Consider the following 56,152-nt stretch of genomic DNA (forward strand, 5'->3'; position numbering starts at 1 on the left):
GTGCGCTTTACACGTGCGCGGCCTTTGAGGGTTTCCAGGGCCTTCTTGACCAGCGCCGGCTCCGACAATTTGCGCATGCCGACATTGGCGACCTTGGCGGTCGGCACCCGCAGCGTCATCTTGTCCTTCATGAAATTGATCACGAACAGCTCAAGCTTGGCGCCGGCGATCTCCTGCTCTTCGATGGCCAGGATCTGGCCAACGCCGTGGGCGGGATAGACTACGAACTCGTTGGTCTTGAAGCCCTGACGCTGGGTCAAAACCTTCTTCGGCTCTTCGATACGCGGGGCGGCGGCGACCGGCTTCGCGGCGGGCTTGTTGGCGACAACCGGGGCCTTGGCGACGGGTTTTGGAGCAATCTTGTTGATTGGCGGCTTGGGAGCGACCTTCGAAGCAGTGGCCTTCGAAACGGTCGCTTTCGCGGCAGTTTTTGCAGTCTTGTTTGGCATTGCGCTTCTTTTGTTTTTGGAGGACTTGGCAGCCGGGGCCTTGGTTGTTTTCCCGGCAAGAGAAGCCCGGGCACGGCTTTTGCTCACGCTGCGGCTGGCCGCGGCGGTTTTTCTGGAACTCTTGGAAGCACTCAATTTACGCGTTTTCTGTGACACAGCCTGCGCGCGGAACTGCCACGCCCCTGTTCGATGTTTTTCACGGGAACCCGAAGGGGCCTTAAGCGGGGGCTGACCGGGTTCGGCTTGTAATGTGCCCAATATAGCACATTTTCCGCAAAAATCAATGGTTTACGCCCGATCCGGGCGCTTTGGGGCGCGCTTTTGACAATTTCGCGACGATTAGGGTTAAGTGGAAGCGAGTATTTCCTTAGTCGCCGGTGCCGGGATTGGGAGAAAAATATTTCTCAAACTTGCCTTCCATGCCCTCGAATTCCTTGGCGTCGGGCGGCGATTCCTTTTTCTGGGTGATGTTCGGCCAGGCCTTGGCGTATTCGGTATTCACTTCCAGCCATTTCTCCAGGCCGGGCTCGGTGTCCGGCTTGATGGCGTCGGCGGGGCATTCCGGCTCGCACACGCCGCAATCGATACATTCGTCCGGATGGATGACCAGCATGTTCTCGCCCTCGTAGAAGCAGTCTACCGGGCAGACTTCAACGCAATCGGTATATTTGCATTTGATGCAGGCTTCAGTGACGACGTAAGTCATCCAAAACTCCGGAACGGGTCAATTTTGAGTGGGTTGCGTAGCGCAGGAACTCCGCAGCCGCAAGTGACGGTGAGCGCCCGGGAAAGGCCTATTTCAACATTCGATTTCAGTATTCCTGCGCCAGCCCGGATGCGCTTGAAAGCAAATAGTTACTCTGGCCGATCTTGCAAATCGTCATAGAGCACGCGCGCCGCGGATGCGTCACCTCGCCGCTCCGCAAATCCGATCACTTTGAGCACACGCACCGTGCGATCGAGCCCGATCGTGAGCACGTCGCCGGCCTTGACGCTGTGCCCCGGCGCGGTTTCCCGCACGCCATTGATGCGGACATGACCGGCTTCGACCAGCGCGGCGGCGCTGGTGCGGGCCTTTACCACCCGCGCATGCCACAGCCATTTATCGAGACGCTGGCGCTCCAAATAACACCCAAAGCGTTTTCAAGCGAAGTGGGCACCGGTTCGCGTGACGAAAACGCGTCAAAACAGAAAATTAGCGATCCTTGCGGTTGGCGGCGAGCTGCTCTTTCAGCGCCGCCAGTTTTGCAAACGGCGAATTGGGGTCGATCGGGCGGTCGCGCTCGCGCGGGGAAGCGCTGGTCGCGTATTGCCGGTGCGAGGGACCGCTCTCCCGGCCGCCTTTGTCGCGGCCACCCTTGTCACGGCCGCCATTGTCGCGACCACCGTGCTCGCGCCCTTTGTCGCGGCCACCGCCGAATTTGCCCTTGTCCCGATCGCGGCCCTGGTCTCGGTCCCTGTCGCGGTCCCTGCCCTTGCCTTCAAAACGCTCGCGCGGCGGACGGCCCTTGTCCTCGCGCGGCTCGCTGGCCGGTGCGCCCTCGGCGGCTACCGCTACTGGCGCGCCTTCGACCGGCGCATCGGGACGGGGTTTTCGAAACTCATGATTGCGATCGCGGCGGCCGCGGCGGTGCCGCTCGCCTTTTGGCGCCTCGCCGGGTTCGCCGGCGGCAGCGACAGCGGCAGGCGCCGCACCTTGCTGCGGGCGGTCGTGATGGCGATGACGGGCGCGATCGTGACGCGGCCGGCGTTCTTCCGAACGGCCGCCGGGCCGCCAGACCTCTATCAGTTCCGGGACCGCGGCTACCTCAGCTGCGGCTGCTTCGGGCGCAACAACGGCGGCGGCAATGTCCGCGACGGAAGCGTCCGCGGCGGAAGCCTCCACGGCAGCAGCGTCCGCCGGCGCGGCATCGCTGACTGCGGGGATCTCCGGCGTTGTCTCCGACGTAGCTTCCACGGCAGCCGGCTCCTGCGGCGCTTCGGCGACCGGGGCGGGCTGCTCCGGCGGGGCTTCGACCGCGACCGGCTCTTCGGCGGCAACGGTTGGTGCGACCGCGACGTCCGCCGTCTCCGCGGAAGCCGCTTCCACCGCAACCACGATCGCGGCCTCGGAAGCTGCGTCCGGCGCAGCCTCCGAAGGTGCGGCCTCCGCCGCAGGCGCTTCGACCACCACCGGTTTCGGCGGCAGCGGCGGACGGCGTTCCATCCGGTAGCCGAGCGCGCGCAAAATCGAGGCAAAATCTTCGCCGGCAGACCCGGTCAGCGACGTCATCGCCTGGGTGACGACAAATCCGCGGCCATCAAAGGCGCCAGCGGGCTTTTCGCCCGGCGAGGTTTCGCGCCAGGCCAAAGCGGGGCGAATCAGATCGGCAAGCCGCTCCAGAATATCGACCCGCACCGCGCGTTCGCCGCATTGCCGATAGCCGAGCACGCGATAGGCATCGCGCGGCAGCGCCTTGTCGATCGGAAACGACGTGCGGCCACTTCCTGCGAGATGCTGCGCGCCCGACAGCGCCGACATATCGACATTGCTTTGCTTTTCGGCCCACAGCAGCGACGCCAGCGCGCGCGCCGCAGGCTTTAACAGCGCCGGCAGATAGATGTGATAGGCCCCGAAGCGGACGCCGTATTTGCGTAACGAAGCCCGCGACGGCTGGTCCAGATCCTTCATCTCGGCCGAAATTTTTGAGCGCTCGAGCACGCCGAGCGCCTCGATCAACTGAAACGCGATGCCGCGCGCGATGCCCGTGATGTCCTCGGCTTTTGTCAGATCGAACAATGGTCCCAAGAGCTTTTCGATATGCGTCTTGAGCCACAGATCGAGCCGGGTCTGTACGGCCTCGCGCGGCGCGCCGGTCAAACGGTCATCGGAAATGATACGCAGCCGCGGATGCAGCGCGTCGTCGGCCGCCACCAGTTTTGCTACGGCATCGCCGGTCCAGCGGATGGTGGCGTCGGATGTCAGCACGAACTGATCGTCGGGCGCGGCCGATAGTTTCTCCGCGCGCGCGTCGATCTCGCCGGCCAGCGCCTTTTGCGCGGTCGCCTGCAACGCCTTCGTATCGGAGCCCGCTTCCGCCGCGTCGGGCGCGAACGTAAATCCATCGAGCCGGCCGATCACATGGCCTTCTACGATCACTTCGCCGGTCTTGCCGATTTCCGTATTCAACATCGTGTTTTCCCGCAGGCGGCGCATCAATACACTGGTACGGCGATCAACGAAACGCTCCGTGAGCCGAAGATGCAGCGCATCGGACAATTTATTTTCAACTTCACGGGTGATTGACTGCCAATGCTCGGGATCGGCCAGCCAATCCGGGCGGTTGGCGACAAAAGTCCAGGTCCGGATCTGCGCGATCCGGCCCGACAGCGTGTCGATATCGCCGTCGGCGCGGTCGGCCAGCTCGACCTGGGCTGAGAACCAGGCGTCCGGTACCCGACCTTTCTTCATCAAAAATTCAAACAGGCTCGTGACCAGCTCGGCATGCGCGGCCGGTGCGATCTTGCGATAGTCCGGAATTTGGCAGGCGTCCCACAGCCGTTCCACGGCGGCGGCGCCATGCGCCATCTCGCGGACATCAGCATCGCGCGCGGCGTGGTCGAGCACGCGCAGATCTTCCGCGATCGGCGCGCGCGTCAGCGCGTCATGCGAGGGCGACAGCGCCAGTGACACCTGCAGCGCGCCGAGCGAGGAAAAATCCAGCTTTGAGTTGCGCCATTGCAAAACTTTCACACTGTCGAACGTGTGGTTCTGCAGCGCGTTGACCAGTTCAGGCTCGAACGGCGCGCAGCGGCCGGTGGTGCCGAACGTCCCGTCGCGCGTGGCGCGCCCGGCGCGGCCTGCGATCTGGGCGAATTCCGCCGGATTGAGCCGCCGGAACTGGTAGCCGTCATATTTGCGGTCGGACGCGAACGCGACGTGATCGACGTCGAGGTTCAGCCCCATGCCGACGGCATCGGTCGCAACGAGATAATCGACGTCGCCATTCTGGAACATCGCGACTTGCGCGTTTCGCGTGCGCGGCGACAGCGAGCCCAGCACGACGGCGGCGCCGCCGTGTTGCCTGCGGATCAACTCCGCGATCGCGTAGACTTCGTCGGCCGAAAACGCCACGATCGCGGTGCGCCGCGGCTGCCGCGTGATCTTGCGGTCGCCGGCGAATTCGAGCTGCGACAGCCGCGGCCTCGTGACGATATTGGCGCCCGGCAACAGGCGCTCGATGATCGGGCGCATGGTGGCGGCGCCGAGCAACAGCGTCTCGTCGCGGCCGCGGCGGTTGAGGATACGGTCGGTGAAGACGTGGCCGCGCTCGAGATCGGCCGCGATCTGGATTTCGTCGACCGCGAGAAACGACACGTCGAGATCCCTGGGCATCGCTTCGACAGTCGAAACCCAGAACCGCGGCCTCGGCGGTTTTATCTTCTCTTCGCCGGTGATCAGCGCGACGGAATCTGGGCCGGCGCGATCGGCGATCTTGTTGTAGACCTCGCGCGCCAGAAGCCGCAGCGGCAGCCCGATCAGCCCCGAGGAATGCGCCAGCATCCGCTCGATCGCGAGATGGGTCTTGCCGGTATTGGTCGGGCCGAGCACCGCGGTGACGCCTGAGCCGGGAGCGCGGTCATTCGCGGACGTGAAGGGATGAGACGAAAAGGCCATGTTTTCTGCTGGTTTCTGCGTCGCTGGGATCGTCGCTGGAATGGAGGGAAGTGTGTCACAATGCGACGCCTTCGAGGTCGCGGCTTAAGCTCTGGAACGGTTGCGGAACGAATCGCGCCCGAATCGCTGACTCCAACCAACTCCGGTTTCGTTCACCGCAACATCTCGCGTTGACGCTTTCGTGACGGCACTAGATCAAGCTTTGAGCGGGTCCACAAGGAGCGGTTTGGCGGCGAATTCCTTAAAGTTTTGGGCGGGCCGGAGTCGAATCAGAAGCGGGGAAGAGTCAAGCGGCGAGTCGCGCTCTATCGCTCCCCTCCCCCTTGCGGGGAGGGGTCGGGGAAGGGGGGCCACACGGGCAGTCCCGATGCGGCCACCCCTCTCCCCAACCCTCCCCCGCAAGGGGGGAGGGAGCGATAGAGTTGTCGCCAGGCTCTTACGCAAAACGTCAATTCGTCTTCGCCACCCGCGGCGGCGTCGCCTGCGTGACGAACTGGGTCGCCTCCAGCATGGCGGTGCCGAGCGGGGTCGGGATGATCATCCGGAACGGCACCAGAAGGCGGGTTCCGGCGACGGGTGCGAAGGCGATCTCGATGTTGCGCTGGGCGGTGAGATATTTGATCACCGCGCGGTCGGGGATGTATCCCGAGACCGGCGAGAAATACACCGCGCAAACCACGACCGGGCCGCGATAGCCCTTCTCGGCCTTCACGGTTTCCATCCGCTTGAAGTCGAGCTTTAAATCATACCGCATGCGGCCGTCGAAGATCGCAGCTCCCGTGCGGCAGGCTTCGGGCGAGAGCGGATCTGACGTGCCGGGCACCCGCAGCATCGATCCCGTCATCGGATCGAAGACGCCGCGGCGATGCGCCTCGGTTACGGGAATCCTATCCGGATCGACCGGCGGATCCGGCTCGATACCGTATTCCTTCACCGTGCCGTTGGCCAAAACCATGTGAATGGCTTCGGTTTTCTTCGAGGTCGTGGTGGACGCTGAATAATTGGTCGCTACCGGAAACCCGTTGACGACGCGGCCTTGCGCGGCGCCCGTGCCGGAGCCGGAGGCAAACGTCTTCAGAAGTCCCGAGGTGCCGCCGAAGGCGGACGCCGAAAACTGATCGTCCGAGATGTCGATGGTCCAGGCGCCCTTGCCGACGGGAATGCCGGCCAATGTCGCCTCATATTGCGCCTCCAGCCTACCTTGCGCGAACGCCGCGGGCGAGGCCAAGAGCGAGGCCAAGAGCACCCAAGTGCCGGCGCAAAGGGCGGCGAACACCCGCAGCACCGACAGCGCGGTCCGGGGCGAAATCGTCTTGTCGGTAATCACCAGGGGTAGTCCTGCTTCACGCGCGATCGATATGTTATTTAAGCAAAAAGGGCCGGCAAACAACGGACCGGCGCGCTTTTTGGGAAAATCCACTAATGGCCCGCGCCGGAACTTATAATTCGGCGGCGAATGCGCCGTTTATATGATGGCCAAATCACAGGGAACGCTCGCAAAATCAGCTTTTTGCGAGGTCTTGGCGCGCGTATTCCGCAAAACTGGGAACCGGTTTTGCGATCAGAATACGCGCAAAACAAAGAATTGAGAGCCTTTTTCGGCAAAGCCGGAAAGGGCTCTCATCCCAAAACCTTGACGCCCCGGCGCTCAGCCCCTATACGTCCCCGGTTCCTGAAAATGGACGAGATTTTTCAACCCCCGAGGGACCGAACAGGCCGGGGATGGCAGAGGATTTATTGCGATGTCGCGGCGCTGCGAACTGACGGCCAAGGGCCCGCAAGTGGGCCACAAGGTCAGCCACTCCAATATCAAGACCAAGCGGCGCTTCCTGCCGAACCTGTGCAACGTCACCTTCATCTCGGACGCGCTCGGCCGCAACGTCCGCCTGCGCGTCTCGACCAACGCCATCAAGAGCGTCGACCACCGCGGCGGCCTCGATGCGTTTTTGATCAAGGCGAAGGCGGACGTCTTGTCGCCGCGCGCGCTGGATTTGAAGCGGGCGATCGAGAAGAAGGTGGCTGCGGCGGCGCCGGAGAAGAAGGCGGGCTGAGGGCGTCGAATAGCGTCAGCACTTTTCGGAATTGATTGGCCGGGTCGAAAGACCCGGCTGTTTTTTGGAAAGTACGGGATAATCAACAAAAGACTTCTGCAGGTCCGTGTCTGCCTTTGATCAAAGCGGACCTTCGTTTCGTACCCTAAATCTTTAGCGTCGACGCATCTGTACCTCGACGGCGGTAAGCAGCGCCTCTTCGTAGGCGCGTTGAAAGCGATTGAAATAGGAGCGCTGGTTGATGAATCTTGCGATGGCCTCACTCTCTCTCGTCTTGGGACTTGGAACGGTGAATTCGAGTCCTAGGAAACCCGTCAGCACGAGGCGGAACAAACACGCCGCATAATCGATGATCGGATTCTGATTTAGCATGAGGGCGTTGCCCTCCACGTCGTTGCCATGCAGGAAATCATTACGGAGATCGTAAACCTTTCGGCAGATCCAGGTAGCGAGTTGCTTTTGTTGGGGCGCCTTGCCAAGGATCGTGTGAGCCGGCTCCGCAAGCTTCTGATTGAGCCATTTGACGGACTCGAGTAACGCGGAGACCGTACCGAAGTCCGATTGGCCTGTGCTGCCCGGATGCGCGACGATTTCGAAAGCACTCACCCAAAGGGCCAGCGAGCGGCCGGTGTCGTAGAAAACAGCGGCGGTCATTGCAGGGATACGTCCGGCCTCATTCGCCATATTCAGCGCCCGGAACAGCGCCTTATCCTTCCATTTCGGTTGATCGTCGGAGAAGCGAATCACCCAACGATTCAGAAGCTCACGCGCCAAAGGCTCGTCAATGTCAGGCTCATTGATCGTGGCCTGCGGTTGTTCCGGGAAGCACTGCCCCTTGAATTCTTCCAACACATGGCCGTGTGACACTGCGGGATTGACCATGTGGATGCCTTCATAGCTCCTGTCGATCATCCAAGGGTAGAACTGGAAAGCGTTAGAAAACGCCAACCCATTGGCGCGCTGGTAGCGTAATCGCGACGATCGTGCATAAGGGACAATCGAAACGGAAACGATATCGCGGAAAGCGGTGACAGCTTCGGCGGTGCGATATGACGGGGGTGCGTCATCCTTGATCAACAGGAGGGATGGCCATACCCGTTCTTTGAACTGGCCGGAAAACTTCGAAAGGAAGGTCATTAGTTCAGGATGATCGGCCCGAAGTGTCTGAACCCGGGCGTCGGTCGGCGATACGATAGCAGCAAAGTCGCATTCGACAGCGCCCCTCATATCAAGGTTAGGTAGAATAAGTATAGGACTCCACACATCCATTTTAAGTCACTCGGGAAGGCACCGACGCTGCGCCATCGTCCTAGGTTGCATTCTGCCTTAATGCGCGATTCGGCGGGCTAGAATTCCAAATCCGCCATTATACTCGTGAGATTATTATGGCCCTTGCCGTTGATCCCGTGCCAAGAGACTACCGCCAGCGCAAAAAGCTGTGGGTCAACAGCAGCCTATGGCTCGGAATCAATGAACGCCCCTATGTCCCGTTGGCCGTGCAAGGGCTGGGCTATGCCGAACGAATGCTCCTGGAAATGGAGGAACGGCTTGCCGAGATGACCGCCAGCCCGGGACCTCGCAACGCGCGTGATCGTTTGCTCTCGGAATGCTCTTCCCATTCGGTACTCTGGGTATTCGGCCTCTATGAGGTCGTGCGCGTCATCAAGGACGCGAGGACGCATCACTTCGAAGCGATGCGTAATTTGTTCTGGCAGTTGGAAGTTCTACGAATGCCGCTCGCTAAGCACGAAGTGAAGCGAACCGATCGTAAGGAAGCTCCTCCCGTTCACTATCCGACAAACTCTTGGGAGCCAGAGACGGGGCGAGTAGGATGGATCAGTATTGATCCTCTGAGCCATGCTTCCCGCGTCGTGACGCGCCACGAATTCGCCGATGAATTCTTGTCCGTCACAGCGTTCGAGCCAGCGTCGCAACCCCCATTCCCCATCGGCGGGCAGCTCGGCCTAGATGATTGATATCGACGGGGAGCATTGCATGGATCCTAAATTCGCTAGGTTTGTTGAATCGCTCGCACCCAAGCTTGCGGATTTGCTTGTACGGCCTCCCGTAAAGGCAGGCGCACTTCCAAGGGATATGCCGATGTCGGGCGTGTACCTTTTTAGCGAAGGAACGAAGCATCTCTGTGTCGGCCGATCCAATACACTTCGCAAGCGTCATGGCCGCCATTGCCTGCCCGGCGCAACCTACAAGCAGGCCGCATTTGCATTCCAGCTTGCGCGGGAAGCGACCGGGTCAATCACCGCGTCCTATCGCCCGGGTGCGGCAAGCCGTGCGGGGTTAATGGAAGTGCCCGCTTTCCGTGACGCCTTTCACGCAGCCAAGGCACGTATCCGAGCGATGGACTATCGGTTTGTCGAAGAGACCGACCAGACATGCCAGGCACTGCTCGGAATTTACTGCTCCGTCGCGTTGGCGACGCCCTACAAGACTTCGGTACCCTCTAACCTCGCCACGACCCCAGCCGCGCAATTGCCCGACGGGCAAATCACCAATTTCCTGTCCAGCCCCCTACGCAAAAATATTTCTGTTTTTCCGAAATACAAATCAAGCTATATGATTCACCGTCCCGCCTCACTGGAGGGGCGGTTCGCGATCGTCACGGACGCGAGGCGGGATGCGGTGGACGCGGATGCGCCGATAACGAACGGCGCTGAGGCGGACGGCGAAGTCGTGTGGTCCTGACACCCCGACGCTGGTGTCAAGTTGGCGGAGGTAACTCTGCTGGCGACGGTGGCAAGAAAGCCCGGTCACCGGGGAGAGCACGAAATAAGCCGTAAACCATTGCGTGGGGAATGCTGGGTGATTCCGGTGTGACCTGACTAACGCGTGTGCGTTCTACCACTATCATTGCACACGCGGCTATCGGGCGCATCGGGCGCCCGGCATTCCCTGCGCCCTCTGTTAGCGGAGGGCGGGAAATAACAGCAAAACTCGGGCGCAACGCGCGGCGAGATTGCGAAATTTTGTCTGTCTAATGACGGGTTGTTTTCCTGAAAAGAGATTACGCATCGGCCCCTCCACGTCATTGCGAGGAGCGACGCGACGAAGCAATCCAGCTTTCTCACCGCGGATGCAAAGCTGGATTGCTTCGCTTCGCTCGCAATGACGTGGAGGGGCCGCAGCCCGGCGCAATGCGAAATCCGGGCCCGGCGGACCTGCAATCCCGGATTGCGCTTCGCACCATCCGGGATACGCTGCCTCACCGGCCCCGATTAAAAAAGAGGAAACACCATGAAACGAGTGATGATCCTGAACGGTCCGAACCTCAATCTGCTCGGCGTGCGGGAGCCGCATATTTACGGCAACACGACCTTGGCGCAGATCAAGGAGAACTGCGAGAAGGTGGCGGGGCAGCTCGGGCTTACGCTCGCCTTTCACCAGTCGAACCACGAGGGGGAGCTGGTCGACCTGATCCAGGAGGCGCGCAAGAGCGCGGATGCCATCATCATCAATCCGGCCGGCTATTCCTTTACCTCGATCGCGATCGTCGATGCGATCAAGGCGTTCGAGGGGCCGGTGATCGAGGTGCACATCTCCAACATCCACGCCCGCGACGAATATCACCGGCATTCGAAGATATCGCACGCCGCGACCGCCGTGATCTGCGGCCTGGGCCCGCAAGGCTATATCGCCGCGATCCACGCGCTGCCGCAGATGGGGAAGAAGTAGCCCTCGTCATTGCGAGCGCAGCGAAGCAATCCACAGCGCCGCATCGGGATAGATGGATTGCTTCGTCCGCTGCGCTCCTCGCAATGACGGTCTTTGTTGTATTTCGAATTGCGTAACCCAATCCCCCGGAGACCCCACCCGTGAAAATCGTCGATCTCAGCCGCGAGCTTTATCACAAGACCCCGACCTATCCGGGCCATCCGCCCATCATCCACGGCGTCTGGACCACGCACGAAGAGTCCTTTGTCGCGTCCGGCAATGTGCATGGGCTGTCCTCGATGTACATCTCGATGCCCGACCATGCCGGCACCCATATCGATGCGTTCAGGCATTTCAACAAGGGTGGCCAGCCGATCAACGAATATCCGCTGGAAAACTGCATCGTGCCGGGCATCTGCCTTGATCTCCGCCACATCGCGCCGCGAGCCGAGATCACGCCTTCCGATCTCGAGGCGGCGGTGAAGCAAGCCGGCGTCACCGTGCCGAAGCGCGGCACAGTGTTGTTGTGCACCGGCCATCACGCGCGCACCTTTCCGCGGAAAGAATATGCCAGCGAAAATTCCGGCGTGAATGTCGCGGCCACCGAGTGGCTGGCCGCCCAGGGCGTCGTGCATTTCGGCATCGATTCGATGCGGCTGGGGCCCGAGGGCAAAGTGAATTCGCTGGTCCACAAGGCCTGCGGCGAGCTCGACATCACCCACATCGAAAGCCTGTGCAATCTGGAAGCGCTGTTAGGCCAGGGCCCCTTCACCTTCATCGGCCTGCCGCTGAAAATGCGCGAGGGCACGGGCTCCCCGATCCGCGCGGTCGCGGTGTTCGGGATGTGAGGGGTGGATCTTTGGAATGTGAGGCGGCTTCCCGGGCTTCAACACCCTCGGTGTCATACCCAGCAAAGCGGGGTATCCAGTACGCCGCGGCTTCTCGATCAATCATTGCCGTCTCCGGAATACTGGATCGCCCGGTCAAGCCGGGCGATGACAGCGGTATGGGGACTGAGCGAGCCGATCAAAAGCGCGTTGATGACGCCTTATTGGCATGTTTGTTGCATTTTTCGCGGCAACCAAGGGAGCCGCGTCCATGACTGCTAAAATACGCCGCCGTGAATTCATCGCCGGACTTGGCGCTAGCCTTGGCGCCGGCCTCATCGCCGCGCCTTCGATCGTGCGCGCGGAGGGCGAGCCGATCCTGATCCGCGCCGGCGCGCTCAAACTGATCCATTCGATCGCGCCCTATTTCTACGATCAGTTCGTGCCCGCAGGCTATAATATCGAAGTGCTGCCGTTCGAGACGCCGACCGAATGCAAGAATGCGGTGGTGACAAAATCCGTCGATTTCGGCGCGTTCGGCATTGCCGCCGCCGTGCTGGGCGCCGCCGCCGGCGAGCCGGTCGTGGTGATCGCCTCGACCTGCAATCGCGGCATGGCGATCATCGCCAAAAAGGGCGAAGGCATCGCCACGATCAAGGACCTCAAAGGCAAGCGCGTCGCGGTGTTTCCGGGGACGACGCAAGAGGTGTTTTTCCTGGAGCGGCTGCGCATGGAAGGCATGACCATCAAGGACGTCGAGCCGGTGCGCGTCTCCTTCAGCGAAATGCATATCGCGCTGTCGCGCGGCGACATCGACGCCTATGTCGGCGCCGAGCCGGGCCCCGGCGTGTCGCTTTCATCCGGCATCGGCACGCTGGTCGAATATCCCTATTCGACCGCGATGGGCTCGCTCAACATGGTGTTCGGCACCCATCGCGACATCATCACCGAGAAGCCGGACCTCGTCCGCGTGATGCTCGGCATTCACCAGCGCGCGACCGATTTCGCCGCCACCAACAAGGACGCCATGGTCGCGATGGCCTCCAGCAAGCTCGGGCAGAAGAAGGAAGCGATCGAAGCCTCCGTGCCCAATGTCGAACTGACCTGGCGGCTCGGCGCGACCCAGATCGAGCAATCGAAGATTTACGCCGATCACATGCTGGCGCTGAAACAGATAAAGCGCCTGCCGGATTTCGCGACCTTCATCGACACCAGTTTTGTCGATGCGGTGAAACCGACCTGACCGTGACCACGCTGACGTCGCCGAGCGAGGACGACGGCACCGCATCGGCGCGCGAGACTTCCTGGGCCGCGACATGGTGGCCGCGGTTGCGGCCATTGTTGCTCGCGATCGCCTTTCCCGCAGCGCTGCTCGCGATGTGGCATTTCGCGACGGTGGCGCGGCCGGCGAGCCTGATCCCGCCGCCGCACGATGTGTGGCTGGAATTGTGGGATCTCGCCTTCGGCGGCATCAATGACGATGCCTACAGCAAGACCCTGCATATCCACCTGCTCGCCTCCGTCAGCCGCGTCTATGGCGGGTTCGCGTTGGCGCTGATGGTGGCGCTGCCGCTGGGCATGCTGATCGGGCGGGTGCCGCTGATCCGGCAATTGATCGACCCGACCATCCAGATCCTGCGCCCGGTCCCGGTCACCGCCTGGCTGCCGCTCGCGATGATCATTTTTGGCTTGGGCCCGCGCTCGGCGTTCTTTCTGGTGTTTCTCGGCGCGTTCTATCCGATCCTGGTCAATACGATCTTCGGCGTCCGCTCGGTCGAGCCGCGATTGTTCGAGGCGGCCTCGATGCTCGGTTGCTCCGGCTCGGCGCAGTTCTTTCGCGTCGTGCTGCCGGCGGCGCTGCCGTCGATCTTCACCGGCATGCGGCTTGGCCTAGGCTTTGCGTGGGTCGTGATCGTGGTCGGCGAGATGACCGGCGTGCAGACAGGATTGGGCGCCATCATCATGGAAGCGCGCCAGCTCTCGCGCACCGAAATCGTGATTTCCGGCATGATCGTGATCGGCACCGTCGGCTTTCTGTCCGACCGGCTGGTGATGCTGATCGGACGGCGGCTGCTGGCCTGGAGTCCGTCGCATGGCTGAAGCAACCGCGCCGATCCTGGAGATGAAAAACGTCGGCAAGATTTTTTCGCAAGCCGGGCGCGCCATCGAGGCGCTGCGCGGCGCCAATCTGCGCGTGAAAAAAGGCGAGTTCATCTGCCTGATCGGCGCCTCCGGCTGCGGCAAGTCCACATTGCTGCGGCTCGCTGCGGGCTTTGAGGCTGCGACCCAGGGCGACGTCCTGATGTGGGGCACAGAGATCACCGGGCCCGGGCCGAGCCGCGGCATGGTGTTTCAGGATTACGGCCTGTTTCCCTGGCTCAATGTCCGCGACAATATCGGCTTCGGTCCGAAATCGCGCGGGCGTGCAAAAAGCGAAATCCGCGACACGGTCGCGCATTTCATCGATCTCGTGGGACTACAACGTTTCGCCGACGTTTATCCGCACCAGCTTTCCGGCGGCATGAAGCAGCGCGTTGCGATTGCCCGCGTGCTGGCGAACGATGCCGAGCTGGTGCTGATGGATGAACCATTCGGCGCGCTCGACGCCATGACGCGCGAACGGCTGCAGGACGAGTTGGTCGAGATCTGGTCACGCACCGGGCTGACGGTCCTGTTCGTCACCCACTCGATCGAGGAAGCGATTTTTCTCGCCGACCGCGTCGTCGTGATGTCGCCCGGCCCCGGCCGCATCGACAATGAATATTCGATCGATCTGCCAAGGCCGCGCGATATCGCAAGCTCCGAATTCAACGAATGGCGGCGGATGCTGTCGTCGCAATTGCACAGCCATCACGGGCGCAAGGCGGGGTGATTGGCCGTGAGCTTAGCGTTGGAGCAAACGAAACGCGGGACGGCGTCCCCAAACGCCGTCCCGCGCCACCACCCCACCGTAACCTTACGCCGCGCGGCCGAGCTCCGTGCCCAGATGTTTCAGCCGCGGCAGCACTTCCTGCTTCAACAGCGTCAGCGAATGATGCCAGGCCTCCGGCTTGTGCTTGTAATCAAAACCGAACACCAGCAGCACCCCAAAACCGCCGACCTCGCGGTAGATGGTCTCGATCTTTTCGGCGACCGTCGAAGGCGAGCCGACAACCCAGTTGTGGCGGGCGCAATAGTCGACGGTGACGTCAGAGTCCGGAACATCCGGCGCGTGCTTCAGACAGTCCTTGAAGCCGAAATGGCCGAGCAGGGGCAAAAAATATTCGCCCATCATCCGGCCCATCATGTCGCCAGAGGAGAGCTTCCAGGCCTCCTCGTCGGTATCGGCGACGAACACCTCGCGCACCAGGCGCCAGTCCTGCCGGCTCGGCTTGCGCCCGGTCTTGGCGGCGCCGATCTCGACCGAATCCCAGTGGCTTCCGACATAGGCCGGGTTGAGGTTGAGACTCATCGGAATGAAGCCGCGCTCGCCGGCGAGCTTCAGCGTGTCGGAGTTCTTGCTCAGGCCGGCGACGCCGATCGGCGGATGCGGCGCCTGCTTCGGCATGAGGTGAGGTTTCAGGAAATCGAACATGGTATCCGGCTTGGTCACGGTCCAGAATTTGCCCTGGTAGGTCCACGGCGCATCATCGGTCCACATCTTCAAGATGATCTCGAGCGCCTCGCGGGTCATGTCGCGGTTCTGGCCGGCCATGCCATCGACATTGAACATCGCCCAGTCGGTCGGCACGCCGGACGCTGCGACACCGAAATTCAACCGGCCATCGGAGAGATGATCGAGCATGGCGACGCGGTTCGCGAGTTCAGCCGGGTGGTGATAGGGCAAGAGGAAACCGCCGGGGCCGAGGCGGATGTTCTTGGTCTGCAAAAACGCCTGCGCCAGCAACAGGTCGGGCGCCGGATGCGGTTCCCAGGGCGCGGTGTGATGCTCGCCGATCCAGGCTTCCTGGTAGCCGAGTTCATCCAGCCAGCGCAGCACCTGCAGATCCCAATCGTGGCCCTCCTTCAGCCCGCACTCCGGCGGATGCGAGGGCATCGCGAAATATCCGATTTCCATGGGGTTTCCTCACTTTTTTGTTTTGACGCGTTTTCTTTATGCGAACCGGTACCCACTTCGCTTGAAAACGCTATGCAGTTTTTCGAAGCGCGTCTTGTTGCGCGCGAACGAAAGTACCTGCCCCGGTTGCGGCTGAATTGTGACGGGCTTTCCGTCATTGCGAGGAGCCAACGGGTCGCGCGAATGCGCGCCCGATGACAGGCTCCGCGACGAAGCAATCCATACCGCCCGTTCGGCTGTGGATTGCTTCGCTTTCGCTCGCAATGACGGCTAATTCCCTACCGCGCCCCGAACGTCGTCGTCCCGAACAGCGCCTTTTGCGTCGAGGGTTGCGAGCGCCAATATTGCGGCGGGGCTTGTACCTGGCCGCCGAGTTCGGCGGCGGCGTGCCAGCCCCAGCGCGGGTCGTAGAGCATGCCGCGGGCGAGCGCGACCATGTCGGCCTTCCCCGAGGCGACGATCTCCTCGGCCTGTTTTGCCTCCGTGATCAAGCCGATCGCGATGGTGTTGACGCCAACCGCCTCCTTGATCGCTTGCGCGAACGGCACCTGATAGCCGGGCGAAAGCGGAATCTTCTGCAGCGGCGACACGCCGCCGGAAGACGCATCGATCCAGTCGACGCCGCGCTTTTTCAATTCCTTGGCAAATTCGATGGTCTGCGCCAGGTCCCAGCCGCCCTCGACCCAGTCGGTCGCCGACACCTTGACGCCGATCGGCTTGTCCGCGGGAAAGGCCGCACGGACCGCGTCGAATACTTCGAGCGGATAGCGCATGCGGTTTTGCAGGCTTCCGCCATATTGGTCGGTGCGCTTGTTGGCGATCGGCGACAGGAACTGGTGCAAGAGATAGCCGTGCGCGCCGTGCACTTCGAGGGCATCGATGCCGAGCCGGTCGGCGCGCTTGGCGGCGGAAGCGAACGCGTCGCGGATGCGCGCCAGGCCCGCCGCGTCAAGCGCGAGCGGCGCCGCCTCGCCCTCCTTGTGCGGCACCGCGGAGGGGGCGACCGTCTGCCAGCCGCCTTCGGAAATCGGGATCAACTGGCCGCCGTTCCAGGGCACATGGCTCGACCCCTTGCGGCCGGCGTGGGCGATCTGCATCGCCACTGCCGTTTTGGAATGTTTGCGCACCGAAGCCAAAATCGGCTTCAGCGCCGCTTCGGTGGCGTCGTTCCACAGGCCGAGGCAGCCGGGTGTGATGCGGCCGATCGCCTCCACATGCGTGGCCTCGATGCAGAACATCGCCGCGCCCGACAACGCCAGCGTGTTGATGTGAGTAAAATGCCAGTCATTGGCCTCGCCGTTTTCGGCCGAGTACTGGCACATCGGCGCCACCATGACGCGGTTGGCAAGCGCAAGGCCGCGCAGCTTTATTGGAGTAAACAGGGCGCTCATGAGGGATTTTTCCAGGTGGGAGGAAGGAATGTCGTGGCTCATCTAATCAGGCCCTGCATTTTCCTCAACCGCCTCAAAGGCTGGCTAAAGATGCAGCCAACGCAAGCTAAGCGGTATTTATCGTCATTGCGAGGAGCCAACGGGTCGCGCGAACGCGCGCCCGATGACAGGCTCCGCGACGAAGCAATCCACAGTCACTCTGCCGTGATATGGATTGCTTCGCTCCTCGCAATGACGAATGGCTACGGCTTGATCCCGGCGGCCTTGATCACTTCCGCGTTGGCCGCGATTTCGCGGACGACAAAATCGTCCATCTCCTTAGGCGTCAGCGGCATGGCTTCGACGCCGAGCCTTTTCAGACTGTCCTGCATCGCGGGCTCGGTCAGCACTTTTATGCCGGCGGCATGAAATTTATCGATGATGTCGCGCGGGGTTTTCGAGGGCATGAAGACGCCGAACCAGATCAGGCTTTCGGCATTTTTCAAACCGGCCTCCGCCGGCGTCGGCACGTCGGGCAGATCGGGCGCGCGCTGCGGCGTCGAGACCAGGAGCGCGTGCACCTTGCCTTCGCGGATCAGCGGCAGCGCCAGAGCAAGCGGGGCGAAATAGAAATCGATGCGGCCGCCGAGGATGTCGGCCAGCACTTCCGAGCCGCCGCGATAGGGCACGTGCGTGGCCTCGATGCCGGCGGCGAGACGGAATTTCTCGGCCGAGATATGCACCGCGCTGCCGATGCCGACGGAGCCGAACGAAATCGATCCAGGCTTTGCCTTGGCGTCCGCGACAAAATCCTGCACGTTTTTCCACGGCCGCGAGCTAGGCACCACCATCACATTGGCGCTGGAGCCGATCATCAGCACCGAGGCCAGGTCTTTCGTGGTGTCAAAACTCAAATTGGGAAAGATCGCGGGCGCGATCGTCAGCGCGGAGGAATGGGCCAAAATGCTGTAGCCGTCGGGATCGGCCTTCGCAACCTGAGCGGTGCCGAGCGTGCCGCCGGCGCCGGGGCGATTCTCGATCACGATCGGCTGACCCAGTTCCGCCGCGAGCCGGTCGAGCACCAGCCGCGGCACCACGTCGGTGGCGCTGCCGGCGCCGAACGGGATCACCGCCTTGATCAGCCGCGACGGCCAGGTTTCGGCGTGCGTTGGGGCGAAGGCGAAGAGGATCGAGAGAAGGCAGCTCAGGCGGATGGATTTGCACATCGGCAGCTCCGGTGTCATCGGCCACGTTTACAGTTGTCATCACCCGCGAAAGCGGGTGATCCAGTATTCCAGAGCACTCGCGATAAATTGCGCAGCCACGGCGTACTGGATCCCGCTTGCGCGGGGTATGACAACCGAGTTTGGAGCGGCGCAACGCAAACCTCAATCCACCAGCTTGAACTGCAACAGCAGCGTGCGCTGGATCGGCGAGAAATTGTCGTCGGAGATCATGGTCAGCACGGTGTCGCCTTCGGGCGTGACGTGCGCGTCGATGCCTTCCATATTGTCGATCTCCTCGCCCAAATCCGCCTCGAAGATCGCGGGGCCGTCGACGGCGGCGCCCGGCGCCAGCGATTTGAGCGCGATGCGGCGGATGCGGATGCCGACGCCCGAGAGCAGCGAGAATTTTCGTTCGAGCACCAACAGATCGCCCGAGGGCAACAGCACGGCGTCGCTGATATCGAAATTCTTGCTGCGGCGAATGCTGAACTGTCCCGGCGTCGGCCCGCCGACCAGGAACGCGATCAGATTGCCGTCACGATCGAGGCCGCGCTCGGACATCGCGATCAGCGTGCCCGCCAGCGGAAGACCTTTTGGTACGAATACCAGCGCTTCCAGCCCCTTGTTGAACGGCAGCTTCTTGACCGCCGGCGGCATCGCGAACACCTCGCCGCGCGCGCGGGTAAAACCCTTGGCAAAATCGAAACGCAGCACCTGGTTGACGCGCTCGAGCCCGACGTAAACGACAGTGCCATCGAGCGCGATCGATTCCGAATCGAACCAGCCGCGCGCCGTGATCGGCTTGCCGTCGGGCCCGAGCATCGGTGCTGCCTCGACGTCGTCGAGCCCGGTCATCGCGCGTCCCTGATAGAGGATGCGCCCGGTGAACCAGCTGCCGTGATCGCTCAACGCGATAAAGCGCTCGCCTTTGGCATCCAGCCGCAGTCCCGACAAGCCGCCAAAGCCAGGGAAGGACGAGGTCAGCACCAGCCCGCTGCGATATTCCAGCGCGCCGAAGCGGACGCGCGCGTGGTCGCGCGTATCGAAAGAGGGAATCGGCCGAGCCTTGACCTCGATCGGGACGGGAGCTGCGGCTGCGGCCGAGAATTCATCCGGCGGCAGCGATTTTGGCGGCGGCTCGGTCGCCGATTGCGCCCGCACCATGTCCGGCATCGCGGCGGACAACAACCCCGCCGCCGTTGATCTCAGGAAGCCGCGGCGGCCAAGGGGTGCGCGCATATTTCAGGAGTGCAATCTGCGCCGGTGGCCGCTCGCCGCGGGCGGCGCGCCGTGGGTCTCGCTGAACAATTCGGCGAGCTTTTCGGTGATGGCGCCGCCGAGTTCCTCGGCGTCCACGATGGTGACCGCGCGGCGATAATAACGAGTGACGTCGTGACCGATGCCGATCGCGATCAACTCCACCGGCGAGCGGGTCTCGATCTCCTCGATGATGTGGCGCAGATGGCGCTCCAGATAATTGCCGGGATTGACCGACAGCGTCGAGTCGTCGACCGGCGCGCCGTCGGAAATCATCATCAGGATCTTGCGCTGTTCGGAACGTCCGAGCAGCCGCTTGTGCGCCCAGTCGAGCGCCTCGCCGTCGATGTTTTCCTTGAGCAGGCCCTCGCGCATCATCAAGCCCAGATTCTTGCGCGAGCGCCGCCATGGCGCGTCCGCCGCCTTGTAGATGATGTGGCGGAGATCGTTGAGCCGCCCGGGATTGGCCGGCTTGCCGGCGGCAAGCCACGCCTCGCGCGACTGCCCGCCCTTCCAGGCGCGCGTCGTAAAGCCCAAAATCTCGACCTTGACGCCGCAGCGTTCCAGCGTGCGCGCCAGAATATCGGCGCAGGTGGCGGCAACCGTGATGGGCCTCCCACGCATCGAGCCGGAATTGTCCAGAAGCAGCGTCACAACGGTATCGCGGAAGGTCGCTTCTTTCTCGTGCATGAACGACAGCGGGTGATAGGGATCGGTCACCACGCGCGACAGCCGCGCCGGATCCAGAATGCCTTCCTCGAGATCGAACTCCCAGGCGCGGTTTTGTTGGGCCATCAATCGCCGCTGCAGCCGGTTGGCGAGCCGCGCCACGATGCCCTGCAGATGCGCGAGTTGCTTGTCGAGATAGGAGCGCAGGCGTTCCAGCTCGTCGTGATCGCAAAGGTCCTCAGCCGCGATCACCTCGTCGAATTTCGGCGCGAAGGCGTGATATTCCGGGCCGCGCGGTTCGTTGGCGCCACGCGAGTTCGGCCGCGTCGCTTCCCCCGGCGTCTCGTCGTCGCCGAGTTCGCCGTCGTCGAAGGTGTCGGAGGTCGAGGCTTGCGCGCTTTCCATCGCGCTCTCCGACATCTCGTCGGTCGAGGCCTGCGCCTGGTCGGCGCTCATTTCCTGCGCCGCGTCGGAATCAGGCGAGCCCTCGGCGCCGGACTGGTCGTTCTCGCCGTCGCGGTTTTCGTCCTGGTTCTCGTCGTCATCGGCTTCGGCGTTGCGGTCGTCGCCGAGTTCGAGCGCGGATAACAGATCATGCACGGCGTCGCCGAACTTCGCCTGATCTTCCGCCAGGCGATCCAGCCGGTCGAGCCGCGTGCCGATCTTGTCTTCCAACACTGGCCGCCACAGGTCGACCATCTTGCGCGCAGCAGCGGGCGGCGCGAGGCCGGTCAGGCGCTCGCGCACCAGCATGGCGAGTGCGTCCGACAATGGTGCGTCGGCACGGTCGGTGATCTCATCGAACTTGCCGCGGTGGAAATGATCGTCGAGCATCGCGGTGAGATTTTTGGCGACGCCCGCCATCCGCCGCGAGCCGAGCGCCTCGACGCGGGCCTGCTCGACCGCCTCGAACACGCCGCGCGCCTGCGGATTGCCCGGCATCAGCTTGCGGTGAACTTTCGGATCGTGGCAAGCAAGCTTTAACGCAATCGAATCGGCGTGGCCGCGCACGATCGCGGCATCGCGTCTTGTCATCTTGCGCGCCGGCTCCGGCAGCCGGGCCTTGCCCGGCGCCAATCCAGGCCGCTCGGCGGCGAACGTCACCTCAAGCTCCGGCTTTTTCGCGATCGCGCGCAGGCACGCGGTGACCGCGCGCTTGAACGGCTCGGTCGGCGCTTCCTTGGATCCGGTGCGGAATTTCTGGTTCGACGTCGTCATCGCAATCCTTACAGCGCTTTCGTAAACCAGTGACGCGTCACGCCGCCGGGATAGCCGTCGAGTGTACCGAACTCTTCATAGCCGCAGCCGCGGTAGAATCCGGGAGCCTGGATGCTCATGGTGTCGAGATAGGATCGCACGGCGCCAAACCGCCGCGCCTCCTCCTCGATCTTTTCCATCAACGCCGTCCCGTGCCCCTTGCCGCGAAACCGCTCCTCGATCCAGAACAACTGGATGAACAAGACGGTCATCCAGACCTCGCCGACAATGCCGCCGACGATCGCGTCGTTGTCACGCAGCGAGATGGCGAAGCGGCGATATTTCTGCTTCCCCAATTTCTCGCCATTATAGCGGATCAGCCCGCCAAGCACCGCGCGCTTGGTTTTTCCAATCGTGCGCTCAGTGGTGATTGCCGGCATCGCATCAGCTCAAGGCCACGTTCACCGAGGATTCCGCAAGCTCCGCATTGAAGCAACGCTGATAGAATTCGGCCACCAACGGCCGCTCCAGCTCGTCACACTTGTTGAGGAAGGTGACGCGGAACGCAAAGCCGATATCGCTGAAAATCTCGGCGTTCTCGGCCCAGGTGATCACCGTGCGCGGGCTCATCACCGTCGACAAATCGCCATTGGCGAAGGCGTTGCGGGTGAGGTCGGCGAGCCGCACCATCTTGTTGACGATGTCGCGGCCCTCTTGCGTCCGGTAGTGATGCGCCTTCGCCAGCACGATCTCGACTTCCTCGTCATGGGCGAGATAGTTCAGCGTGGTGACGATCGACCAGCGGTCCATCTGGCCCTGGTTGATCTGCTGGGTGCCGTGATAGAGCCCGGAAGTATCGCCGAGGCCTACCGTATTGGCGGTCGAGAACAGCCGGAACGAGGGATGCGGCTTGATCACCTTGTTCTGGTCCAAGAGCGTCAGGCGCCCCGAAACTTCCAGCACGCGCTGGATCACGAACATCACATCGGGCCGGCCGGCATCGTACTCGTCGAACACCAGCGCGATATTATGCTGCAGCGCCCAGGGCAGGATGCCGTCGCGGAATTCGGTGACCTGCTTGCCGTCCCTGACGACGATGGAATCCTTGCCGACCAGATCGATACGGCTGATATGGCTGTCGAGATTGACGCGCACGCAGGGCCAGTTCAGCCGTGCGGCGACCTGCTCGATATGGGTCGACTTGCCGGTGCCGTGATAGCCCGTGACCATGACGCGGCGGTTCTTGGCAAAGCCCGCGAGAATGGCCAGCGTGGTGGCGCGGTCGAAGCGGTAATCCGCATCGACATCAGGCACATGCGGGTCGACTTCGGAATAGGCCGGCACCTCGAGGTCGCTGTCGATGCCGAATACCTGCCGCACCGACACCTTCATGTCGGGCAAACCGGCGGGCTCCTCAATTTTGGTCATGGCGGCGGTCGTCATCAATCCTCCGAGGTCCCGGGCGTTCCCGAAACCAGATTTGCGATATGGCTTACGGATGGGTGCTCCTTGGAACCTATCAGAGAGCGAGGGTTCGCAGAAGCCCGCGGTCCAATCAAAGTTCCGCTGCCTTATCATCAAGATAGGCACGGGCCACGGTTTTTGGAAGGCTGCCCTGCGAATCACGCCATGCTTTCGCGAAGACAATCGGGGCTTCTTTGATGGTTGCGGCCATTTGACCCCATTCCCTCCGACTGGTGTTCCCATTCCGGTGTTCGCCACTACATCTTGAAAGCGTCCGTGGAGGAAGGTTTCTGAACCCCCTCACCCGCCGCGAGTTATGTTAGGTCTCCGCCGAACCGGACCCCCACGCCAGCCCAGGATTTTTGTGACTTCCTTCATCGATCCATTAATTGCGTTCGTCTCGGCAAATCCGTGGCTTGCCTATATGACGATATTCTTGGCCGCCCTGCTGGAGGCCGTACCGGTGTTCGGTTCGGTGATTCCGGGCTCGACCATCATCCTGGCGCTAAGCGCGCTGATCCCGGGCGGCGAGTTGAAGCTTGAATGGGTTCTGGTGGCGGCCGCAGCCGGCGCCGTGCTCGGCGACGGATCGGCGTTCTGGATCGGACATCGCGCCCAGCGCGAAATCCTCTCTTCCTGGCCGCTGTCGAATTACCCGCGCCTGATCGCGCAGAGCGAGGCTTTCTTTAAGCGCTGGGGCGTAATGGCGGTGTTCTTTGCCCGCTTCGTGCCGCCGATCAGGGCCTTTGTGCCGATCACCGCTGGCGCTCTCGGGATGCCGCCGTCGCGGTTTTATCCCGTCAACATCGCCGCGATCCTGTTATGGGCGCCCGCCCACGTGCTGCCGGGCGTGGTGGCGGTGTCGGCGTTGCACCACTACGCCGGCATCCCCCATCATGCCGGGATCGCCAAGCACGTCTGGATCCTGGCGGTGATCGGCGGCGCGCTGATCGTCGCGCTGGCGACCTGGACCATCCGCCGGCGGCATGGCGGCGGCGTGATCGAATCCGCGACCGAGCCGGTCCGCAAGAAGACCGGCTGAGAATACTTCCGTCGTCCCGGCCTTGAGCCGGGACGCCTTGTTGCGGACTCATGCGGTCCGGTACAGCACCCGGAATTGCGGCGGTACCGGATTGGCCATGATCTGGGCTTCCACCGGCAGGATCGCGATCACCTGGTCGGCGGAAATGCCGCGCTCGATCAGTTTCGAGTTGAGCGCCTCGATCTTGGCCTCCGTGAACATCTCATCGACGACGTTGGCGCGGTTGGAAAGCGGAGCAGTTTGGGGGGCAGCCATGATCAATTATTCCTTTCAGCTGAAAATGCTTTGCTGAAGCATGATCCGGAAAAGCGCAGACCGATTTTCCGAAGATCATGCTCAAACAGAAAGAGAAAGTTGGAGTCTGGTTCAACGTTGAACCAGACTCCAACCTATTCACTCCGCCGCCTGCGCGGTCGGCAGATCGCTGGCGGAGAGTCCCATGCGGGTGGCGACGCCGATGCCGTAATCCGGATCGGCGCGATAGAAATGCGCGACCTGGCGCTTGACGATCTCCACCGGCACGCCGTCCATCGCGGCCTTGATGTTGTCGAACAGTTGCTCCTTCTGATCGGCGCTCATCAGGCGGAACAGGTCGCCAGCCTGGCGGTAATCGTCATTGCCGTCACGGTGGTTGTAGCGGTCGGCACTACCCGAGATCGCGAGCGGCGGCTCCTTGACGCTGACGTCCTGCACCGGACCGCCCATCGAGTTGGGCTCGTAATAGGCGTCCGGGTTGGGGTGGCCGGCGAGCCGCATCGTGCCGTCGGCGTGATAGTGATGCACCGGGCAGCGCGGTTTGTTGACCGAGAGCTGTTCGGCGTTGACGCCGACGCGATAACGGTGTGCGTCGGCATAGGAGAAGATGCGCGCCTGCAGCATCTTGTCCGGCGAGTGGCCGACGCCGGGCACCACATTGGCGGGCGTCAGCGCCGCCTGCTCGACCTCGGCGAAATAGTTTTCCGGATTGCGGTTCAGTTCGAGAACGCCGACCTCGATCAGCGGATAATCCGCATGCGGCCAGACTTTTGTCAGGTCGAAGGGGTTGTACCAGTGCTTGCCGACATCGCTCTCCGGCATCACCTGCACGGAGAACTTCCACTTCGGGAAATCGCCGCGCTCGATCGACTCGAACAGGTCGCGCTGATGGGTCTCGCGGTCGTGCGCGACCTTCTCGGCAGCCTCGGCATTGGTCCAGTTCTTGATGCCCTGCATGGTCTTGAAGTGAAACTTGACCCAATGGCGTTCGTTCTTGGCGTTGAAGAACGCATAGGTGTGCGAGCCAAAACCGTCGACGTTGCGGTAGCTTTGCGGCAGGCCGCGGTCGGACATCAGGATGGTGACCTGGTGCAGGCTTTCCGGCGACAGCGACCAGAAATCCCACATCGCGGTCGGCGAGCGCAGATTGGTCTTCGGGTGGCGCTTCTGGGTGTGGATGAAGTCCGGGAATTTCAGGGGATCGCGCACGAAGAACACCGGCGTGTTGTTGCCGACGATGTCCCAGTTGCCCTCTTCAGTGTAGAAGCGCAGCGCAAAGCCGCGCACGTCGCGCTCGGCATCCGCAGCACCACGCTCACCGGCGACGGTCGAGAAGCGCAGGAAGGCCTCGGTCTTCTTGCCGACCTTCGAAAGCGCAGCAGCCGTGGTGTATTTCGAGATATCGTTGGTGACCGTCAGCGTGCCATAGGCGGCCGAGCCCTTGGCGTGAACGGTACGCTCTGGAATACGCTCGCGATTCTGGTGCGCGAGCTTTTCCAGGAGATGAAAATCCTGCATCAGGACCGGCCCCATCGGCCCTGCGGTGATGGAATTCTGGTTATCGGCGACCGGCGCGCCCGACGATGTCGTCAGCACGGGATTCTTGCTCATTGGTATTCTCCTTTGGGGGGACGAGGCCGGGAAACTAGGGAGGGTTGCCGATCAGGTCCAATCGTATTAATAGTGGTTAAAGATAAGAAAAACTGATCTATGATCTCGCTGAAACAACTCAGATATTTCGAAGCCGTCGCCCGTTTGAAACATTTCGGCAAGGCGGCGGAACAATGCGCGGTGACCCAGCCGGCGCTTTCGATGCAGATTCAGGAACTGGAAAAAGAGCTCGGTGTGCAGTTGATGGAGCGCAGCCGGGGCGGCGTCATGCTGACCGAGGCCGGGCGTGAGATCGCCCGGCGTGCCACCAAAATCCTGGCGGAAACCCGCGACATCGTGGATTTCGCCCGCCGGCAGGGCAATATCCTGGCCGGGCCATTGCATTTGGGCGTGATCCCCTCGGTGGCCCCTTATGTTTTGCCGGCGCTGTTGCCGCTGGTGCGCGACCGCTATCCCGATCTCGATCTGCATCTGCGCGAGACCCAGACCCATCATCTCGTCGACGAACTGCTCGACGGCGGGCTCGATCTGCTGTTGCTCGCGCTTCCGGTGGAGAATCCGGAAGTCGAAACCATAAAACTGTTCAACGACCGCTTTTTGCTGGCGATGCCCAAATCGCGGCGGATCTCGAACCGGATCCGGGCAACGCCTGATCTGTTGCAGCAGGATCGCCTGCTGCTGCTGGAAGAAGGCCACTGCCTGCGCGATCAGGCGCTGTCGTTCTGTAACCTGCGCCGCGTCGACAACATCGACACTTTTGGCGCGTCCAATCTGTCGACCATCGTCCAGATGGTGGCCAATGGGCTGGGCATGACGCTGTTGCCGGAACTGAGCATCAAGCTGGAATGCCGCCAGGACGATATAAGACTGATGCGCTTTACCGACCCGCAGCCGCGCCGCGTCGTGGGCCTGGCGTGGCGGCGAAGCTCGCCGCGCAAGCGGCATTTTGTCGAACTCGGCAAGCTGATTATTTCGGCGACGTCGGGTCAGATGAAGGATTCGGAGAGGGTGTGATTTTCTTCGTCGTCCCTGCGAAAGCAGGGACCCATGACCACAGGAGTTAGTGGTTGGAAGAAAGTCGTCGAACAGCGTCTCTCAAAACAACCGCCGCGGCGTATGGGTCCCCGCTTTACGCGGGGACGACGAGAGTGAGCAGCTAACCCGCGCGCACCACCGTCTTCAAATAATTATACGCCTTGATGATCTCGATCAGGCGGTCCTCCGTCGAGCGGTCGCCGCCATTGGCGTCGGGATGGTGCTGCTTCACCAGCGCCTTGTATTTGGCTTTCACGGTTTCCAGCGTCGCGTCCGTGCCGAGCCCCATCACCTGCAGCGCCTTGCGCTCGGCGTTGAACACCTTTCGGGTTTCCGCCTTGGTTTCAGTGCCCGCACCGGGGCCAGGCCGCCAGCGGCCGCGGCCGTTGAGCTCGCTGAACATCGAGAACGGATCGGCGGCGCCTTCAAGATCGGCTTCGGCGTTGCCCTTGCCTCTTTTGGCTGAGGTGTTGGCGCCCATCTTCCAGGTCGGACGATGGCCCGTCAGCGCGTCCTTCTGGTAGCGCGCGACTGCGTCGGCATTCATGCCCTGGAAGAAATTATAGGACTGGTTGTACTCGCGGACGTGGTTCAAACAGAAATGCCAGTATTCCTTGTCGTTGGTCCGGCCCTTGGGCGCGCGGTGCGGCCCCTTGTTCTTGCATTCCGGCCACTCGCACATGGCGGACGCCTCGCGCGCGGCCGCCTGCTGCTTCGCACTCAGCTTGTTGGGCTTGATGCGGATGGAGTCGAAGAATTTGGATGAATCGATCGGCATGGCTGACTATGACAACGCAATACGAAAAGCTTCAAGTCTTGACATTGCGAAACCTTCTACTTCGATACGCCATTGACGCGCCGCAGTCATCGCCGTAAGCCGCCGCCATGAGCACGAAAGACATTATCACCAACAAGTTGCGTGAAGCTTTCACCCCGGAAAGCCTCGAGGTGAAAGACGAATCACATCTGCATGAAGGCCACGCCGGCCACCGCCCCGGCGGCGAGACGCACTTTCGGGTTTATATTGTATCGCCGGCCTTCAAAGGGAAGAGCCGGGTCGAGCGCCACCGCATGATTAATGTTGTTCTCGCTGCGGAACTGGCCGGAAGCGTGCACGCCTTGGCGCTTCATGCGCAGGCGCCAGGGGAAGGCTGAGATTCTACCGTCGTCCTACCTAACCGTCATGCCCCGCCACCGGGTCTCGCCTTCGGCGAGCCCGATGACAGGCTCCGGCGGGGCATCCAGTAATCCGAGGCAATGAGGCTAGAGCTGAGATGCCGCGGCGTACTGGATCGTCCGCTGGAGCCTGTCATCGGGCGCGCATTCGCGCGACCCGTTGGCGGACGATGACAGCTTTGAATGCTTCCAGCACCTCATTTTAGGAAAACTAAGCTAAAACGCCGTCCCCGCGCGCTTCGGCTTTTTCTCCTCGACCTCGGCCTCGCGCGCCACCGGCACGATGCGCAGTGCGGTGATGCGGTTGCGCTCGCGGCGCAGCACGCGGAAGCGGAAGCCGTGGAAGGTAAAACTCTGGCCGCGCTCCGGGATCGAGCGCGCCTCGTGGATCACGAGGCCGGCGACCGTGGTCGCCTCTTCATCCGGCAGATGCCAGTCCATGGCGCGGTTGAGATCGCGGATCGGCACCGAGCCGTCGACCACGACCGAGCCGTCGGGCTGGGCGCGGACCCCGGCCACCACCACGTCGTGCTCGTCGGAAATGTCGCCGACGATCTCTTCCAGGATGTCCTCCAGCGTCACCATGCCTTCGACTTCGCCGTATTCGTCGACCACCAGCGCGAAATGGGTCTTGCGGCGGCGGAAGGCTTTCAGCTGTTCGGAAACCGGGCGCATTTCCGGCACGAACCAGGGCGGCAGCGCGATGGTCGAGACATCGATCGAGGACGTATCGCCGTCGGAGGCGCGGATCGCGCGCAACAAATCCTTGGCGTGCAGCACGCCGATGATGTTTTCCGGCTTGTCGCGCCACAGCGGAATCCGGGTGTATTCGGTGGCCAGCACCTCGGCTACCAGCTCTTCGGGCGGCAGGTCGGCATTGATCATCACCATTTCGGTGCGGTGAACCATGACATCGGAGACCTGCAGCTCGCGCAGATCCAACAGCCCGCCGAACATGTCGCGATCGTGCTTTTCGACGCCGCCTTCGTGATGCAGCAGATCGACCGCGCCGCGCAACCGTTCGGTCGGCGACAGGATCGGCTGGTTGGCGCCGATCTTGATGCCGAGCAGTTTCATCAGCACACGCACGATCGCCTCGATCACCGTCAGCAGCGGCCCGAGCAGATAGACCATCACCTTCATCGGCCGCGCCACCAATAGCGCCACCCGGTCCGGCGCGTTGATGGCAATGGTCTTCGGCAGCACCTCGGCGAAGATCACGACCAGCACCGTCATGACAGCGGTGGCGTAGAGCACGCCGACCTCGCCGAACCAGGCGGTAAAGATGCCGGTCGCGAGCGCCGAGGCGCCGATATTGGCGATGTTGTTGCCGAGCAGCAGCGCCCCGATCATCCGCTCCCGCATCGCAAACAGGCTGGAAACCACGGCGGCCTCGCGATTGCCCTGCTTGGTCAATCGCAGCATGCTCGCGCGCGAGGCGCCGGTCAGCGCGGTCTCGCTGGCGGAGAAGAACGCGGAGACGAACAGCAAGGCAATGACAATCGAGAATGCAAACCAGTCCATGACCGGGCCATCACCTAGGGTTTGCTCGCAAGCTTGTGAGCGAGAAAATCGCGAACCACAGCCGGCTCGACATCTGATGTAATGACCGCCCTGCCCACCGCCTGCAGCAGAATAAAGGTCAGCCGGCCGCGCTTCACCTTCTTGTCCTGCGCCATCAGCACCATCAGCGCGTCGGCATCCGTCAACCCTTCCTGGGCAAATCCGGCGATATCCTGCAGATGGGTCGGCAGGCCCACCTCGGCAAGGTGATGTTTGACGCGCGCCGCCTCAGTTTGCCCGATCATCCCGAGTTCCGCGGAAAATTCCGCCGCCAGCACCATGCCGACGGCAACGCCCTCGCCATGGAACAGCCGGTCGGAAAAGCCGGTCGCGGCTTCCAGCGCATGACCAAAAGTGTGGCCGAGATTGAGCAGCGCTCGCTCGCCGGTCTCGCGCTCGTCGCGCGCCACGATCGCGGCTTTGGCCCGGCAGGAGGTGGCGATGGCGTGTTCGCGCGCGCTACCGCCTGAAAAAACATCGGCGTGGTTGGCCTCCAGCCAGGCGAAAAACGCTTCGTCGCCAAGCACGCCGTATTTGGCGACTTCGGCGTAACCGGCGCGGAACTGGCGCGGCGACAGCGTGTCGAGTACCGCGGTGTCCGCGACCACCAAAAGCGGCTGATGAAAGGCGCCGAGCAGGTTTTTGCCCTGCGGCGAATTGATCCCGGTCTTGCCGCCGACCGAGGAATCGACCTGCGCCAATAATGACGTCGGCACCTGCACGAAATCGACGCCGCGGCGCAGGATCGCCGCCGCAAAGCCCGCGAGATCGCCGACCACGCCGCCGCCGAGCGCGATCACCAGATCGTTGCGCTCGATTTTTGCCGAGATCAGCGCCTCACAGACCCGCTGCAGGCCATCATAGGTTTTCGAGCCTTCGCCTTCCTCGACAATGATGCGCGAGGTGGCGATACCGGCCGCCGCCAGCGAGGCTTCGGTCTGCTCCAGCCAATATTTAGCGACATTGCGGTCGGTGACGATGGCGGCACGCGCGCCGGGACGCAACGCGGCGACGCGCGCACCCAGCGATGGCAAAACGTCGCGGCCGATCACGATGTCATAGGCACGATCGCCGAGCGCGACATCGACGGTAACGGAATCCGAATGTTTCAGGGGCGCGGTCATCGTGTGGCGCCCAAGGTCGGCGACGGCGGCAACAGAAAGGTGTGCAGCGCGTCGATGCATTCATCGACGATCTTTTCGTGCGGCACGTCGCGCGACCAGATCGTCAGATCGGCGCATTGATAGACCGGCTCGCGTTCCCTCAAGAGCCGCCCGGCGGTCGCTTCGGGGTCCTCGGTTTGCAGCAACGGACGGTCGGCCCGGCGCTTCACGCGTTTCATGATGATATCCACATCCGCCTTGAGCCAGATCGATACGGCCTTGTCGCGAATGCGGCTGCGGGTCTCCTCGCGCATGAACGCGCCGCCCCCGGTGGCAAGCACGGCAGGGCCGCCTTCGAGCAGCCGCGCAATTACCCGAGATTCGCCATCCCTGAAATAGGGCTCGCCATGGACCGCGAAAATTTCGGGGATCGTCATACCCGCGTGGGCCAGCTCGATTTCGCCGTCCGCGTCCAGGAACCGCAGCCCCAGCCGTCCCGAAAGCCGCCGTCCGATGGTGGTCTTGCCGGCGCCCATCATGCCCACCAGCACGATCGAACGCTTTCCCAGCGCCGCTGATATCTCGGCTTCCTGGGACGGGCGACCGCTGGCCGGAATGGCTGGTTCAGGCATCTCAAATGGCTCGACGCCTGCGGAATTGCGGCGTTCCGCGCCACCTATACTACCCCCGCCGATACCGTTGCCAGAGAGACTTGCAACGGATGGGCGAACATGTTGGTAGTCCGTCCCGGCCATCCCACATGAATTCAATGGTTAATTCGCCGCCTGAGGCTCCGAGATGCCCAGCCTGTTCCGCTTTCTGACGGTGGTCGCTGTGATCGTCGGGATCGTCTATGGCGTGATCTTCGCGCTGGCCAATTTCGTCAACCCGAAACCGCGGGAAATGACCGTCACCATCCCCGCCGACAAGTTCCTCAAGAAATAGGCGGTAGGGTGGAGGGATGCGTTCCAGCAAGACCTCTGATGCCAAACTGACAAGCCTCTTCCTCGACATGCTCGCGGCGGAACAGGGCGCCGGCGACAACACGCTCGACGCCTATCGCCGGGATCTGACCGATTTTTCCGAGTTTCTCGCCCGTGGTGGCCGCGGTTTTGCCGGCGCGGATACGCAAATGCTGCGGGACTACCTCGCCGATCTCGATAGCCGCGGCTTCAAGTCCTCAAGCGTGGCGCGACGGCTGTCGGCGATACGGCACCTGTTTCGCTTCCTGCTCAACGAGCGGGTTCGCAACGACGATCCGGCCGCGATCCTGTCCGGGCCGAAGCGCGGCCGCGGACTGCCGAAAGTGCTGTCGATCTCCGACGTCGACCGGCTGCTGGCGCGCGCCAAGTCGCTCGGCGAAGCGCCGGGAGCCTCCGCGCCGCAGCGGCTTCGCGCGATGCGGCTCTATTGCCTCCTGGAAGTGCTCTACGCCACCGGCTTGCGGGTATCGGAATTGGTGGCGCTGCCGCGTTCGGCGGCGCGACACGATGCCCGCATGATCGTGGTGCGCGGCAAGGGCGACAAGGAACGGCTGGTGCCGCTCAACGAAGCCTCGCGGCAGGCGATGGCGGATTACCTCGCCGCGATGGAAGCGCTTAAGCCTGAAAAAAAGAAGAACGCGGCCAGTTCAAAATGGCTGTTTCCTTCTTTCGGCGAGAGCGGGCATCTGACGCGGCAGCATTTTGCGCGCGACTTGAAGGAACTCGCGGCATCGGCCGGGCTGGCGCCGCGGCTGGTGTCTCCGCATGTGCTGCGCCACGCCTTTGCCAGCCATCTCCTGCATAACGGCGCCGATTTGCGCATCGTGCAGACGCTGCTCGGCCACACCGACATCTCGACCACGCAGATATATACCCATGTGGTCGAGGAGCGCCTGAAGAGCCTCGTGCGCGACCTGCATCCGCTGGCGGAGAAGTAGTCCCCGCAAACGTCGGACCCCGCCTTGACTTCGGCGCCGTCTGCCTTGAAAGAGCGGCTTCCTGCCCGCGCGCGACCGGCAAAGATGCCGGGATGCGCGCTAATTAATTGAAAAGACACGCTTCCTTCAGGCGGAACGGAAACCGCGTCGCCTGCGAGCGGGTTCTTATCTATATTGCCTCGATGCCGGATCACATGCGCTCTTACCTCGATTTCGAAAAGCCCGTCGCCGAACTCGAAGCCAAGGTCGACGAATTGCGCGCGCTGGCGGCGACCGGCAGCGACATCGGCGATGAGGTTTCGCGGATCGAGGACAAGGCGGCGCAGGCGCTCAACGAGCTCTATGCCAATCTGACGCCATGGCAGAAGACACTGGTGGCGCGCCATCCGCAGCGCCCGCATTTCACCGATTTCATCAACGCGCTGATCACGGATTTCACCCCGCTCGCCGGCGACCGCAAATTCGGCGAGGACGAGGCGCTGATGGGCGGCTTCGGCCGCTTCCGCGGCGAGAGCATCTGCGTGATCGGCCAGGAGAAGGGCGCCACCACCGAGAGCCGCATCAAGCACAATTTTGGCATGGCGCGGCCCGAAGGCTATCGCAAGGCGGTCCGGCTGATGGAAATGGCCGACCGGTTTCGCATTCCCGTATTGTCGATTGTCGATTCCGCCGGCGCCTATCCCGGCATCGGCGCCGAAGAGCGCGGCCAGGCCGAAGCGATCGCGCGCTCCACCGACGCCTGCCTGTCGCTCGGGGTGCCCAATGTCGCGATCATCACCGGCGAAGGCATGTCCGGCGGCGCTATCGCCATCACCACCGCCAACCGGGTCCTGATGTTCGAGCACGCGATCTACAGCGTGATCTCGCCGGAGGCGGCGTCCTCGATCCTGTGGCGCGACGGCACCAAGGCCCAGGAGGCCGCCACCAGCATGAAGATCACGGCGCAAGACATGCTGCGTTTTGGGGTGATCGACACCATTCTGCGGGAGCCGGCCGGCGGCGCCCATCGCGACCCCGCCGCCATGATCGCGGCCACGGGCGAGGCCATCGGGCAGGCCTTTGACGAGCTGCGCAACCTCGATTCCGATGGCATACGCAAGCAGCGGCGGCAGAAATTCCTCGATATCGGCCGGAAATTGGCCTGAATCGGTGCCCGCAGGGGCCGAGATGAGCCAAACCCCGCTCCCGGGCGCGACAGCCTTGGCCGGAGTGATTCGTGCCAAAAGGCAACAGGCAACGCCTTTTTCAAAAATCCGCGATTTTGGCCCCAATTAGGCCCAGACACCGTTCTTTAACGTCTGTTCACCAAGGCTAGGGGTGGACCGTGCTGCACCGCCGGTGTCGGCTTGCGGGGCGGGGGGTCAAAGGATAGACTTTTAGTCAATGGCTTCAGGGCATGAACGCTAGATTTGGGGTGCGAACATTGCCCGTTGGGTGTGGAGCTTTGCATTGATCTACCGCTCGCTGGTTCGCGCGCTTATCACATCGGTCGCGGTCGCGACCGGTGCGCTGCTGCTGGCCGGCTGCAACAGCGACGAGATCTCGCTCGCGACCAACGCCAAGGCCAACCAGCCCGTTCCGCCAAAGCTGATCGCCGCGATGGTGGAAAAGGACATGGATCTGCAATCGCCGATCCTGGTCCGGCTGTTCAAGGAAGAGGCCGAGCTCGAGGTCTGGAAGCAGGACCGCTCCGGCCACTTCGCGCTTTTGAAGACCTATCCGATCTGCCGTTGGTCGGGCGACCTCGGCCCCAAGGTGCGCGAAGGCGACCGCCAGGCGCCCGAAGGCTTCTATAACATCTCGCCGGCGCAGATGAATCCGCAGTCGGCCTACTATCTCTCGTTCAATACCGGCTATCCCAACGCTTACGACCGGTCGCTCGGACATACCGGCTCGGAGCTGATGGTGCATGGCGACTGCTCGTCGCGCGGCTGCTACGCGATGACCGACGAACAGATCGCGGAAATCTATTCGCTGGGCCGCGAATCCTTCTTCGGCGGCCAGAAGTCGTTCCAGTTCCAGGCCTATCCGTTCAAGATGACGCCGCTGAACATGGCCAAGCACCGCAACAACCCGAACGTGGCGTTCTGGAAAATGATCAAGGAAGGCTACGATCATTTCGAGGTGACACGGCAGGAGCCGAAGGTCGATTTCTGCGAGAAGAAATACGTGTTCGATGCCGCGAAGGCGCCGGATGCGAAGCGGGATCCGGTGTTCGAGGCCTCCGCCAAATGCCCGGCCTATGTGATCCCGGATGAACTCGCTGATGCCGTTCGCGAGAAGCAACGGGAAGAACAGGCCGAGACCGCCAAGCTGATCGCCAAGGGCACGCCGGTCGCGCGGTTGAATACCGGCATCGACGGCGGCATGAACAAGGTGTTCGCCGCCCGGGTGCCCAATGGCTCGACCGGATTGTCGGAAGGCGGCGAAGGTCAGGGCCTGTCGCTGCTGACGATGGCCCGCGCCCCCGGCACCATTCCCTCAACCGTCAATCCGCCGCGCGGGCCTGTGACATCTCCGGAAGAGCCGTTGGTAGCCTCGATGGCGCCGAGCACCGCGCCGGCGACGGCACCGGCGACGCGGATCGCTTCGGCCGCGCCGAGCAATACGCAATCCGACGGCGGCTTCTTCAGCAACCTCGCCCGCAAGGTCGGCTTGAGCGGCGCGATCGCCGCCGACACCACCGCGAGCGCCACCCAGCAGGCGGCGGTTCCGGCCAAGCCGAAGATCATCGAGGCCAAGCGCAACGAACCGGCGGCGCAAGCCAAGACTTCCAAGCCAGAGTCTTCCAAGCCAGAGTCTTCCAAGCCAGAGTCTTCCAAGCCAGAGTCTTCCAAGCCAGAGTCTTCGAAGCCGGAGGTTTCAAAACCTGAGACAAGACAGGCCGCCGCGCGCCCGCCGCTGAAACCGAGCGTCTCCGACACCGAGACGGCGTCAGCCCCCGCGCCCGCCGCCAAAGACGCCCTGGTCGCCGGCTCGGCGCCGATCGTGCAGGCGAATTCGTTCGAGAGCCGCTTCTCGGCGGTGAAGTAAGCCACGCGCCTTCCCGAAAAACTCGCGTCGTCCCGGCCTTGAGCCGGGACCCATACGCCGCAGCAGATGTTTTGAGAAACACTGTTCGACGGCTTTCGTGCAACAAACTAAAGCCGGTGGTTATGGGTCCCTGCTTTCGCAGGGACGACGACGAGAAGAGACCCGTCAGCCCGCCTCACGCATACTTGCCGTGGCAGTGCTTGAACTTCTTGCCTGAGCCGCAGGAGCAATCCTCGTTGCGGCCGACCTTGCCCCAGCTACGACTCACCGTCATGCCCGCGAAAGCGGGCATCCAGTATTCCGAGGCGTTTAGGATAGAACCGAGACGGCGCGGCGTACTGGATCATCCGCTTTCGCGGACGATGACAGCAGCACGAGCTCAGGCATACTTGCCGTGGCAGTGCTTGAACTTCTTGCCTGAGCCGCAGGGGCAATCCTCGTTGCGGCCGACCTTGCCCCAGCTTTTCGGATTTTTGGGGTCACGGTCGGCGGTCGCCGCCGGCACCAGCGACGCACTGGCGAAGGCCAATTCGTCCTCGCCGGTGTTGGGATCAAATTTGTGCGCCTCCATCGGCGGCAAGGCCGGCTGCGGCTCTTCCGGCGGCACGATTTCGACCCGCATCAATTGTGCCGTCACCGCCTCGCGCAGATGCGCGATCATCGCCTCGAACAGGCTGAAGGCTTCGGACTTGTACTCCTGCAGCGGATCGCGCTGGCCGTAGCCGCGCAAGCCAATCACCTGGCGCAGATGATCGAGCATGATCAGATGCTCGCGCCAGAGGTGATCGAGCGTCTGCAGGAGAATGGTCTTTTCGACGTAACGCATCACGTCGGGGCCCCATTGCGCCACCTTGGCCGCCATGTGCTCGTCGACGCGGTTTTCGATGCGCGTCAGCAACTCCTCGTCGGCGATGCCCTCTTCCTTGGCCCATGCATCGACCGGCAGATCGATGTCGAGCACGCGTTTCAGCTCTTCCTTCAGCCCCGCGACGTCCCACTGCTCGGCATAGGCGTGCTCGGGCACGTGCTTGGTGACGACATCCTCGACAAAGGCGCGGCGCATGTCGGCGACCGTCTCGGCGACGCTTTCGTCCTTCATCAGGTCGATGCGCTGATCGAAGATCACCTTGCGCTGGTCGTTCTGGACGTTGTCGAATTTCAAGAGATTCTTGCGGATGTCGAAGTTGCGCGCCTCGACCTTCTGCTGCGCCTTTTCCAGGGCCTTGTTGATCCAGGGATGGATGATGGCCTCGCCGTCTTTGAGGCCGAGCCGCGTCAGCATCGAATCGAGCCGGTCGGAGCCGAAAATCCGCATCAGATCGTCTTCCAGCGACAGGAAGAATTTTGAGCGCCCCGGGTCGCCCTGGCGTCCGGAGCGGCCGCGCAGCTGGTTGTCGATGCGCCGGGATTCGTGGCGTTCGGAGCCGATGATGTAGAGCCCGCCCGGTTTTGTCACGGTCTTGGCCGGCTTCGATCCCTTGGCCGGTTCGGCCTCGACGATCTCTTCGGCTTTCAGCACGATCTCGCGGAAGCGTTCGATGTCGGCCTTGATCTGTTCGATTTTTTTTGCCTTCTCGGCCTCGTCGGTAATGCCCGTCGTCTCCTGCTGGATGCGCATGTCGAGCGAGCCGCCGAGCTTGATGTCGGTACCGCGGCCGGCCATGTTGGTCGCGATCGTGATCGCGCCGGGCACGCCGGCCTCGGCCACGATATAGGCTTCCTGCTCGTGGAAGCGCGCGTTCAACACCGCGAACAGCTTTGCAGGTTTCCCGGCGCGGGCCGCGGCATACAGCTTTTCCATCGCGTTTTCGTTGCCGAAATCGATCTGCTTGTAGCCGTGCTTCTTCAGATACTCGGCGAGCACCTCGGACTTTTCGATCGACGCGGTGCCGACCAAAACCGGCTGCAGCCGCGCATTGGCGCGCTCGACCTCGGCCAGGATAGCGGCGTATTTCTCGGTCTGGGTGCGATAGACCTCGTCATCTTCGTCGAGGCGGGCGACCTGCACGTTGGTCGGGATTTCCACCACCTCGAGCTTGTAGATGTCGAACAATTCGTCGGCTTCGGTCGCCGCCGTACCGGTCATGCCGGCGAGCTTCTCGTACATCCTGAAATAGTTCTGGAACGTGATCGAGGCCAGCGTCTGGTTTTCCGGCTGCACCGTCTGGTGCTCCTTGGCTTCCAGCGCCTGATGCAGGCCTTCCGAATAGCGCCGCCCCGGCATCATGCGGCCGGTGAACTCGTCGATGATGATGACCTCGTCGTCGCGGACGATGTAATCCTTGTCGCGCTGGAACAGCGAGTGCGCGCGCAGCGCCTGGTTGATGTGGTGCACGACCGAGACGTTCTCGACGTCGTACAGAGAGTCGCCCTTGAGCTGGCCGGCGTCGCGCAGCAGCGTCTCGATCTTTTCCATGCCGGCTTCGGTCAGCGTCACCGTGCGCTGCTTCTCGTCGACCTCGTAATCGGTGACCTTCTCGAGATTCGGCATGAAGGTGTCGATGGTGTTGTAGAAGTCCGAACGGTCGTCGAGCGGGCCGGAGATGATCAAGGGCGTGCGCGCCTCGTCGATCAGGATCGAGTCGACTTCGTCGACGATGGCATAGAAGTGGCCGCGCTGGACCATGTCCTCGAGCCGGTACTTCATGTTGTCGCGCAGATAGTCGAAACCGTATTCGTTATTGGTGCCGTAGGTGATGTCGCGCGCATAAGATTCCTTGCGCTCGGCGTCGTCGAGGCCGTGGACGATGACGCCGACGGAAAGCCCTAAGAAGTTGTAGATCTGGCCCATCCATTCGGAGTCGCGGCGGGCGAGGTAGTCGTTGACGGTGACGACATGGACGCCTCGGCCTGCGAGCGCATTGAGATAGACCGCAAGCGTCGCGACCAGCGTCTTGCCTTCGCCGGTCTTCATCTCGGCGATGTCGCCCTCGTGCAGCACCATGCCGCCGATCAGCTGGACGTCGAAATGGCGCTGGCCGAGGGTGCGTTTTGCAGCTTCGCGCACGGTGGCGAAAGCTGGAACCAGGATGTCGTCCAGCGTTTTGCCGTCCGCGAGTTGCTTGCGGAACTCGGCGGTGCGCGCCTTCAAGGCCTCGTCCGATAGCGCGGCAACTTCCGGCTCAAGCGCGTTGATGGCATCGACGCGGGACTGATATCCCTTGATCCGCCGGTCGTTGGCGGAGCCGAAAAACTTGCGGGCGAGCGCGCCGATCATACCAAATTCCTGTTTCTAAAGGTCCGGCGAAGCTGCCGTGAGATGGTCCACCCGGTTGCCTATCAACTCATCGTGACGCATTGCGGCAACGTCCCCGATCCGGGAGCACCCGCCAAGTGAGTGGGAATTCAGCAATCCAAGGTTCAATGGCCAAAAACGCAAGGAAATACGCGCCAGGCCATTGACCCGGTTCGGCACAGATATGGCTGGGCCACAGCCTTGTCAACGGCGCGAAGCTGTCAAGGAATTCATCATTTTGACAGACTTTTCGCGTTGCCAAGGCCCCATGATTGGGCGAGTGTCCCGCCGCTCCAAACAGCCCCCATCGTTAGAGATAAGGATTTTCCATGACCACTTCGTTCCCGGAAACGAAACCCGGCCTGCGCTTTGGCCTCGCCTCCGCCGCCGTGACGGGTTGTCTCGCCGTAATCCTGTTGACCGGCCTGCCGCTGCGCGCCGAGGACGCCAATCCGGTGCTGGCAAAAGTTAACGGCGCGGAGATCCGCCAGAGCGATTTGGCGCTGGCCGAAGAGGAACTGGGGCCGAGCCTGGCGCAGATGGATCCGGCGACCAAGAAGGAAAACGTGCTGGCGTTCCTGATCGACATGAAGATCGTCGCCAAGGCGGCCGAGGACAAGAAGGTCGAAAATAGCGAGGATTTCAAGAAGCGGCTGGCGTTCACCCGCAACCGGCTGTTGATGGACAGCCTGCTCGCGAGCGAGGGCAAGGCTGCGACCACCGACGATGCCATGAAGAAGGTCTATGAGGACGCCTCCAAGCAGATCACCGGCGAGCAGGAAGTCCACGCCCGCCATATCCTGGTCGAGACCGAGGACGAGGCCAAGGCGGTCAAGGCGGAGCTCGACAAGGGCGCCGATTTCGCCGAGCTTGCCAAGAAGAAGTCCAAGGACCCCGGCGCTTCCGACGGCGGCGATCTCGGCTTCTTCACCAAGGACCAGATGGTGCCGGAATTCTCCGCCGTGGCGTTTTCGCTCGAGCCCGGCAAGATCTCCGATCCGGTGAAATCGCAGTTCGGCTGGCACATCATCAAGGTCGAGGAAAAGCGTAACCGCAAGGCGCCCGATTTCGAACAGGTCAAGGGCCAGATCGAGACCTATGTGACGCGCAAGGCGCAGGCCGATTACGTGGCGAAGCTGCGCGAAGCCGCCAAGGTCGAGCGCATGGACCAGGCCGCAGCCGACCCGGCGGCGAAGACGGACGCGGCGAAGCCCGACGCGGCGGCCAAGGACTCCAAGATGGCGCCGGCGAAGAAGTAAAAATTCGCTGTCACTTCTTCGGGACCGATAGTATCTACACTCGTCATGGCCGGGCTTGTCCCGGCCATCTACGTCTTGAAGTCTCTTCAAGGAGAGAAAAGACGTGGATGGCCGGGTCAAGCCCGGCCATGACGAATTTCTTTTTTTCGGAATTATTCCATGTCATCAGCCATCTCCCCGCTCGCCCCGACCGACGTCCCCGAGATGCCCGCGATTGCCGGCGTCAGGCTTGCGACCGCCGCGGCCGGCATCCGCTACAAGGGCCGCACCGACGTCCTGCTCGCGGTGATGGACAAGGGGACCGCGGTCGCCGGCGTCTTCACTCAATCGAAATGCCCGTCGGCGCCGGTGGAATGGTGCCGCGCCAAGCTCGGCGGCGGCGAGGCGCGCGCGCTGGTCGTCAATTCCGGCAACGCCAACGCTTTTACCGGCAAGACCGGGCGGCAGGCCACGGCGCTGACGGCATCGATCGCCGCCAAAGCCGCCGGATGCCGTCCGAACGAGGTGTTTCTCGCCTCCACCGGCGTGATCGGCGAACCGCTCGATGCCACGAAATTCGACGGCGTGCTGGCGACGCTCGCCGAACAGGCCTCGCCCGGCGAATGGATGGGTGCGGCGAAGGCGATCATGACCACCGACACCTTTCCGAAGGTCGCGACCGCGACCGTAAAACTCGGCAAGGCAAAGGTTGTGATCAACGGCATGGCCAAGGGCTCGGGCATGATCATGCCTGACATGGCGACCATGCTGGCGTTCGTGTTCACCGATGCGCCGATCACGGCCGGCGCGCTGCAATCGCTCTTGAAGAGCGGCGTCGTGGACACGTTTAACGCCGTCACCGTCGACGGCGACACCTCGACTTCCGACACGCTGCTCGCGTTTGCCACCGGCACAGCCGCCGCGCACGGCGCGCCCAAAATCAGCCGCCCCGGCGATCCCCGCCTGAAGGCATTCACAAAAGCCTTCCAAGCCGTGCTCGCCGATCTCGCCGAGCAGGTCGCGCGGGACGGCGAAGGCGCGCGAAAACTGGTCGAGATCATTGTCGAGGGCGCGGTATCAAAGCCCTCGGCGCGCAAGATCGCGATGTCGGTGGCGAATTCGCCGCTGGTCAAGACCGCGATCGCGGGCGAGGACGCCAATTGGGGCCGCGTGGTGATGGCGGTCGGCAAGGCCGGCGAGCCCGCCAACCGCGACAAGCTGTCGATCGCCTTCAACGGCATCCGCGTCGCCAAAAGCGGCGCGCGCGATCCCTCCTATGACGAGGCGCAGGTCTCGAGCGCGATGAAGAATCCGAAGATCCAGATCAAGATCTCGCTCGGCCTCGGCAAAGGCCGCGACCGCGTGCTGACCTGCGACCTCACCAAGGAATATATCGCGATCAACGGCGATTATCGCTCGTGAAGCGAGACGATCATGATCCAATCTGGTCGGATCATGATCTCAGCGGTTGCCCGGCCGCTAGTTCGTAATATGCGCCGTCTGCACCGCGTGATCGAACATGGCCTTCAAGGCAGACTGGATGTCCGCGGGCGTGTTGGCCGTGTAGAAGAAGCCGGACGACGCACAGTCTGTAAGACTGGGGGGAATATTGGGGATATTGGCGTTCGCGACGTTATCTTCATTGTTGAAGATGGTGGTTGGATTCTGAATCGTTTGATAGGGGATGTAGAGCACGGAAACCGTGATACCGCGGTCCCTGAGTGGCTTGCAGGGTGACGAAGTACCGCTGGGCATCACTGTGGCGCTATTACTGCCTGACCATCCCCCGCCCCATTGGGTCTGGAAATTCTGGGCGCCGTCGGTGATGAGGAAGACGTAGGGCTGCGTATTGGTCGATGTGCTGCCATTGCCGACGCTGGTGATCGTCGTGTTCATGCTTGGAAACGCATTTTCGAAATGCGTGCCGCCGGAGCCGAGGTTGGAGTTATTGCCGGGATCCAGCAGCGTGGCGAGATTGTTCGCCGCGGTAGTGATGCTGTCAGACGGGCCGATGCTGCTGGTCAGCGGAAAATAAGCATAAAGGTATCGCACGAACGGGTAGAGCCCGATCCGGAATTGATTGGAGACCTTCTCGTGGGTGTTCGCATACTGGAACAATTGGGTGACGGCATAGCCGACAGCGTCAGCGCGCAACTGGATGCAGGCGTCTGCGCCCTCGTTGGGGCAGGACGTAACCGGCGTCAGGCTGCTCGGCAGGCTTTTGGAGTTGCCGGTAATGAGCGAATTCGGAGCGCCAGGAGTAAGCGACGAATTCGCGTTTGCAAGAATCGCAGCCGTCAGCTGCACGCCCTTCATCGGATAATTTGCAGTTGGCTGGAGGAGACTATTGTACCCGGCTTGGCTGACGCGCGAGATAAGATAGCCTAGACAATAATTGTTCGTTGGGTATGCCGAGACCACCGAACCAGAGGGATTAGTCTTCTGCCCAACGGAGGGGTTGCTGCACGCGTTTGTCTGAAAATGGCACGCGAAGGTGCAGCCGTTGGGGTACACGCTGAAGTCATCCGGGTTGATCTTTGAAAGCCGCGTCTGCTCGGCGTCGGTCGACGGCAGGCCCATCGACCCCGAGACGTCCAGCATCAGATAGAAATCGAGATAGGGCGGCAGCGAGGCGGCCGAAGACGAGGTGCCGGTTATCGTGAGGGCTTGCATGCCGATCACCCTCATGAAGGTGGTCGGCACCTGGGCGCTGAAGGTGACGACGGATTTCAGCTTGATCCCGGTTTTGGTGACGGTGCTGGTCCGCGTCAGATTCTGGTAACCGTTAATCGTATTCATGTTGCCGTCAAAGATCGCGTTGGCATCGGTGACGCCGGCGGCGATCGTTCCATCGCTCTGCATTTGCGTCGCCGCAAGATAGCCGGCCGAATTCTGGGAAATCGAGGCAACGCTTGCGGAATCGGCGGCGGATTGCAGCTTCGCCCTCATGCGGGTCGCCATCGAGTAATCGACCGCGGAGCCGAGCGCCGATACCAGGGGGATCGCTGCAAGCGTGAAGATCACCGCCAAATTGCCGCGCCGATCGTTGCGGAAGCGGCCGATCAAACGGAGAAGATTGCGCATGGGATGATGCCTGTGCCCGGGTTGAATCCGGCAAAAGCTAGGCCCGCGGGATTAAATATGACTTATCGCGGCCGTAGAATCCCGCTCCGAATAAAGTTAATGAAACCTTATCCTGAACGTTCGAGGTCTCGGCCCCAAACCTTTCCTGCCAACACCTTTCCTGCAAACACCTTTCCTGCAAAGCAAGCGGCGCATGGCGAATATCAAACTCACTCTCGTGGTCGCCTGCGCGCTCATCGATGCCGACAAGCGCGTGCTGATCGCGCAGCGCCCGCAAGGCAAGTCGCTCGCCGGTCTATGGGAATTTCCCGGCGGCAAGCTCGAGCCCGGCGAGCGGCCGGAGGCGACGCTGATCCGCGAACTGCATGAAGAGATCGGTATCGTTGTCAATGAGGCCTGCCTTGCGCCGCTGACCTTTGCCAGCCACACCTATGATGATTTTCATCTGCTGATGCCGCTCTATATCTGCCGGCGCTGGGAGGGCGAGGTGGCCGCGCGCGAGGGCCAAAAGCTCGCCTGGGTCCGCGCCAACAAACTGCGCGACTACAAAATGCCGCCGGCGGATATTCCGCTGATCCCGCATCTGATCGATTTGTTGATGTGATGCGCAGTCCTCATCCTGAGGAGCCGCGCTTGCGCGGCGTCTCGAAGGATGGCCGCAGGCTCGGCCTCGTGGTTCGAGACGCGCGCAAGTGCGCGCTCCTCACCATGAGGGTAGACACTACCGCCGAGGCCTCCTCACCGCCTCCGCCAGGCTCGCCTTCGCCGAGCCCGGCCGCAACGGCTGCTGCTGGCTCTCATGTGGCGCCCAGCCGGACAGCCAGATCACGTCAAAAGTCGCGCGGATGCGGCCGTCCCCATCCGCAAACCGTTCGCCGTAAATCTGCGCCATCCGCAGTAGCGTGGCGCGGCGGGTCGGCGTCCGCCGCCGCTCGAAGAGGACGTTGGTGGCGCCCATCCGCCGGAGATCGGCCATCAGCGCGAACGCATCGTCGTAGCGCACCACGATGCGATCGACGTCGGTGACGGGCAAGGCAAAGCCCGCGCGCTGCAGCAGGCTACCTACGTCACGCAGGTCGGCAAACGGCGCCACGCGGGGCGAGACGCCACCTTCGCGTTCGGCTTCCGCCGCGGCAAAGGATTGCCTGAGTTCAGTCAGCGTCTCGCCGCCGATCATCGCCGCCAGCAACAGCCCGTCGGGTTTTAGCGCGCGGCGGATTTGCGCCAGCACGCCGGGCAGGTCGTTGACGAACTGAAAAGCCAGCGCGGAGAGCGCAAGGTCGAGCGATTCCGGCTGGAGGGAGAGCGTTTCCTGTTCCGACAAATCGACATGGGTAATGGACTTGAAGCGTTCGGATAACGGCGCTCGCAGCCCCTCGCCCGGCGTCCCGATATCGGCGACGTCGGCAAAATCCCGCAACACCGCGTGCAACCGTTCTTCCAAATCTTCGGCAACGCGGTCGAGCAGGAAGGTGGCGGGACCCAGCCCCAACGCGCGCGATTGTCGTGCCCGCAACAAGGCGCGGTCGAATAGGGTGGGCGCGGTGTTCGGGTTCGGGACCATGCCGGTTGGTACGCCGCCGCCTCCGTATCTGGCAATCCGACCCTAAATAGAGTCTAAAAAGATACTTTTCAGTACACTCGATAACGGTTAGCTTTTGGGGATGGCCACCGAAAAAGCCGAAACCGACCGCGTTCCGATCACGTTGGCGCTCTCCACCATCGGTTACCTCGAAAAACTGGTGAGACAGGGCACCCACGGCACCAGCGTGCCCGGCGTCGCCAGGACCCTGATCGAGGAAGGCATTCGGTTGGCTATCAAGGACGGGCTGCTGTCGATCCGCGACAATGGCAAGGCGCCCTGAAGAAAGCGACCATCGACATGCCCGCCAAACAACCCACCTGGACCGACGAACGCCTCGAACGCTTGAAAAGCCACTTTGAAGCCGGGTTGACCTGCCGCGAGATCGCCTGCGACATCGGGGTGAGCCGCAACGCGGTCATCGGCAAGCTCTCCCGCCTCAATCTGACGAGCGAGAGAAGCAGCAAAGCACGACGCCCGACTGAAAAGGATGCCGCCAAGGCAGGCCGCCCGAAAACGGTGCCAAGGGGTCCAAGGCGGCAATATCAGATGCTCAAGGCCTTGTACGGCGCGCCGCATGCTGCGGTCGACGACGCTCCGATCCAGAGCGCCCATTGCTGCTCGCTGCTGGAGTTGAGCGAGGAGCGATGCCGCTGGCCGATCAGCACCCCGGGCGCCGCGGATTTCTGCTTTTGCGGCAACACGCCGCTCGATGGCCTGCCCTATTGCGCCGGCCACACAAGGCTCGCCTACCGGCCGGGCTCCCGCCAGCGCGTCGCGCGGGGGTGAGGTGGCCGCTTCCGTCGCCGAAGCTAGAGCGTGATGACTTTAGGTTGAGGCGCAGCGGTCACTTCTCCCTCGCCCCGCACTTCGCGGGGAGAGGGTTGGGGTGAGGGGCTGCTTCCGCGAATACTGAAGCACAACGTATGCGGAGAATCCCCCTCACCCGGATCGCTGCGCGACATAGCCGAAGCTTCGCTTCGGCGTCCTTCTTATCTAAGGACGGCCGCCGAAGGCGGCCTATGCCTCTCCCCGCAAGCGGGGCGAGGTGATCGAACTTGCGCAGGGGACGATTCAACTCAAAATCATCATGCTCTAGTGCTTGCTTGTGCGCGTCTCCAGCGCCTTCGTCACCAGCACCGGCAAGGTCTTGGCGTACACTTCGATGAACGTCGCATCGCCGCAAGCCTGAGGGCTGTGCGTGGCTTGCTCGGCGATGCGTGCGGCCTTGGCCTCGCATACTGCGAAAAGGTGCCAGAACCAGTCCGGCTTCTTGTCCAGCGCCTGTTTGTGCATCTTGAGGACGGCGGCCCCTACAGTTCCCATGGCACTGACAACGCCCGGGCTAAGGGCGCTCATGGCGGCTGGGCTGATGATATCTTCTCGGGCGTCGGTCGCGGCGGCTCGTGCTCTGGTCGGCATGCTCGGCTCCTGATTTACCTGCCCGATTATCAGGGTTAACAGGGGAAAGTTGACGGCCTCTGAAAAGATAAACCTAAATTGAGATGTTCGATTTCGTTCGGGTATGTCTAAAGTTTTTGGTCTGGAACCGCGAAATGGGCAACCGATATCTCCATCTTTTTGAAGCGCTCGATCGCATTGCGGAGCGCCCATTCGCGCTGCGCGTCGGGTACCACATAGCCGCTAAAGCGCGGTCCGTTAATATAGAACAAGGTTTGGCCGTTCCGATCTCTAGTGAACATCGGCAGGTTGGGAACGCTCCATCGCGAGGACGTTATTGTCTCGTAGAGGTTCACTTGCGCCGCCTCAGGTTTGGTCGCTCGCTGCGCCGAACCGCGCGGCCGGCGCGGCTGACCTTAAAGCACGGAGAGGTTGACGGCCGATGAACCGCAACCCTCAACCTGTTTGCCGCTTGAGCCGCACCGCCCGAGACGTTAGCCTCTCCTGATGGACGCCGAGGCATCACCATCCCGTTCCATCGCTCACCGTTTGCGCGGCGCGCTTGGCGCCTGCCACAGCGCGTGGCGGCATGCGGCGCGGCTGGCGCTCGACATCGCGTTGCCGACTTTGTGCGTCGCCTGCCGCGAGCCGGTCGCCGGCGAAGGCGTCTGCGCCTCGTGCTGGGCGAAGCTGTCGTTCATCGCACCGCCTTATTGTCCGCGGCTCGGGATTCCCTTTGTCTACGATCCCGGTCCCGATCTGCTGTCGATGGAAGCGATTGCTAGTCCCCCGGCCTATGCACGCGCGCGTGCCGCGGTGCGCTATGACGACGTCGCGCGCACGCTGGTGCATGCGCTGAAATACCAGGACCGCACGGATCTCGCCCCGGCCATGGGCCGCTGGATGGCGCGGGCCGGGCACGAGCTGTTACGCGACGCCGACGCGCTCGTTCCGGTGCCGCTGCATTGGCGGCGCGGCTGGAGCCGGCGCTACAACCAGTCCGGCGCGCTCGCGCGCGTCATTGAACGCCAGAGCGGCGTCAAACTCGCCTCCGAGGCGCTGAGGCGGGTGCGGCCGACGCAGCAGCAGATCGGCCTGTCGCGGGCACAGCGGGCGACCAATGTGCAGGGCGCCTTCAAGGTCGCGCCCGAGCGCACAGCCGACGTCCAGGGCCGCCGCCTGATCCTGATCGACGATGTGCTGACCTCGGGCGCCACGGTTGACGCCTGCGCGCGGGCATTGTTGCGCGCGAAAGCCTTATCCGTCGACGTGCTGGTGTTCGCGCGGGTTGTGGACACCCACAAAGCTCCCATATAATGCGGCAAATCCTTATCCACGACCGAGCGCTGTATGACCGCTGCCATCGAAATTTACACCCGTCCGGGCTGCGGCTATTGCAGCGCCGCTAAATCGCTATTGACGCGGAAAAAGGCCGCGTTCACGGAATTCGATGTCGCCATCGACCCGGCGCTCCGTCAGGAGATGTGGGATCGCGCCGGAGCCGGCTCGACCTTTCCGCAGATTTTCATCGGCGAGCTCCATGTCGGCGGTTGCGACGAGCTTTACGCGCTGGACCGCGCCGGCAATCTCGATCCATTGCTCTCGGGCGAAAAGGCTAGTTCATGAGCGCTGACCAAACTTTCACCGCCGCGATGGTGCAGATGCGCACCGGCCTGTTGCCCGAGCCTAGTCTCGAGCAGGGAACAAAACTGATTCGCGAAGCTGTGGCGCAGGGCGCCGACTACGTGCTCACCCCCGAGGTGAGCAACATGATGCAGCTCAATCGCAAGGCGCTGTTCGAGCATCTCGCCAGCGAGGAGGACGACCTTTCGCTGAAAGCCTATCGCGCGCTCGCGGCGGAACTGAAGATCCATCTTCATATCGGCTCGCTGGCGCTGCGCGCTTCCCCCGAGCGCGCCGTCAACCGTTCGTTCCTGATCGGGCCGGATGGCAACGTGATCGCGTGCTACGACAAGATCCATATGTTCGACATCGATCTGCCTGACGGCGAGAGCTATCGCGAATCCGCCAATTATCAGCCGGGCGAAACGGCCGTGATCTCGGACCTGCCATGGGGCCGCATCGGGCTCACGATCTGCTACGACGTGCGTTTTCCGGCGCTTTATCGCGCGCTAGCCGAAAGCGGCGCCTCGTTCCTCACCGTGCCTTCCGCCTTCACCCGGAAAACCGGCGAAGCGCACTGGCACGTGCTGCTGCGCGCCCGCGCCATCGAGACCGGCTGCTTCGTGTTCGCGGCAGCCCAAGGCGGCATGCACGAGAACAAGCGCGAGACGTTTGGCCATTCGCTGATCGTCGCCCCCTGGGGCGAGGTGCTGGCCGAAGGCGGCGTCGAGCCCGGCGTGTTCCTGGCGACGATCGATCCGGCAAAAGTCGAGACCGCGCGGAAAACCGTGCCGTCGCTGCAGCACGGACGGCGTTTCAGCGTGGTCGATCCGAAAGCGGGACCAGAGCATCTGCACCTGGTGCGGGGATCGGCATGATCCGGTATCACCTACGCTGCGACCGCGGCCATGCGTTCGACAGCTGGTTTCAATCCTCTTCGGCTTACGAAAGCCAGGAGAAACGCAGACTGGTGAACTGCCCGGCGTGCGGCTCGGCCAAGGTCGAGCGCGCCATCATGGCCCCGCAAATCGTCAGCAAAAAAGGCCGCGATATCGCGGCTCCCGAGCCTGCCGCTGCCCCCGCCACCGATGTCGCCGCACCCGCGTCAACGCCGCTGATGATGGCGCAGGAGCGCGAGCTGCGCGCCAAGCTTAAAGAGTTGCGCGATCACATCGTGAAGAACGCCGACAATGTCGGCGAGCGCTTTCCGAACGAGGCGCGGAAAATGCACTACGGCGATATCGAGCATCGCCCGATCTACGGCGAAGCCTCGCCCGACGAGGCGCGCGCCTTGATCGAGGAAGGCGTCGAGGTCTCGCCGTTGCCGGTGCTGCCGGACGACCGCAACTGACGCGCGGCGTCATTCCGGGGCGATGCGAAGCATCGAACCCGGAATCTCGAGATTCCGGGTCTGGTGCTTCGCGCCATCCCGGAATGACGGTTTAGGCAAGCACCAATAGCGCGACGCCCACGACGATCAACGCAATCCCCGAAAGTTCGCGCACCGAGAGCGGCTGCTTGAACGAATAATACGCAACGCCTTGCGCGAACAACACTTCGACCAGCGCCAGCGTGCGCACATTGGCGGCCGCCGTCAGCGCAAACGCCAGGAACCAGAATTGCGAGGCGAAGGCGCCGACGAAGCCCGCGAACATCGAAGGCTTCCACAAGCTCAGGATTTTCCCGAGCAGGTCGGGCGCGCGGGCCAGAAGATAGATCGTCAATATCAGGGTCTGAAGGAACAGCCCGAGCACCAGGGTGTAGGACGCGGCCGTCACGAACGAGACGCCGGGCACCACGATCACCGCGCCGCGAAAGCCGACCGCCGACAGCGCAAACGCAGCAGCAGCGGCCAGTCCGATCAGCGTCGGCTTCAGATCGGCAAAACCTTTCTCCGCGCCCGGCCGCAGCGCGGCGATGACGACACCGGCGGTCGCGATCAGGATCGCGATCACCTTGAGCACGGTGAGATGATCGCCGAGAAACACGAAGCCGAAGATCGCGGTCTGGATCGCCTCGGTCTTCAGGTAGGCCGTCGTCACCACGAAGGAGCGATCGTTCATCGCGAGCAGCATCAATCCGGTGCCGACGATCTGGCTGAGCGCGCCGAGCAGCAGCCACAGCCAGAACACCGCCGTCGGCCACGGCACATGGTCGCCGCTTGCGGACAGCACCAAGGCGAAGAACACAAGCGAAAACGGAAACCCGAACAGGAAGCGGATATTGGTCGCGCCCCAGGTGCCAAGCGGCCCCGTCAACTGCCGCTGCATCGCATTGCGCGCCACCTGCCCCAGCGCAGCAATGATGGTGAAGGGAATCCAGAGCGTGGCGATGGACATGGGGGGATGGCGGGGTTGGCGGGCGGGAATCGCGGGCACCGTGGAGGCTGTCGCGGATGCGGTCAACCGGAACGGCGGCATGCCAGGCTTGCGGCCCGCTCCCTCGCCCCGCCCTTAGCGGGAGAGGGTTGGGGTGAGGGGCTGCTCCCGCAAATTCGGAAGATGAAAGCGTCCGCGGTGAGTCCCCCTCACCCGAAATTCGAGCTGCGCTCGAATTTCGACCTCTCCCCGCAAGCGGGGCGAGGTAAGGAAAGCAGGGACGACGAGAACCTACATCGCCTCCGCCACCACCATGTAGTTCACGTCCATGTCGGAGGAGAGGCTCCAGCGGTCGGCGAAGGGGGAGTAGACCACGCCGGCCTGTTCGGTGATGGCGAGCTTGTTGTTGGCGAGGTGCTGGGCGAGTTCGTCGGGGGTCAAGAACTTGTCCCATTGATGGGTGCCGCGCGGCAGCCAGCGCAGGACGTATTCGGCGCCGACGATGGCAAGCGCAAAGCTCTTCCAGTTGCGGTTCAAGGTCGAGAGCACCATGATGCCGCCGGGTTTCAGCATCGCCGCGCAGCGGTTGAGGAACATGCCGACGTCGCTGACATGCTCGACCACCTCCATGGCCAGCACGATGTCGAAGCGCTCGCGCACGTCCATCTCTTCAACGGTGGTGCAGCGATAATCGATCGACAATTGCGCCCGGTCGGCATGCAGCTTGGCGGCGGCGATGTTGGAGGCGGACGGATCGACCCCGATCACCTGCGCGCCGAGCCGTGTGAACGGCTCGCACAATAGGCCGGCGCCGCAGCCGATATCGAGGATGCGCAGGCCCGACAGGCAATTCAGGCTTTTGACGTTGCGCTCGAACTTGCGGCAGGCGGCGTCGCGGATATAGCTCAGCCGCAATGGATTGATCTTGTGCAGCGGCGCCATCTTGCCGTGGGGGTCCCACCATTCCTGAGACAGTTTTGAGAATTTGGCGATTTCCGCGGGGTCGACCGTGGTCGCCGTGCGCGTGGGAATATTCGCGGAAGAATTCTGCTGCATGGCCATGATTTGCGCGCCACCCCTTATCGCGCGGTGATGTGATTGCGGAAGTCGAGCGGCGAAGCGATGGTGTCGATCGTCTCGGAACCCTCGCCGACGCCGCGCACCGTGACGCTGCCGTAATTGAGCAGGCGGCCGAGGATCGTCTGGTTGACGTCGACGCTCTCGACCTTGTCGAGGCTCATCTCGAAGGTGCGGCGTTTGATGAAGCCGGCCTTGTGCACCACCCGCATATTGGTGACGTCGGTCTCGGTGGTCCAGCGATGGAACCAGGCCTTCAAGGTCCAATACAGCGCCACGATCGCGACCACGGCGGACGCCGACAGGCACAACAGCACGATACCCTCGGTGGCGGTCATGCGCGACAGCGCGAACAGGACGATCGCCACGATCCAGGCCGCAATCGCCGGCAAATAGAAAATCCAGTGGGCATTGGTCGAATACAGCACCTTCTCACCGGGCTGCAGGATATCGTCGATATAACGCCCCATACTTTCAGCCCTGAATACCTTAACGCCACCGCCCTAAGCGACGCGTTCCTGGCCGGTGGGCGCTCCCCGCCCCCGGCGACCGGAACCCGGTTGCTTGCCCGAAACCGCGCCGTTATGTATACGCGCCTTTCGGCCCGTGCGCTTAACCGTTTTGCGCGCGGTTCACATTAATCAACCTGTCAGGGAATGCACGCGTCGTCATGGGCCGCCTCGTGATGAAATTCGGCGGCACATCCGTCGCCAATATCGACCGCATCCGTAACGTCGCGCGCCACGTCAAGCGCGAGGTCGATGCCGGCCATGACGTCGCCGTGGTGGTGTCGGCGATGGCCGGCAAGACCAATGAACTGGTGGATTGGTGCCGCGAGGCGTCTCCCATGCATGACGCGCGCGAATACGACGCGGTGGTGGCCTCCGGCGAACAGGTCACCGCCGGGCTTTTGGCGATCGTGCTGCAGGGGCTCGGCATCCAGGCGCGCTCCTGGCAGGGCTGGCAGATACCGATCAAAACCAGCGACGCCCATGCTTCCGCGCGGATCCTCGAGATCGACGGCGCCGAACTGATCAATCGTTTCAGCGAGCGCAAGGAAGTCGCGGTGATTGCCGGCTTCCAGGGCATCTACCCGCAGACCGGACGAATCACCACGCTCGGGCGCGGCGGTTCGGACACCTCGGCGGTCGCGGTCGCCGCCGCCATCAAGGCCGACCGCTGCGATATCTACACCGACGTCGACGGCGTCTATACCACCGACCCCCGCGTGGTCCCGAAGGCGCGCCGGCTGGAGCGGATCGCGTTCGAGGATATGCTGGAACTGGCGTCGCAGGGCGCCAAGGTGCTGCAGGTCCGTTCGGTGGAACTCGGCATGGTGCACTCTATGCCGATCTTCGTCCGTTCCAGTTTCGACAAGCCGGAGGATATCGACCCGCACGCCAACCAGCCGCCGGGCACGCTGATCTGCAACGAGGAGGAGATCATGGAAAACCACGTCGTCACCGGCATCGCCTTCACCAAGGACGAAGCGCAGATTTCCGTCCGCCAGATCGAGGACAAGCCGGGGGTTGCCGCCTCGATCTTCGGACCCTTGGCGGACGCCAACATCAATGTCGACATGATCGTGCAGAACGTCTCGGAGGACGGCAAGACCACCGACCTGACCTTCACGGTGCCGGCGTCCGACTATACCCGCGCTCGCGACACCATCACCGCGGCCAAAAGCAAGATCGGCTATGCCCGGCTCGACAGCGCGACCGACGTGGCCAAGGTCTCGGTGATCGGCAGCGGCATGCGCAGCCATGCGGGTGTGGCGGCGCAGGCGTTTTCCGCGCTTGCCGCGCGCAAGATCAACATCCGCGCCATCACCACCTCCGAGATCAAATTCTCGGTCTTGATCGACGCCGCCTATACCGAACTTGCGGTCCGCACGCTGCACACGCTCTACGGGCTCGACCAGGCGTGAGAGCGGCCTAAACGCTGCGTCATCGGAGGTGCGCTCCCTCTCCCGCTTGCGGGGGGAGGGTTGGGGTGGGGGTGCCGCCGCATAACCGCCGCCAGAGTCCGAGGAGAGATTTCCCCCACCGCCGCGCTCCGCGCCGTAGCCGAAGCTTCGCTTCGGCGTTCTTTCCCTAAGAACGGCCGCCGATCGCGGCCTATGCTCCCCCGCAAGCGGGAGAGGTGAAGCTGCGCTTGCTGCACGACTGAATTCACGCTTAGTCATCAAACTATGGAAATATTTTTCCTTAGCGGGCGCAGCATAGCTCTGACGAAGCCGTTATCGGCTCTGGCAGGCGTTTTGCTTGGCAAAACAAGCCTCAATTCGCTATACGGCCCTGATCGGTGAGCCGCCGCAAACTGTGCCACAGTTTGGCGAGCCTGATTCGGCCGGATCTCAGGACTTGCGGCGGCGCCGAATGATTAAAATTGTTGTCTTTGGTGAGCTTAACGCCAGTCGCCGGCCACCCGCCGGGCTGGATTCGCGGGGGAGGAATTTGCTGCATGCGGAGCGCGTCGGGAGGACCCCGCGTCTTGTTGCGACGGCTCCGCGAAACCATGGCGGAGCAAGTCTCAGCCCAGGAACGACTGGACAAGATCGTGGTGCTGATCGCGGCCAATATGGTGGCCGAGGTCTGCTCGACCTATGTGCTGCGCGTCGACAACACGCTCGAGCTCTACGCCACCGAAGGTCTCAACCGCGACGCGGTGCACCGCACCGTGCTGAGCGCGCATGAGGGCCTGGTCGGTCTGGTCGCGAGCGAGGCGACCCCGCTCAATCTGAGCGACGCGCAAAGCCACCCGGCGTTCTCGTTCCGCCCGGAGACCGGCGAAGAAATTTATCACTCGTTCCTCGGCGTTCCCATTTTGCGGGCCGGCAATACGCTCGGCGTGTTGGTGGTGCAGAACCGCGCCAAGCGCACCTATGTCGAGGAAGAGGTCGAGGCGCTGCAGACCACCGCGATGGTGCTCGCCGAGATGATCGCCTCGGGCGAGCTCTCCGCCCTCGCCCAGCCCGGCGCGGAGCCTGCCGCGCGCCATTCGCTGCACAAGACCGGCGCCATCCTGTCCGACGGCATCGCGCTCGGCCATGTCGTGCTGCACGAGCCACGCGTCGTTATCACCAATTACATCGCCGAAGACCTGCCGAAAGAGATAAAACGGCTCGACACCGCGCTGACAAAACTGCGCGCCGACCTCGACCGCATGCTGGAGCGCGGGGACGTCGCCGAAAGCGGCGAGCACCGCGACGTGCTGGAAGCCTACCGCATGTTCGCCAACGATCACGGCTGGTCGCACCGGCTGCATGAGGCGGTCGCCACCGGATTGACGGCCGAGGCCGCCGTCGAGCGCGTGCAGTCCGATACCCGCGCCCGCATGCTGCGTTCCACCGATCCTTATCTGCGCGACCGCCTGCACGATCTCGAAGATCTCGGGCATCGCTTGATGCGGCAACTGGTCGGGCAGGATCACGCGCCGTCGCGGGAGCTATTGCCCGACAATGCCATCCTGATCGCGCGCGCGATGGGACCCGCGGCGCTACTCGACTACGATCGCAAACGGCTGCGCGGATTGGTGCTGGAGGAAGGCACCGCCAATTCCCACGTCTCGATCGTGGCGCGTGCGCTCGGCATTCCCGCGGTCGGCGAGGTGCCGAACGCGCCGGGCATCGCCGATCCCGGCGATGCCATCATCGTCGACGGCACCTCGGGCTCGATCTATGTGCGCCCCTCGGCCGAGATCGAATCGGCCTATGCGGAGCGGGTACGGTTCCGCGCGCGGCGCCAGGCGCAATATTCGGCGCTGCGCGACAAGCCCTGCGTCACCAAGGACGGCCAGCCTGTCGAGCTGATGATCAATGCGGGGCTCGCCATCGACCTGCCGCATATCGACGACACCGGCAGCGCCGGCATCGGACTGTTTCGCACCGAACTGCAATTCATGGTCGGCCAGAGCCTGCCGCGCACCTCCGACCAGCTCGCGCTGTATCGCACGGTGCTGGACGCCGCCGGCACAAAGCCCGTGACGTTCCGCACCCTCGACATCGGCGGCGACAAGGCGCTGCCCTATATGGAAACCGTGATCGAGGAAAATCCCGCGCTCGGCTGGCGCGCGATCCGGCTTGGCCTCGATCGGCCCGGGCTGTTGCGCGGCCAGATCCGCGCGCTGCTCCGCGCCGGCGGCGGCCGCGCGCTGCGCATCATGTTTCCGATGATTTCCGAAGTCGCCGAGTTCGACCAGGCCAAGGGGATGGTCGAGCGCGAACTGACCTATCTGCGCCAGCACGGCCACGCGCTGCCCGAGCGCATCGACGTCGGCACCATGGTGGAAGTTCCGGCGCTGCTCTATCAGATGGACGAGCTCTTGAAGCGGGTCGATTTCGTCTCGGTCGGGTCCAACGATTTGTTTCAGTTCCTGTTCGCGGTCGACCGCGGCAACGCAAAGGTCTCCGAGCGGTTCGACACCATGTCGGCGCCGATCTTGCGGGCGCTGCGCGATATCGTCCGCAAAGCCAATGCGGCGAAGAAATCCGCCTCCCTGTGCGGCGAGATGGCCTCGAAACCGATCGGCGCGCTGGCGCTGATCGCCTTGGGCTACCGTTCGCTGTCGCTTTCCGCCACAGGCCACGGTCCGGTCAAGGCGATGATCCTCGACCTCGACGCCAAAAAGGCCGAAGCGATGATGATGCCGCTGCTTGATGCGCCGGCCGGCAGTGTGTCGATCCGCGATAAGCTGACTGCATTTGCCGAGGCTGAGGGGCTGTCGTTGTAGCGAGGTTTTGGCCGCACAACGCCCCTTTCCCAATTTCGAGACCTACTCATATGTCCATGCTCCCCGAAGCCAAACTCGATATCCTGCTGGCGCACCACGCTTCGCTGGAGGCGCAGTTGCTCGGCCAGGTGAATTCGGAAAGCTATGTGCGGATCACCCGCGAGCTCGCCGAGCTCAATCCGCTGATCGATGCGGTGAAAGCCTACCGCTCAGCGAATAAGGAAATCGCCG

54 protein-coding genes and 1 pseudogene (2 of these 55 running past the window's edge) are annotated in these 56,152 nt (G+C 62.7%); 27 read left to right on the forward strand and 28 right to left on the reverse strand.

Annotated elements, in window-relative coordinates:
- The 5 genes from B5526_RS17070 to B5526_RS17090 all read right to left on the reverse strand — a co-directional run.
- Positions 1 to 449: the 5' portion of a CarD family transcriptional regulator gene (locus B5526_RS17070; RefSeq protein ID WP_244562323.1), read on the reverse strand. Its footprint begins 343 nt before the window's first position; only the first 449 of its 792 coding nucleotides appear in the window; it begins with the start codon at positions 447 to 449; the stop codon falls past the left edge of the window.
- A gap of 367 nt (positions 450 to 816) precedes the next feature.
- Positions 817 to 1,155, reverse strand: a complete 339-nt coding sequence (gene fdxA, locus B5526_RS17075; RefSeq protein WP_079539776.1) for a ferredoxin FdxA — start codon at positions 1,153 to 1,155, stop codon at positions 817 to 819.
- Positions 1,156 to 1,304: 149 nt separating this feature from the next.
- A complete protein-coding gene (locus B5526_RS17080) occupies positions 1,305 to 1,574 on the reverse strand; it encodes an RNA-binding S4 domain-containing protein (protein ID WP_079539778.1) in 270 nt (89 codons plus the stop codon).
- 70 nt (positions 1,575 to 1,644) lie between these two features.
- Positions 1,645 to 5,106, reverse strand: coding sequence for a helicase-related protein (locus B5526_RS17085; protein WP_079539780.1), 3,462 nt, complete (start codon positions 5,104 to 5,106; stop codon positions 1,645 to 1,647).
- A 448-nt stretch (positions 5,107 to 5,554) separates the two neighbouring features.
- Positions 5,555 to 6,391, reverse strand: coding sequence for a DUF3108 domain-containing protein (locus tag B5526_RS17090; protein ID WP_433994651.1), 837 nt, complete (start codon positions 6,389 to 6,391; stop codon positions 5,555 to 5,557).
- A gap of 457 nt (positions 6,392 to 6,848) precedes the next feature.
- Here B5526_RS17090 and rpmB point away from each other — a divergent pair, with 457 nt between their 5' ends.
- On the forward strand, positions 6,849 to 7,157 hold the full coding sequence (gene rpmB / locus B5526_RS17095; protein WP_079539782.1) for a 50S ribosomal protein L28: 309 nt from the start codon (positions 6,849 to 6,851) through the stop codon (positions 7,155 to 7,157).
- Positions 7,158 to 7,310: 153 nt separating this feature from the next.
- On the opposite strand, the gene B5526_RS17100 is transcribed toward rpmB, so the two are convergent.
- Positions 7,311 to 8,294 (reverse strand): hypothetical protein, encoded by a 984-nt coding sequence (locus B5526_RS17100; protein ID WP_079539784.1) that lies wholly within the window; start codon positions 8,292 to 8,294, stop codon positions 7,311 to 7,313.
- 248 nt (positions 8,295 to 8,542) lie between these two features.
- On the opposite strand from B5526_RS17100, the gene B5526_RS17105 reads away from it, so the two are divergent.
- From B5526_RS17105 to B5526_RS17135, 7 genes are all read left to right on the forward strand, one after another.
- Entirely contained in the window at positions 8,543 to 9,133 is a 591-nt protein-coding gene (locus B5526_RS17105; RefSeq protein WP_079539786.1) for a hypothetical protein, read from the forward strand.
- The gene (locus B5526_RS17110) at positions 9,126 to 9,860 is read left to right on the forward strand and encodes a hypothetical protein (RefSeq protein ID WP_079539788.1); all 735 of its coding nucleotides are present in this window, start codon (positions 9,126 to 9,128) and stop codon (positions 9,858 to 9,860) included. The genes B5526_RS17105 and B5526_RS17110 overlap by 8 nt, the downstream gene beginning before the upstream one ends.
- A gap of 549 nt (positions 9,861 to 10,409) precedes the next feature.
- Entirely contained in the window at positions 10,410 to 10,847 is a 438-nt protein-coding gene (gene aroQ, locus B5526_RS17115; RefSeq protein WP_079539790.1) for a type II 3-dehydroquinate dehydratase, read from the forward strand.
- 140 nt (positions 10,848 to 10,987) lie between these two features.
- Complete coding sequence (locus B5526_RS17120; protein WP_079539792.1) at positions 10,988 to 11,674, forward strand: cyclase family protein; 687 nt, start codon at positions 10,988 to 10,990, stop codon at positions 11,672 to 11,674.
- A 250-nt stretch (positions 11,675 to 11,924) separates the two neighbouring features.
- Positions 11,925 to 12,896 (forward strand): ABC transporter substrate-binding protein, encoded by a 972-nt coding sequence (locus B5526_RS17125; RefSeq protein ID WP_079545069.1) that lies wholly within the window; start codon positions 11,925 to 11,927, stop codon positions 12,894 to 12,896.
- Between the two features lie 86 nt (positions 12,897 to 12,982).
- Complete coding sequence (locus B5526_RS17130; RefSeq protein ID WP_244562369.1) at positions 12,983 to 13,753, forward strand: ABC transporter permease; 771 nt, start codon at positions 12,983 to 12,985, stop codon at positions 13,751 to 13,753.
- Entirely contained in the window at positions 13,746 to 14,525 is a 780-nt protein-coding gene (locus tag B5526_RS17135; RefSeq protein WP_079539794.1) for an ABC transporter ATP-binding protein, read from the forward strand. Before B5526_RS17130 ends, B5526_RS17135 begins: the two co-directional genes overlap by 8 nt.
- Before the next feature lie 84 nt (positions 14,526 to 14,609).
- On the opposite strand, the gene B5526_RS17140 is transcribed toward B5526_RS17135, so the two are convergent.
- The 7 genes from B5526_RS17140 to cobS form a co-directional block, all read right to left on the reverse strand.
- Entirely contained in the window at positions 14,610 to 15,710 is a 1,101-nt protein-coding gene (locus B5526_RS17140) for an LLM class flavin-dependent oxidoreductase (RefSeq protein WP_079539796.1), read from the reverse strand.
- A gap of 278 nt (positions 15,711 to 15,988) precedes the next feature.
- The gene (locus tag B5526_RS17145; protein ID WP_079539798.1) at positions 15,989 to 17,101 is read right to left on the reverse strand and encodes an NADH:flavin oxidoreductase/NADH oxidase; all 1,113 of its coding nucleotides are present in this window, start codon (positions 17,099 to 17,101) and stop codon (positions 15,989 to 15,991) included.
- Between the two features lie 242 nt (positions 17,102 to 17,343).
- The gene (locus B5526_RS17150; protein WP_079545071.1) at positions 17,344 to 18,306 is read right to left on the reverse strand and encodes a Bug family tripartite tricarboxylate transporter substrate binding protein; all 963 of its coding nucleotides are present in this window, start codon (positions 18,304 to 18,306) and stop codon (positions 17,344 to 17,346) included.
- 162 nt (positions 18,307 to 18,468) lie between these two features.
- Positions 18,469 to 19,545, reverse strand: coding sequence for an esterase-like activity of phytase family protein (locus tag B5526_RS17155; protein WP_079539800.1), 1,077 nt, complete (start codon positions 19,543 to 19,545; stop codon positions 18,469 to 18,471).
- A gap of 3 nt (positions 19,546 to 19,548) precedes the next feature.
- Complete coding sequence (cobT, locus tag B5526_RS17160) at positions 19,549 to 21,450, reverse strand: cobaltochelatase subunit CobT (RefSeq protein WP_079539802.1); 1,902 nt, start codon at positions 21,448 to 21,450, stop codon at positions 19,549 to 19,551.
- Between the two features lie 8 nt (positions 21,451 to 21,458).
- On the reverse strand, positions 21,459 to 21,869 hold the full coding sequence (locus tag B5526_RS17165; RefSeq protein WP_079539804.1) for a GNAT family N-acetyltransferase: 411 nt from the start codon (positions 21,867 to 21,869) through the stop codon (positions 21,459 to 21,461).
- 4 nt (positions 21,870 to 21,873) lie between these two features.
- Positions 21,874 to 22,872 carry a cobaltochelatase subunit CobS gene (cobS, locus tag B5526_RS17170; protein ID WP_079539806.1) on the reverse strand — a complete coding sequence of 333 codons (999 nt, stop codon included), beginning with the start codon at positions 22,870 to 22,872 and terminating at the stop codon, positions 21,874 to 21,876.
- Positions 22,873 to 23,257: 385 nt separating this feature from the next.
- Between cobS and B5526_RS17175 the strand changes: the two genes are divergently transcribed.
- Positions 23,258 to 23,935 (forward strand): DedA family protein, encoded by a 678-nt coding sequence (locus B5526_RS17175; protein ID WP_079539808.1) that lies wholly within the window; start codon positions 23,258 to 23,260, stop codon positions 23,933 to 23,935.
- A 48-nt stretch (positions 23,936 to 23,983) separates the two neighbouring features.
- On the opposite strand, the gene B5526_RS17180 is transcribed toward B5526_RS17175, so the two are convergent.
- Positions 23,984 to 24,190, reverse strand: a complete 207-nt coding sequence (locus B5526_RS17180; protein WP_079539810.1) for a hypothetical protein — start codon at positions 24,188 to 24,190, stop codon at positions 23,984 to 23,986.
- Positions 24,191 to 24,328: 138 nt separating this feature from the next.
- Complete coding sequence (locus B5526_RS17185) at positions 24,329 to 25,801, reverse strand: catalase (protein ID WP_079539812.1); 1,473 nt, start codon at positions 25,799 to 25,801, stop codon at positions 24,329 to 24,331.
- A 99-nt stretch (positions 25,802 to 25,900) separates the two neighbouring features.
- Between B5526_RS17185 and B5526_RS17190 the strand changes: the two genes are divergently transcribed.
- On the forward strand, positions 25,901 to 26,815 hold the full coding sequence (locus B5526_RS17190; protein ID WP_079539814.1) for a LysR substrate-binding domain-containing protein: 915 nt from the start codon (positions 25,901 to 25,903) through the stop codon (positions 26,813 to 26,815).
- A 142-nt stretch (positions 26,816 to 26,957) separates the two neighbouring features.
- On the opposite strand, the gene B5526_RS17195 is transcribed toward B5526_RS17190, so the two are convergent.
- Complete coding sequence (locus tag B5526_RS17195; RefSeq protein ID WP_079539816.1) at positions 26,958 to 27,614, reverse strand: J domain-containing protein; 657 nt, start codon at positions 27,612 to 27,614, stop codon at positions 26,958 to 26,960.
- A 107-nt stretch (positions 27,615 to 27,721) separates the two neighbouring features.
- On the opposite strand from B5526_RS17195, the gene B5526_RS17200 reads away from it, so the two are divergent.
- Positions 27,722 to 27,991, forward strand: a complete 270-nt coding sequence (locus B5526_RS17200) for a BolA family protein (RefSeq protein WP_079539818.1) — start codon at positions 27,722 to 27,724, stop codon at positions 27,989 to 27,991.
- 237 nt (positions 27,992 to 28,228) lie between these two features.
- Here the strand turns inward: B5526_RS17200 and B5526_RS17205 are convergent, their stop codons facing one another.
- From B5526_RS17205 to B5526_RS17215, 3 genes are read right to left on the reverse strand one after another with little or no spacing between them, the layout of a single operon-like run.
- The gene (locus B5526_RS17205) at positions 28,229 to 29,536 is read right to left on the reverse strand and encodes an HlyC/CorC family transporter (RefSeq protein ID WP_079539820.1); all 1,308 of its coding nucleotides are present in this window, start codon (positions 29,534 to 29,536) and stop codon (positions 28,229 to 28,231) included.
- Positions 29,537 to 29,550: 14 nt separating this feature from the next.
- Entirely contained in the window at positions 29,551 to 30,699 is a 1,149-nt protein-coding gene (aroB, locus tag B5526_RS17210; RefSeq protein WP_079539822.1) for a 3-dehydroquinate synthase, read from the reverse strand.
- Positions 30,696 to 31,310: a shikimate kinase gene (locus B5526_RS17215; protein WP_079539824.1), complete on the reverse strand. Its 615-nt coding sequence runs from the start codon at positions 31,308 to 31,310 to the stop codon at positions 30,696 to 30,698. Before B5526_RS17215 ends, aroB begins: the two co-directional genes overlap by 4 nt.
- Positions 31,311 to 31,476: 166 nt before the next feature.
- Here B5526_RS17215 and B5526_RS17220 point away from each other — a divergent pair, with 166 nt between their 5' ends.
- The 4 genes from B5526_RS17220 (at position 31,477) to B5526_RS17235 (ending at position 35,632) form a co-directional block, all read left to right on the forward strand.
- Positions 31,477 to 31,623, forward strand: a complete 147-nt coding sequence (locus B5526_RS17220; protein ID WP_079539826.1) for a histidine kinase — start codon at positions 31,477 to 31,479, stop codon at positions 31,621 to 31,623.
- Positions 31,624 to 31,639: 16 nt separating this feature from the next.
- A complete protein-coding gene (xerD, locus tag B5526_RS17225; protein ID WP_079539828.1) occupies positions 31,640 to 32,599 on the forward strand; it encodes a site-specific tyrosine recombinase XerD in 960 nt (319 codons plus the stop codon).
- A 182-nt stretch (positions 32,600 to 32,781) separates the two neighbouring features.
- The gene (locus B5526_RS17230; RefSeq protein ID WP_079539830.1) at positions 32,782 to 33,744 is read left to right on the forward strand and encodes an acetyl-CoA carboxylase carboxyltransferase subunit alpha; all 963 of its coding nucleotides are present in this window, start codon (positions 32,782 to 32,784) and stop codon (positions 33,742 to 33,744) included.
- Between the two features lie 304 nt (positions 33,745 to 34,048).
- Positions 34,049 to 35,632: a L,D-transpeptidase family protein gene (locus B5526_RS17235; protein ID WP_079539832.1), complete on the forward strand. Its 1,584-nt coding sequence runs from the start codon at positions 34,049 to 34,051 to the stop codon at positions 35,630 to 35,632.
- Between the two features lie 175 nt (positions 35,633 to 35,807).
- On the opposite strand, the pseudogene B5526_RS17240 reads toward B5526_RS17235, so the two are convergent.
- Both B5526_RS17240 and secA read right to left on the reverse strand, forming a co-directional pair.
- A pseudogene (locus tag B5526_RS17240) lies at positions 35,808 to 35,891 on the reverse strand (SEC-C metal-binding domain-containing protein); the annotation flags it as partial.
- 120 nt (positions 35,892 to 36,011) lie between these two features.
- The gene (secA, locus tag B5526_RS17245; protein ID WP_079539837.1) at positions 36,012 to 38,849 is read right to left on the reverse strand and encodes a preprotein translocase subunit SecA; all 2,838 of its coding nucleotides are present in this window, start codon (positions 38,847 to 38,849) and stop codon (positions 36,012 to 36,014) included.
- Positions 38,850 to 39,196: 347 nt separating this feature from the next.
- Here secA and B5526_RS17250 point away from each other — a divergent pair, with 347 nt between their 5' ends.
- Complete coding sequence (locus B5526_RS17250) at positions 39,197 to 40,126, forward strand: peptidylprolyl isomerase (protein ID WP_079539839.1); 930 nt, start codon at positions 39,197 to 39,199, stop codon at positions 40,124 to 40,126.
- 159 nt (positions 40,127 to 40,285) lie between these two features.
- Positions 40,286 to 41,527: a bifunctional glutamate N-acetyltransferase/amino-acid acetyltransferase ArgJ gene (gene argJ, locus B5526_RS17255; protein ID WP_079539842.1), complete on the forward strand. Its 1,242-nt coding sequence runs from the start codon at positions 40,286 to 40,288 to the stop codon at positions 41,525 to 41,527.
- A 57-nt stretch (positions 41,528 to 41,584) separates the two neighbouring features.
- On the opposite strand, the gene B5526_RS17260 is transcribed toward argJ, so the two are convergent.
- Entirely contained in the window at positions 41,585 to 43,189 is a 1,605-nt protein-coding gene (locus B5526_RS17260; protein WP_079539844.1) for a TadE/TadG family type IV pilus assembly protein, read from the reverse strand.
- Between the two features lie 193 nt (positions 43,190 to 43,382).
- Between B5526_RS17260 and mutT the strand changes: the two genes are divergently transcribed.
- The gene (gene mutT, locus B5526_RS17265) at positions 43,383 to 43,793 is read left to right on the forward strand and encodes an 8-oxo-dGTP diphosphatase MutT (RefSeq protein WP_079539846.1); all 411 of its coding nucleotides are present in this window, start codon (positions 43,383 to 43,385) and stop codon (positions 43,791 to 43,793) included.
- 117 nt (positions 43,794 to 43,910) lie between these two features.
- On the opposite strand, the gene B5526_RS17270 is transcribed toward mutT, so the two are convergent.
- Positions 43,911 to 44,753 (reverse strand): methyltransferase domain-containing protein, encoded by an 843-nt coding sequence (locus B5526_RS17270; protein WP_079539848.1) that lies wholly within the window; start codon positions 44,751 to 44,753, stop codon positions 43,911 to 43,913.
- A 100-nt stretch (positions 44,754 to 44,853) separates the two neighbouring features.
- On the opposite strand from B5526_RS17270, the gene B5526_RS17275 reads away from it, so the two are divergent.
- Both B5526_RS17275 and B5526_RS17280 read left to right on the forward strand, forming a co-directional pair.
- A complete protein-coding gene (locus tag B5526_RS17275) occupies positions 44,854 to 45,054 on the forward strand; it encodes a hypothetical protein (protein ID WP_079539850.1) in 201 nt (66 codons plus the stop codon).
- A gap of 17 nt (positions 45,055 to 45,071) precedes the next feature.
- On the forward strand, positions 45,072 to 45,560 hold the full coding sequence (locus tag B5526_RS17280; protein ID WP_079539853.1) for a GcrA family cell cycle regulator: 489 nt from the start codon (positions 45,072 to 45,074) through the stop codon (positions 45,558 to 45,560).
- A 306-nt stretch (positions 45,561 to 45,866) separates the two neighbouring features.
- Here the strand turns inward: B5526_RS17280 and B5526_RS17285 are convergent, their stop codons facing one another.
- Together B5526_RS17285 and B5526_RS37760 are read right to left on the reverse strand one after the other, a co-directional pair.
- Positions 45,867 to 46,193: a hypothetical protein gene (locus B5526_RS17285; RefSeq protein ID WP_079539855.1), complete on the reverse strand. Its 327-nt coding sequence runs from the start codon at positions 46,191 to 46,193 to the stop codon at positions 45,867 to 45,869.
- Positions 46,194 to 46,300: 107 nt separating this feature from the next.
- The gene (locus B5526_RS37760) at positions 46,301 to 46,528 is read right to left on the reverse strand and encodes a hypothetical protein (protein ID WP_154071343.1); all 228 of its coding nucleotides are present in this window, start codon (positions 46,526 to 46,528) and stop codon (positions 46,301 to 46,303) included.
- Between the two features lie 151 nt (positions 46,529 to 46,679).
- On the opposite strand from B5526_RS37760, the gene B5526_RS17290 reads away from it, so the two are divergent.
- The 4 genes from B5526_RS17290 to B5526_RS17305 are packed head-to-tail and all read left to right on the forward strand — an operon-like array spanning position 46,680 to position 49,146.
- Positions 46,680 to 47,489 carry a ComF family protein gene (locus B5526_RS17290; RefSeq protein WP_079539857.1) on the forward strand — a complete coding sequence of 270 codons (810 nt, stop codon included), beginning with the start codon at positions 46,680 to 46,682 and terminating at the stop codon, positions 47,487 to 47,489.
- 33 nt (positions 47,490 to 47,522) lie between these two features.
- Positions 47,523 to 47,798 carry a glutaredoxin 3 gene (grxC, locus tag B5526_RS17295; protein ID WP_079539859.1) on the forward strand — a complete coding sequence of 92 codons (276 nt, stop codon included), beginning with the start codon at positions 47,523 to 47,525 and terminating at the stop codon, positions 47,796 to 47,798.
- Complete coding sequence (locus B5526_RS17300) at positions 47,795 to 48,673, forward strand: carbon-nitrogen hydrolase family protein (RefSeq protein WP_079539861.1); 879 nt, start codon at positions 47,795 to 47,797, stop codon at positions 48,671 to 48,673. The genes grxC and B5526_RS17300 overlap by 4 nt, the downstream gene beginning before the upstream one ends.
- Positions 48,670 to 49,146 carry a DUF1178 family protein gene (locus tag B5526_RS17305; RefSeq protein ID WP_079539863.1) on the forward strand — a complete coding sequence of 159 codons (477 nt, stop codon included), beginning with the start codon at positions 48,670 to 48,672 and terminating at the stop codon, positions 49,144 to 49,146. Before B5526_RS17300 ends, B5526_RS17305 begins: the two co-directional genes overlap by 4 nt.
- A 91-nt stretch (positions 49,147 to 49,237) precedes the next feature.
- Here the strand turns inward: B5526_RS17305 and B5526_RS17310 are convergent, their stop codons facing one another.
- The 3 genes from B5526_RS17310 to B5526_RS17320 form a co-directional block, all read right to left on the reverse strand.
- Positions 49,238 to 50,134, reverse strand: coding sequence for an EamA family transporter (locus B5526_RS17310; protein WP_079539865.1), 897 nt, complete (start codon positions 50,132 to 50,134; stop codon positions 49,238 to 49,240).
- A gap of 270 nt (positions 50,135 to 50,404) precedes the next feature.
- Positions 50,405 to 51,175: a bifunctional 2-polyprenyl-6-hydroxyphenol methylase/3-demethylubiquinol 3-O-methyltransferase UbiG gene (gene ubiG / locus B5526_RS17315; protein ID WP_079539867.1), complete on the reverse strand. Its 771-nt coding sequence runs from the start codon at positions 51,173 to 51,175 to the stop codon at positions 50,405 to 50,407.
- A gap of 17 nt (positions 51,176 to 51,192) precedes the next feature.
- Complete coding sequence (locus tag B5526_RS17320) at positions 51,193 to 51,660, reverse strand: PH domain-containing protein (protein WP_079539869.1); 468 nt, start codon at positions 51,658 to 51,660, stop codon at positions 51,193 to 51,195.
- A 200-nt stretch (positions 51,661 to 51,860) separates the two neighbouring features.
- On the opposite strand from B5526_RS17320, the gene B5526_RS17325 reads away from it, so the two are divergent.
- From B5526_RS17325 to prfA, 3 genes are all read left to right on the forward strand, one after another.
- Positions 51,861 to 53,117: an aspartate kinase gene (locus tag B5526_RS17325; RefSeq protein ID WP_079539871.1), complete on the forward strand. Its 1,257-nt coding sequence runs from the start codon at positions 51,861 to 51,863 to the stop codon at positions 53,115 to 53,117.
- Between the two features lie 536 nt (positions 53,118 to 53,653).
- Positions 53,654 to 55,921, forward strand: coding sequence for a phosphoenolpyruvate--protein phosphotransferase (ptsP, locus tag B5526_RS17330; protein WP_079539874.1), 2,268 nt, complete (start codon positions 53,654 to 53,656; stop codon positions 55,919 to 55,921).
- 50 nt (positions 55,922 to 55,971) lie between these two features.
- Positions 55,972 to 56,152, forward strand: partial view of a peptide chain release factor 1 gene (gene prfA / locus B5526_RS17335; RefSeq protein WP_079539876.1) — the 5' end (the start) only. The gene runs 905 nt beyond the window's last position; only the first 181 of its 1,086 coding nucleotides appear in the window; the start codon lies at positions 55,972 to 55,974; the stop codon falls past the right edge of the window.

It is taken from the genome of Bradyrhizobium lablabi (genome assembly GCF_900141755.1).
Taxonomy (GTDB): Bacteria; Pseudomonadota; Alphaproteobacteria; order Rhizobiales; family Xanthobacteraceae; genus Bradyrhizobium; species Bradyrhizobium lablabi_A.

Bases quoted from the DNA above. Each gene is read 5' to 3' on its own strand.
- fdxA (WP_079539776.1), bottom strand. From the start codon at position 1,155: ATGACTTACGTCGTCACTGAAGCCTGCATCAAATGCAAATATACCGAT.
- B5526_RS17085 (WP_079539780.1), bottom strand. From the start codon at position 5,106: ATGGCCTTTTCGTCTCATCCCTTCACGTCCGCGAATGACCGCGCTCCC.
- rpmB (WP_079539782.1), top strand. From the start codon at position 6,849: ATGTCGCGGCGCTGCGAACTGACGGCCAAGGGCCCGCAAGTGGGCCAC.
- B5526_RS17100 (WP_079539784.1), bottom strand. From the start codon at position 8,294: ATGACCTTCCTTTCGAAGTTTTCCGGCCAGTTCAAAGAACGGGTATGG.
- B5526_RS17105 (WP_079539786.1), top strand. From the start codon at position 8,543: ATGGCCCTTGCCGTTGATCCCGTGCCAAGAGACTACCGCCAGCGCAAA.
- B5526_RS17110 (WP_079539788.1), top strand. From the start codon at position 9,126: ATGATTGATATCGACGGGGAGCATTGCATGGATCCTAAATTCGCTAGG.
- aroQ (WP_079539790.1), top strand. From the start codon at position 10,410: ATGAAACGAGTGATGATCCTGAACGGTCCGAACCTCAATCTGCTCGGC.
- B5526_RS17125 (WP_079545069.1), top strand. From the start codon at position 11,925: ATGACTGCTAAAATACGCCGCCGTGAATTCATCGCCGGACTTGGCGCT.
- B5526_RS17135 (WP_079539794.1), top strand. From the start codon at position 13,746: ATGGCTGAAGCAACCGCGCCGATCCTGGAGATGAAAAACGTCGGCAAG.
- B5526_RS17140 (WP_079539796.1), bottom strand. From the start codon at position 15,710: ATGGAAATCGGATATTTCGCGATGCCCTCGCATCCGCCGGAGTGCGGG.
- B5526_RS17145 (WP_079539798.1), bottom strand. From the start codon at position 17,101: ATGAGCGCCCTGTTTACTCCAATAAAGCTGCGCGGCCTTGCGCTTGCC.
- B5526_RS17150 (WP_079545071.1), bottom strand. From the start codon at position 18,306: ATGTGCAAATCCATCCGCCTGAGCTGCCTTCTCTCGATCCTCTTCGCC.
- B5526_RS17155 (WP_079539800.1), bottom strand. From the start codon at position 19,545: ATGCGCGCACCCCTTGGCCGCCGCGGCTTCCTGAGATCAACGGCGGCG.
- cobT (WP_079539802.1), bottom strand. From the start codon at position 21,450: ATGACGACGTCGAACCAGAAATTCCGCACCGGATCCAAGGAAGCGCCG.
- B5526_RS17165 (WP_079539804.1), bottom strand. From the start codon at position 21,869: ATGCCGGCAATCACCACTGAGCGCACGATTGGAAAAACCAAGCGCGCG.
- cobS (WP_079539806.1), bottom strand. From the start codon at position 22,872: ATGACGACCGCCGCCATGACCAAAATTGAGGAGCCCGCCGGTTTGCCC.
- B5526_RS17180 (WP_079539810.1), bottom strand. From the start codon at position 24,190: ATGGCTGCCCCCCAAACTGCTCCGCTTTCCAACCGCGCCAACGTCGTC.
- B5526_RS17185 (WP_079539812.1), bottom strand. From the start codon at position 25,801: ATGAGCAAGAATCCCGTGCTGACGACATCGTCGGGCGCGCCGGTCGCC.
- B5526_RS17190 (WP_079539814.1), top strand. From the start codon at position 25,901: ATGATCTCGCTGAAACAACTCAGATATTTCGAAGCCGTCGCCCGTTTG.
- B5526_RS17195 (WP_079539816.1), bottom strand. From the start codon at position 27,614: ATGCCGATCGATTCATCCAAATTCTTCGACTCCATCCGCATCAAGCCC.
- B5526_RS17200 (WP_079539818.1), top strand. From the start codon at position 27,722: ATGAGCACGAAAGACATTATCACCAACAAGTTGCGTGAAGCTTTCACC.
- B5526_RS17205 (WP_079539820.1), bottom strand. From the start codon at position 29,536: ATGGACTGGTTTGCATTCTCGATTGTCATTGCCTTGCTGTTCGTCTCC.
- aroB (WP_079539822.1), bottom strand. From the start codon at position 30,699: ATGACCGCGCCCCTGAAACATTCGGATTCCGTTACCGTCGATGTCGCG.
- B5526_RS17215 (WP_079539824.1), bottom strand. From the start codon at position 31,310: ATGCCTGAACCAGCCATTCCGGCCAGCGGTCGCCCGTCCCAGGAAGCC.
- B5526_RS17220 (WP_079539826.1), top strand. From the start codon at position 31,477: ATGCCCAGCCTGTTCCGCTTTCTGACGGTGGTCGCTGTGATCGTCGGG.
- xerD (WP_079539828.1), top strand. From the start codon at position 31,640: ATGCGTTCCAGCAAGACCTCTGATGCCAAACTGACAAGCCTCTTCCTC.
- B5526_RS17230 (WP_079539830.1), top strand. From the start codon at position 32,782: ATGCCGGATCACATGCGCTCTTACCTCGATTTCGAAAAGCCCGTCGCC.
- secA (WP_079539837.1), bottom strand. From the start codon at position 38,849: ATGATCGGCGCGCTCGCCCGCAAGTTTTTCGGCTCCGCCAACGACCGG.
- B5526_RS17250 (WP_079539839.1), top strand. From the start codon at position 39,197: ATGACCACTTCGTTCCCGGAAACGAAACCCGGCCTGCGCTTTGGCCTC.
- argJ (WP_079539842.1), top strand. From the start codon at position 40,286: ATGTCATCAGCCATCTCCCCGCTCGCCCCGACCGACGTCCCCGAGATG.
- B5526_RS17260 (WP_079539844.1), bottom strand. From the start codon at position 43,189: ATGCGCAATCTTCTCCGTTTGATCGGCCGCTTCCGCAACGATCGGCGC.
- mutT (WP_079539846.1), top strand. From the start codon at position 43,383: ATGGCGAATATCAAACTCACTCTCGTGGTCGCCTGCGCGCTCATCGAT.
- B5526_RS17270 (WP_079539848.1), bottom strand. From the start codon at position 44,753: ATGGTCCCGAACCCGAACACCGCGCCCACCCTATTCGACCGCGCCTTG.
- B5526_RS17275 (WP_079539850.1), top strand. From the start codon at position 44,854: ATGGCCACCGAAAAAGCCGAAACCGACCGCGTTCCGATCACGTTGGCG.
- B5526_RS17280 (WP_079539853.1), top strand. From the start codon at position 45,072: ATGCCCGCCAAACAACCCACCTGGACCGACGAACGCCTCGAACGCTTG.
- B5526_RS17285 (WP_079539855.1), bottom strand. From the start codon at position 46,193: ATGCCGACCAGAGCACGAGCCGCCGCGACCGACGCCCGAGAAGATATC.
- B5526_RS17290 (WP_079539857.1), top strand. From the start codon at position 46,680: ATGGACGCCGAGGCATCACCATCCCGTTCCATCGCTCACCGTTTGCGC.
- grxC (WP_079539859.1), top strand. From the start codon at position 47,523: ATGACCGCTGCCATCGAAATTTACACCCGTCCGGGCTGCGGCTATTGC.
- B5526_RS17300 (WP_079539861.1), top strand. From the start codon at position 47,795: ATGAGCGCTGACCAAACTTTCACCGCCGCGATGGTGCAGATGCGCACC.
- B5526_RS17305 (WP_079539863.1), top strand. From the start codon at position 48,670: ATGATCCGGTATCACCTACGCTGCGACCGCGGCCATGCGTTCGACAGC.
- B5526_RS17310 (WP_079539865.1), bottom strand. From the start codon at position 50,134: ATGTCCATCGCCACGCTCTGGATTCCCTTCACCATCATTGCTGCGCTG.
- ubiG (WP_079539867.1), bottom strand. From the start codon at position 51,175: ATGGCCATGCAGCAGAATTCTTCCGCGAATATTCCCACGCGCACGGCG.
- B5526_RS17320 (WP_079539869.1), bottom strand. From the start codon at position 51,660: ATGGGGCGTTATATCGACGATATCCTGCAGCCCGGTGAGAAGGTGCTG.
- B5526_RS17325 (WP_079539871.1), top strand. From the start codon at position 51,861: ATGGGCCGCCTCGTGATGAAATTCGGCGGCACATCCGTCGCCAATATC.
- ptsP (WP_079539874.1), top strand. From the start codon at position 53,654: ATGCGGAGCGCGTCGGGAGGACCCCGCGTCTTGTTGCGACGGCTCCGC.